Below are 54,716 nucleotides of genomic sequence, written 5' to 3' on the forward strand. Positions count from 1 at the left end.
GTCACCGTGGACGGCGCCGCCCCCTCGGGAAGCAGCCGGGACCACACGATGTCCAGCGGCTCACGCATCTTGGCCAGCGTCAGCACGCCGTCGCGGAAGCGGAAACCGGACGTGGTGTACTCAGCCGACTTCCGCGACTTCTTCTTCGACTTGAAGCGCGGGTACTTGGCCCGCTTGGCGAAGAAGTGGGTGAACGCTGTCTGAAGGTGCCGAAGACACTGCTGGAGCGGCACCGAGGAGACCTCGTTCAGGAACGCCAGTTCCTCGGTCTTCTTCCACGCCGTCAGCATCGCCGACGTTGCGTTGTAGTTGACCCGCTCCTGCCGCACCCACGCCTCAGTACGGGCCGCGAGCGCCATGTTGTAGACCTTGCGAACGCAGCCGAACGTGCGCGACAGCTCTGCTGCCTGCTCGTCCGTGGGATAGAAGCGGTACTTGAACGCCCGCTTCACACGCGTCGCGGTCACGCTCACAAACTAGTGAGGCTACGGGTGAAGACCAAATCCTGCAGGCCAGAGCACGGTCCTTCGCCCTGGCGGCGAAACCCCGCTCGCTGCCCTGCTCCGCAGGAGCTTCATTTCCTCCCCCACCTCCAGGTGGGGGTATCCACGAAGGAGCCCCGATGACAACGCAGCTTCCGGAATCAGCGCGGACCCCGCACGGGCCACCGCACGAGACCCGGCACGGGAACAGGACGCGGAGCGGACCCATCTGCACCTGCCGGCCGGGCGCGACGGTGTGGCTGACCGGCCTGCCGAGCGCCGGGAAGACCACGCTCGCCCGTGCCCTGGCCGAACGGCTGCGGGCCGACGGGCGCCGGGTCGAGGTGCTGGACGGCGACGAACTCCGCTCGTCGCTCTGCGCGGACCTGGGCTTCAGCCGCGCCGACCGCCAGGCCAACGTCCAGCGCCTCGGCTTGGTCGCCGAGGTACTGGCCCGCAACGGGGTCACCGCCCTGGTGCCGGTGATCGCGCCCTACGCGGCCGACCGGGAGGCCGTCCGCAGACGCCACGAGAGCAGCGACACCCCCTACTTGGAGGTGCACGTCGCCACGCCGGTCGAGGTGTGTGCCGAACGCGACGTGAAGGGCCTGTACGCGCGGCAGGCGGCCGGCCGGCTCACCGGGCTGACCGGCGTGGACGACCCGTACGAGCGGCCGGAGTTCCCCGATCTGCGGATCGAGACGCACACCCGGGGCGTGGCCGAGTGCGCGGCGGCCCTGCACGCGCTGCTGACCGAGAGGGGGCTGGCATGACGACGGTCGCCGCACCCGGGACCGCCCCGGAACGCACGGGCTCCCCGCGCACCGGAGCCACCCGGCGCCCGGTCCGCGACGCTCCGCACGCGTTGAGCCACCTCGACGTGCTGGAGTCGGAGGCGGTGCACATCTTCCGCGAGGTGGCGGGTGAGTTCGAGCGGCCGGTGATCCTGTTCTCCGGCGGCAAGGACTCGATCGTCATGCTGCACCTGGCGCTGAAGGCGTTCACCCCGGCCCCGTTGCCCTTCGCCCTGCTGCACGTGGACACGGGACACAACTTCCCCGAGGTGCTTGCCCATCGCGACCGCGTGGTCGCCGAGCACGGTCTGCGGCTGCACGTCGCGTCCGTGCAGGACCACATCGACCGGGGCGTGCTGCGCGAACGCCCGGACGGCACCCGCAATCCGCTGCAGACGGTGCCGTTGACGGAGGCCATCAGGAGCGAGAAGTTCGACGCCGTGTTCGGCGGCGGGCGCCGTGACGAGGAGAAGGCCCGCGCCAAGGAGCGCGTCTTCTCGCTGCGCGACGAGTTCTCGCAGTGGGACCCGCGCCGTCAGCGCCCCGAGTTGTGGCAGCTCTACAACGGCCGCCACGCTCCCGGTGAGCACGTCCGCGTCTTCCCGCTGTCCAACTGGACCGAGCTGGACGTCTGGCAGTACATCGCTCGGGAGACCATCGAGCTGCCCTCGATCTACTACGCGCACGAGCGGCCGGTGTTCGACCGCGACGGCATGTGGCTGACGGCCGGCGGCTGGGGCGGCCCCAAGGAGGACGAGACGGTCGAGACCCGTCTGGTGCGCTACCGCACCGTCGGCGACATGTCCTGCACCGGCGCCGTCGACTCCGACGCCGACACCGTGGAGAAGGTGATCACGGAGATCGCCGCGTCCCGGCTGACCGAGCGGGGCGCCACCCGCGCCGACGACAAGATGTCCGAGGCCGCGATGGAAGACCGCAAGCGCGAAGGGTACTTCTAGCCATGTCTGTTGCCACCGTTGCCGCTGACGCCGCTGACGCCACTGACGCCACTGACGCCACTGACGCCACTGAAGTCGACACACTGCGCTTCGCCACCGCCGGGTCCGTGGACGACGGCAAGTCCACCCTGGTCGGACGGCTGCTGCACGACTCCAAGTCGGTCCTCGCCGACCAGCTGGAGGCCGTCGAGCACGTCTCGCGCGGCCGCGGCCAGGACGCCCCCGACCTCGCGCTGCTCACCGACGGGCTGCGGGCCGAACGCGAGCAGGGCATCACCATCGACGTCGCCTACCGCTACTTCGCCACGCCCCGCCGCCGGTTCGTCCTCGCGGACACCCCCGGCCACGTCCAGTACACCCGCAACATGGTGACGGGCGCCTCCACCGCCGAGCTGACGGTGATCCTGGTCGACGCCCGCCACGGCATCGTGGAACAGACCCGCCGGCACGCCGCGATCGCCGCGCTGCTGCGCGTCCCGCACCTCGTGCTCGCCGTCAACAAGATGGACCTGGTCGACTTCGCGCGGCCCGTCTTCGACGCTCTCGCCGAGGAATTCGCCGCGTACGCACGCGAGTTGGGCCCGGGCGTCGGGGAGATCACCGCCATCCCGGTCTCCGCGCTCGCCGGCGACAACGTGGTGGAGCCCTCCCGGAACATGGACTGGTACGCGGGGCCCACCCTCCTGGAGCACCTGGAGACCGTCTCCGTCGGCGACCGCCCGGACGACGGGCCCGCCCGGATCCCGGTGCAGTACGTCATCCGCCCGCAGATCGCCGAGCACCGTGACTACCGCGGCTACGCCGGGCAGATCACCTCCGGCGTCGTGCGCGTCGGCGACCCGGTGACCGTGCTGCCCACGGGCCGCGCGAGCACCGTCGAGGCGATCGACCTGCTCGGCGAGGCCGTCGGGACCGCCTGGGCGCCGCAGTCGGTGACGGTGCGGCTCCGGGACGACATCGACATCTCGCGCGGTGATCTGATCGCCCCGATCGACGCGGCGCCCACGGTCACCCGGAAGGTGAGCGCCGTGGTCTGCCACGTCGCGGACCGTCCGCTCGCCGTCGGCCAGCGGGTGCTGCTCAAGCACACCACCCGTACGGTCCAGGCGGTCGTCGACGCGATCCCCTCCCGGCTCGACCTCGACGACCTCTCCCCGTGCCCGGACCCCGGGCAGCTGTCGGCGAACGACATCGGCCGGGTCCTGGTCCGCACGGCCGAGCCGCTCGCGCTCGATCTGTACGCGGAGTCCCGCCGTACGGGGTCGTTCCTGCTGATCGACCCCGCCGACGGCACGACGCTCACGGCCTGCATGGCCGACGGCACCGGCTGACCCGGGGGGCCGGCCTCAGTCCGTCCCGGTCGGCACCACGCAGTTGTCCGGCTGCGGCCGGCCCTCCGGCCAGCCGAGCCGTACGAGGTGGGCGGGGAGCTGCGCGTCCGTGGGCGCCGCCCCCCCGTGCGGGGCAGTGGCGACGGCGAGCCGGTCGTGGTGGCCGTGCTCGCGGTCCGCGAGCACGGGTCTGACCAGGGTGCGCCCGAGGACGGAGGCGGCCCGGTCGGGGAGCGGCGCGGGCCGCCCCGCGTGGGCGAGGCCGCCGAATCCGCCGTGCGGCGGGCAGTGCCGCCCTGCTCACCGTCGGGACCGGTGACCAGGCCGTCCTCTTGGAGGAGCTCCTCGCTTCCGAATTCCGCTCAGCGCAGGAGCTGCAGCGGGAACGCCCGGGCCATCGCCGCCATCCCCGCGTCATTGGGGTGCAGACCGTCTCCGCCGTTGTACGCGGGGAGCAGCCGGCCGGGCCGGTCGGGGTCGCGGACGGCGGCGTCGAAGTCGACGACTCCGTCGAACGCGCCGCTCGTGCGGATCCAGTCGTTGACCGCCTGCCGGACCGCCTCCCGCTGCGGGGTGTAGTAGCCGAGGACGTCGCCTTCGAAGGGCAGTATCGTCGCGCCGAGCATCCGCAGGCCGTGCTGGTGGGCCCGCTGGATCAACTGCCGGTATCCCTCGATGACTTCGGCGGCGGTCACCTCCTCGGTCGTGGGGGCGACGAGGCCCGGTGAGCCGAGGTCGTTGACGCCGAGGAGCACGGTGACGCTGCGTGCGCCCGGCTGCTTCAGCACGTCCCGGTCGAACCGCTTGAGCCCGCTCTCGCCGAAGTACGCGGCGAAGGACTCGGCGGGCGTGCCCGGGACCGGGTTCGGGTCGCGCAGCAGCCGGTTGCCGCCGATGCCCGCGTTGACGACGCCGGTGCCCGCCAACTGCCGGTCACCGCGCAGCCGTTCGGCGAGCAGGTCGGGCCAGCGGTGGTTGGCGTCGACCGTGGTGTGCTCGCCGTCGGTGATGGAGTCGCCGAGGGTGACGAGCGCCGCGTCCGCCGTCCCGGCGGCTGTGTCGACCGCGACGCCGGACAGGAAGTGCCAGGACGTGACGGTCGCGGTCGGCGTCAGGTCGGGCTTGCCGGTGACGTCGCCGGCCGCGACGAAGTTGTTCTGGTACGCCGCCGAGTGCACGGTGCCGCCGGGGGTGCGCTCGGGCAGGTAGAGGCTGATGACGAGGTCGCCGCCGGCGGTCGTGGGCAGCGGGACCGGGTCGCTCCAGCGCTGGGTGCCCGGCGCGAGGGTCGTCGACGTGCTGCCGTCGAAGCGCAGTGCGCGGTCGGTGCCGGTGTCGACGGCGGTCGCGGGGCCGCCCGCCGCCGGGAGCGCGGCGTGCGCCTCGCCGATCGTCAGCGGCGTCGTACCGAACTCGTTGGTGAACCGCACCCGGACGCTGTGTCCGGCGACCGACAGGTGGACCTTCTGCCGCAGGGTCTGGTCCTCGTAGACCGTGGTGTCGGTGGCGGGCACGGTGGTGGGCGGGGCCGCCCAGGTGCCGATGAACGTGCCGGTGCCGGTGGCGCCGTGGGCGACGGGCGCCGGGGCGAGGGCCGGGGCGAGCACGGCGAGGGACGCGGTCAGCAGCGCGGATATGCCTCTGCGCATGGGGCGTTCGTACCTTTCCTTGGGGGGTGTGCGGCCGCGGGCGGCCGTGGTGCGGCGGTGTTCAACTGCGCGGCCACGGCAGTTGAACACCGCCGGGCGGGGTCAGCCGGAGTCGCCGACCTCGCGCGCGAACTGCGCCCACATGCCGGCGTACTTCCTCGCCAGGTCGGCCACCAGGTCCGTGCAGTGCGCGGGTACGACCTCGGCCATCAGCAGCAGTTCCCGCGGCTCCAGGGCGTTGCGCTGCAACAGGCGGAGCAGTTGGCGGCCGCTCTCCTTGTGCCGCAGCGACGGGTCGCGCAGGAGCTTGTCCATGGGCGAGACATCGGCCGAACGGACCGGCTGGATCGGGTGGACGGCGGCCGGGACTTCCCGAAGGGCTTCGTGGGCATCGTCGGTGGTGCGCGGTTCCGGTACGGGTGACCGGCCCACGACGAGTCGTTTGCGGACGTCGCTGACCGTCGCCGGTGAGATGCCGGCCTCCCTGGCCACCTCGCGCAGCGAGGCCCGGGGCCGCTCCGCCAGCAGTTCGGCGGCCTTCCAGCGGCCCTCGGCGCCGTCCAGCGGACGGACCCGGCCGTCCCTGCCCCGGCGGGCCCGCGGGTGGGGCGTCGCGCCGTCCGACGCGGATCGCAGCGCGGCCACGGTCTTGGCGCCGATGCCGGCGGTGCGCGCCACGGCCCGGTCCGACAGGTGCGGCCACTGGGCGAGGATGCGCTCCGCCGCGGCTCTGCGGTCCTCCCGGGACAGAGGCAGGCCGTGCGCCGTGTTGGACCGGACGGCGAGCAGGAACGCCTCCTCGGCCGCGCCGTCGAAGAACCGCGCCTCGATGGTCGTACGGCCCTGGACGCAGGCGGCCATGACGCGGTGCATGCCGTCGATCACCCGCAGCGTGGACCGCTCCACGAGGATCGGCGGCAGCGGTTCGTCGAGCTCCGCGAGGCGGGCGACGTGCGCGGCGTCCTCTCCTTGGAGGCGGGGCGAGTAGCCGGGCAGGAGCGACGCGATCGGGACCGATTCGACGTCCTCGCCGAGAGTTCCGGCCATGGCCGCCGCCGCCGTCGTCGTGGCAGGCGCGTCGGAATCCCCGCGCGCCGCGTCGAAAAGAAGTGCATGGGAATCGGGCATGGAACTCACTCATCTCCCCCGCATTTCGGCTCACTGGCCGCCTGGCCGGGTTCTGAACGGTACACAGCTTCGTCCGCCACGGGTAACACGGGCCATCGACATACGAGTCAGAATTACTGGAGGAACACTGAAGGAATGCTTGGGGAACGCTTGAGGAGTACTCGGAGATTCAAGAAGTCCCCAGGCTCAGACAATGAGTTCGGCGCCGTCCGGCAGCACTTCCGCGCCGGCCCCGCGCATCGTTTCCGTGGCGGCGGACCCGGGATCGAGCAGCGGGTTGGTGTTGTTGAGGTGGGTGTAGATCCGGCGCGGTCGGCGATGGCGGGCGAGGCGGGTGAGGCTGCCGCCGGGGCCGTCCACGGGCAGGTGTCCCATCAGCGGCTGGCCGGCGTCTGCGGTGCGCACGGCGCTGCCCAGTTCGTCGGCGCTGAAGAAGGTGCCGTCCAGCAGGGCGCAGGACGCCGAGGCCAGCAGGTCGTCGAAGCCGTCGGGCCAGACGGCCAGGCACGGCGCGTACAGGAGTACGCCGCCGGTCGCCGGGTCCTCGATGCGGTAGGCGACCACCCAGGGGACGCCGGGGTCCGGATCAGCCACGTACTTGGGGGCCTTGGCGCTGACCGGGTGCGCGGTGACGGTGAGTCCGCCGGACAGGGCGAAGCCGCCGGCGACGGTGCTGTCCCGCCACTCCCAGGGCGCGTAGCGGTCCAGCAGACCGCGCAGCGGCAGGCCGGTGGTGAGCGCGTCGCGGACCGGCGGCGCGGCGTGCACCGTGAGGTCCGCGCCGCCGCGCAGCACGGTCAGCCCCAGTGCGTGGTCGACCTCGGCGTCGGTGAGCAGGACGCCGCGCACGGGGGTGTCGCGCGGACCGGGGCCCGGCGTCAGGGCGGGCGCGGCGAGGAGCTGGGTGCGGATGTCGGGCGAGGCGTTGAGCAGCCACCAGTCCCGTCCGTCGCCGCTGACGGCGACGGACTCCTGGGAGCGTGCGGGCAGTTCGCCGCGGTGGGCGCGGACGCACAGCGCGCAGGCGCAGTTCCACTGCGGGAAGCCGCCGCCGGCCGCGGTGCCGAGCAGGATCACCTTCACGGCGCCACCGGTACGCGCGGCACGAACGCCGGTGCGGGCCCGTCGGTGACCTCCGCGAGCGCCGCGTCGACGAGGTTCCGGTGCGGGGACAGACCGCAGGCCGGGTCGGTGGCCGCGGCGTCGCCGGTGAGTTGGAAGGCCTGGCAGCGGCAGCCGCCGTGGTCGGTGTGCCGCTCCGGGCAGCTGCGGCACGGGTCGCGCATCCAGCCGGTGCCGCGGTAGGCGTTGAACGCCCGCGAGGCGTACCAGATCTCCGCGAGCGGGCTGCGCAGCACGTTCTCCGTCGGCAGGGTGGTGATGGCGTACGCGGCGGGGCACGGCAGCACGTCGCCGGTGGGGGTGACGGTGAGCTGGGTGTTGCCCCAGCCGTCCATGCACGGCTTGGGCCGGTCGTCGTAGTAGTCGGCGGCCACGTAGACCAGTTCGGGGCCGCCGGCGTGCCGTTCGCGGGCGCGCCGCACCGCGTCGCGCGCGGTGGCGAGCTGGCCGGCGGTGGGCATCAGAGCTGCGCGGTTGCGCAGCCCCCAGCCGTAGTACTGGGTGTTGGCGAGCTCGATCCGGTCGGCGCCCAGGGAGACGGCGAGGTCCACGATCCGCTCGACCCGGTCGATGTTCCCGCGGTGCAGCACGACGTTGACGGTGAGCGGGAGTCCGGCGGCGGTGACGGCTTCGGCGGCCTTGAGCTTGGCGGCGTGCACCCGGGCCCCGGCGATCCGGTCGCCGGACTCCGGGTCGGCGTCCTGGAGGGAGAGCTGGACGTGGTCGACGCCGCGCTCCGCGAGGTCCCGCGCCCGCTCGGCGGTCAGGCCGACGCCGCTGGTGACCAGGTTGACGTAGGCGCCGAGCTGCCGGGCGTGGCCGACCAGGTCCGGCAGGTCGGGGCGGGCGAGGGGTTCGCCGCCGGAGAAGTGCATCTGCACGACGCCGAGTTCACGGGCCTGGGTGAGGATGTCCAGCCACTGCTCGCGGCTCAGCTCGGCGGAGCGGGCGGCGAGTTCGAGGGGGTTGGAGCAGTATGGGCAGTGCAGGGGGCAGCGGTGGGTCAGCTCGATCAGCATGCCCAGCGGCGCGGCGACGGCCGGCTCAGCCATCCAGGTCCACCACCCTGCGCTCCGCGAGGCGCAGCAGCAGCTCGCAGACGTCCTCGGTGCGCACGCCCTCGTAGTCCTGGCCGAGGCGCTCGACGATGCGGGTGACGGAGGCGGTGCCGTCGCAGTGGGCGAGCACCGCGGCCGCGGTGTCGTTGAGGACCACGACGCGTTCGGGCAGCAGGGCCAGCTCGCCGCGGGCGGGGTCGCTGGTGAGCCGGACTCCGGGCCGCAGGCGCGGCACGGTGGGCTCGGGCAGGCCGGTCATGTCCGCGGTGCTCCGTTTCCGGTGTGGTAGTCGAGCGAGTCCAGGACGGCGGTCAGGACCTGGCACTTGAAGGCCAGGGCCCGGACGCAGGCCTCCTGCTGTGCCCGGGTGACGGCGTGCCGGACGACCAGGTCGAGCAGGGAGCGGCCCTCGGGTCCGACCACCTCGATGCGTGCGGTGAAGTACTCGAAGCCCTCCTCCGCGATCCACGGGTAGTGCTCCCGCAGCCGGCCGAGGCGGTGGGCGAGCAGGCCGGGGGAGAACAGTTCGGTGAGCCCGGACGCGGCGGCCTCCAGCCAGGGGCGGCGGCGCGCGAAGTCCACGTAGGCGTCCACGGCGAAGCGGGTGCCCGGAAGGACGAGGTGCTCGTCGAGCACGTCGTCCTTCCGGAGCCCGACCGCTTCGCCCAGTCGCAGCCACTTCTCCGCGCCGCCCGACGCGGCGTCCGTCCCGTCGTGGTAGACGATCCTGGACAGCCACTGTCGCCGCACCTCGGGCAGCGGGCAGTTGGCCACGATCGCGGCGTCCTTCTGGGGCAGGCAGCGCTGGTAGTACCAGCGGTTGGCCGCCCACAGCCTCAGCTCGTCCTGGCCCAGCAGACCGTCGTGCATCCGACGGTGGAAGGGGTGCCGGTCCCAGTACGAGGACTCCAGCGCCTGCAGCTCCTGCCGGAATTCGGCCTCGCTCCAGGGCGCGTCCACCTCGTGCGTCACGGACATCGCCATGCCTGCGTCCTTTCTGCGGCGGAGGGTCAGTCGCGGCTGAAGTAGGCGGTGACTTCCATGCCGGTGTCGAAGGAAACGAAATCGGGACGGTGCCATGCCGTCTTCTCGGTGCGGAGTTCCTTGTCGGCGATTCGCATGCGACGCTCCTTTTCACAGAACGGTGTTTTTTCGAATGAAGCGAGGGCGACACTAACGATGCACGTGAAGAGTCTGCAATGTTCAGGGCTTGTGTTGCGCTCAAGAATGTGTCTTGCGGCGCACGCGTATGAACATGCTTTCTCTCCAGGGCAGTTGGCCGATGACCCGATTCCACCGGCGGTGCCTTCTCCTTCTGCTACGGTGATCAGCAGATGGTGTGAGAGCGAGGGAGAGGTAGCCGTGGTGATCGCGGGTGACGACGACATCTCCGTGTGAGACCGGGATGTCGCACGTGCTCTGACCACACACCCCATGGGTGCGCTTCGGTGCGCCCGCATCATCTGCGAGGCATGCGTCTATGTCCGATGCCGGAATCGTCTGCTCGAACCTTTCCTTCTCCTGGCCCGACGGCACTCCCGTGTTCCACGACCTGTCCTGGACCGTGGGCGACGGCCACACCGGCCTGGTCGCACCGAACGGTGCGGGCAAGTCCACCCTGCTGCGCCTGATCGCGGGCGAACTGAGCCCGAACCGCGGCTCCGTGACCGTCAAGGGCCTGCTCGGTTACCTCCCCCAGAACCTTCCGCTGACCGGTGACCTGACCGTGGCCGAGGTGCTCGGCATCGCGCCGGTCATCGAGGCCCTGAACGCCATCGAGTCCGGCGACGTGGCCGAGGAACACTTCGCCGTGGTCGGCGACGACTGGGACATCGAGGAGCGCAGCCGGGCCCAGCTCGACCGCCTCGGCCTCGACGGCGTCCCGCTGACCCAGCGGCTGCACGCCCTCAGCGGCGGCCAGGTCGTCTCGCTCGGCCTGGCGAACCAGTTGATCAGACAGCCCGACGTGCTGCTGCTCGACGAACCGACCAACAACCTCGACCTGGACGCCCGCCGCCGGCTCTACCAGGTGCTGGAGAGCTGGACCGGTTGTCTGCTGGTGGTCAGTCACGACCGGGCGCTGCTGGACCGGATGGACGGCATCGCCGAACTCGACGCGGGCGACATGCGGTGGTACGGCGGCAACTACAGCGACTACGAAGAGGCCGTGCGCGGCGAGCAGGAGACCGCCGAGAAGAACATTCGCACCGCCGAGCAGCAGGTCAAGCGGGAGAAGCGGGAGATGCAGCAGGCCCGTGAGCGGGCCGCGCGCCGGGCCGGGGTCGGCGCCCGCGCCGCCGCGAAGGGCAGCATCTCCAAGATGGCCGCCGGTACCCTCAAGCGGCGCGCCCAGGAGTCGGCGGCCAAGTCCAACGACACGCACGGCCAGCGTCTCGCCGACGCCAGGACGCGGCTGGACGAGGCGAGCCGGATGCTGCGGGACGACCGCAGGATCTCGCTGGAGCTGCCCGACACCAACGTCCCGGCGGGCCGGACCGTCTTCCTCGGCGAGGACATCAACGTCCGCTACGGCGAGCGGGACCTGTTCGCGGGCGACGGGGTGGCCCTCACCGTCCGGGGTCCTGAGCGGATCGCGCTGACCGGCCCCAACGGCGCGGGCAAGTCCACGCTGCTGCGGGTGATCAGCGGTGAACTGACGGCGCGCAGCGGCGAGTTCAAGCGGGCGGACGGCCGCATCGCCTATCTGTCCCAGCGTCTCGACACCCTGCCGCTGGACCGCACCGTCGCGCAGTGCATGGCCGACTACGCGCCGCACAAGCCGGAGGCGGAGCGGCTGACCCTGCTGGCCCGCTTCCTCTTCCGCGGGGCCGCCGCGCACCTGCCGGTCGGATCCCTGTCCGGCGGCGAGCGGCTGCGCGCCACCCTGGCCTGCGTCCTGGGCGCCGAGCCCGCGCCGCAACTGCTGCTCCTCGACGAGCCGACCAACAACCTCGACCTGGACAGCGTCGAGCAGTTGGAAGGGGCCCTCAACTCGTACGAGGGCGCGTTCGTCGTGGTCAGTCACGACGAGCGGTTCATCAAGGAGATCGGGGTGAACCGCTGGCTGCGGATGTCCGACGGCCGGCTGCGGGAAACGGGGGCTCCCGACGATGAGTGACGCCTCCTCCGACCTGCCCGGCGGGCAGGACGTCCTGTCCGCCGACCACCGCTCGGCGCATCTGCTCGCCGAGAACCTGCACTGCGTCCTGGGCGACCGCGTGGTGCTGCACGACGTGTCGCTCAAGGTCTCGCACGGCGAGCGGGTGGGCCTCATCGGCGAGAACGGGCGCGGCAAGTCCACCCTGCTGCGCGCCCTCGCCGGTGACCTCGCCCCGCAGCGCGGCGAGGTGGTGCGGGCGGTGACGGGACACGTGGGGTTCCTGCCCCAACAGCCGGACTTCCCGGCCGAGTTCACCATCCATGACGTGCTGGCCCGGGCGACCGCGCAGTTCGCCGAGATGTCCGCGCGGATGCGGGCCGCCGAGGAGCGGATGGCGTCCGACGAGGGCGACCTCGCCGCGGTCCTCGACGAGTACGGGCGGCTCCAGGAGGAGTTCGACCGGCGCGGCGGCTGGGAGCTCGGCGCCCGGATCGGCGAGGTCCTCGACGTGTTCGGGCTCGCCGGGATCGACCGGGGCCGCGGCGTGCGGACCCTGTCGGGCGGCGAACGGTCCCGTCTCGCGCTGGCCGCGCTGGTGCTCGACGAACCGGCCGGGCTGCTGCTCGACGAGCCGACGAACCACCTCGACGACCGGGCGGTGGACTGGCTCGTCCAGTGGCTCACCGCCTATCGGGGCCCGTGTCTGATCGCCTCGCACGACCGGGCGCTGCTGGACACGGCGGTCACCGCCATCGTCGACCTGGACGGCCCCCGCGGCTCCACCGTCCGCTACGGCGGCGGCTACCGCGACTACCTCGCCGAGCGCGCCGCCGCCCGGGAGCGCTGGTGGCAGCGGTACCGCGAGTGGAGCAAGGAGCTGGCCGAGGCGCGGCGGCGGGTGCAGCGGGCCGCCACCAGCGGGCGGGTCTACAGCGGCCGGGCCGACAACGACAAGCTGTCCTACGACGCGGCGGGCAGCGGCGCCGAACGGGCCGTCGCCCGCACGGGGCGCGCCGCCCAGCTGCATCTGCAGCGGCTGCTCGGCGAGGCGGTGCCACGGCCGCCGGAGCCCCTCGACTTCGCTCCCCCGCAGGACGCGGAGGCCGCGGAGGCCGGGAAGGCGGCTGACGGGGTCCCGGAGCCGGCCGACGGCGTGCTGCTGCGGGCCACCGGGGTGAGCGTCGGAGAGGTGCTGCGGGCGGCGGACCTGGAACTGGCCGCGGGCAGCCGGTTCGTGATCAGCGGTCCGAACGGCGCGGGCAAGTCGACGCTGCTCTCGGTCCTGGTGGGCGAGCGGGCACCGGACGCCGGCCAGGTGTGGCGGGCACCGGGGCTGCGTATCGGATACCTGCCGCAGGACAGCGACTTCGGGGCGGAGCGGTGCGGTCTCCTCGACGCGTTCGCCGCGCGCCGCGCGGCCCATGTCGAGGACGCCGCCGCCGAGTTGACCCGGTTCGGACTGTTCGGCGCCGACGACTTCGACACGCCCGCGAACCGGTTGTCCATCGGCCAGTGGCGGCGCCTCGACCTCGCGCTGCTCTTCGCCGCGCGGCCGCACCTGCTGCTGCTCGACGAGCCCACCAACCACCTGAGCCTGGTGCTGGTGGAGCAGTTGCTGGACGCGGTGGACCGCTTCACGGGGCCGGTCGTGACCGTCACCCACGACCGGGCCCTGCGCGAACGCCACCGCGACCGGCTCCTGGAGCTGTCCGACGGGAGACTGACCGGGCCGGGGCCCGGGCGTTCCTAGCGGATGTAGCGGCCGTCCAGGTACTTCTTCGCCAGGTCGAGGTAGCGCGCGTCCTCGGAGTTGCGGATCAGCTCGAAGAAGAACATCTCCCGCGTGATCAGGTGGACCCCGTGCCGGCGCAGCCGGTCGAGGCCCAGCTCGTGGTCCGCCTGGTTGCGGGCGGAGACGGTGTCGGCCAGCACGAACACCGTCTTGCCCTGCTCCAGCAGGCTCAGCGCCGACTGGAGGACGACGACGTGGGTCTCCGCACCGGCCAGCACGTACTGGTCCCGGTCGGAGGCCGCCACGTACTGCGCGATGGGCTCCTCGCGCAGCAGGTCGAAGTGCTCCTTCTCCAGCCGGGTCGCGCCCTCGGCCGCCTCGTGCAGCGACAGGGAGAGCCCGCCCAGCTTCTTGTGCTCGGTGAGCAGCACCGGGAGGTCGAACTCCCGCGCCACCTCCGCCGTCCAGCAGGTGTTGTGCAGCAACTGGGTGCCCTCGATCAGCAGCGGAACGAGCTCCAGCTGCATGTCGAAGAGGACGACCGACGCCTTGTCCGCGTGTACGAGCATGTCCCGCAACCGATCCTTTTCGTAATGGGTGAGAGGGGTGGGAGTGGTGAGAGGGGTGGGTCGAGTGGTGTCGTGCGGCGGCGCGGGTCAGTCCCGCTCCGCCCAGAACTCCGTCAGCGTCCTGTTGAAGTCCCGGGCCGCGGTGAGCGGCACGTAGTGCCCGTGGTCAGCGAACTCGCGCAGCCGCACGCCGGGCACCCGGGCGTACTGGGCGACCGCCGCCTCGTCGAGGACGCAGTCGCCGAGCCCGCGGACCACCAGGCAGTCCGTGCCGAGGCCGGGCAGCCGGTCGACGACGTCGAAGGCGGTCAGGGACGTGTAGTAGGAGCGCAGGATGTCCATGGAGGCGTTCGTGCTGAACTTCTCGGCCAGGTTGTCGCCCGCGCCGAACACCGCCTCCAACAGGCCGCTGTGCAGGCGCAGTTCCTCGCGCAGGTCCAGGGTGCGCTCGAAGGCGTCCTCGCCGTAGCGGGGCGCGCAGCTGACGAGGGTCAGGGAGGCGACCCGCTCCGGGTGGCTCAGGGCGGTCAGCGTGGAGATGCAGCCGCCCAGGGACCAGCCGACCAGGTCGGCCGGGCCGCCGACGGTGTCCAGGAGGAAGTCGGCGACCTCGTCGGCGAGCGCCTCGAAGGAGAAGCGCTCCTCGTCGAAGGACGTGCCCTTGTGTCCCGGGTACTCGGGGACGTAGATCTTGCGTCCCGCGCGCAGCAGCGCCGGGATCTGCTGGGTCCACGCCCGCTCGTCGCAGTTGAGCGGCGGGAGCAGCAGGGTGGGCCGCCCGGTGTCGCCGTACTGGGACCACTGGATCAGCGGCGTCGCCTGCCGGGCCCGGTCGGACGGATGGGCCGGGGTCCGGTCCGGCGTCGGCCCGGCCGCCGGGCGGCCGCCGATGGCGGCGGCGAGGTCGGCCACCGTCTCGTGGCGGAAGAGGTCGTGCGCCTTGATGGCGCTGCCGGCCTTCTGGTACGGGCTCAGGAGCTGGATCGCCGAGAGCGAGTCCAGGCCGAGTGTGACGATCCTGGTGCCGGGCACGACCTCGTCCGACCCGTCCTCGAAGCCCAGCAGGGCCGAGAGCCGGTCGCACAGTTCACGCACGAGCCCGTCGAGTTCGTCGGGTCCGTCGAGTTCGTCGTTCACGGGGTCCGGGCCCCTTTCGGGTGCTGATTCGGGTGCGAGGGGTGCCACGGGTTCTTCCAGGACCCAGTGGCGCTTCTTCTCGAAGGGGTAGGCGGGCAGCGCGAGCGGGGCCAGGTCGGCCGGTGCGTCGAGGCGGCGGCCGAGGGCCCCGGTCGTGTCGTGCGTGCGCCACAGGACGACCAGGTCGCGCAAGGTGTCGTCGAGCCGGTCGATGTCCGCGGACCTGGGGGTCCTGCCGTGCTCCTCCGCGGGCCGCTCCTGCGCGGTCAGTGCGGCGCGCAGTTCGTCGCGGGAACGGGCCACAACCACCAGCTCGTGCGGCAGGCGCGGGCGGCGCAGCAGCAGTTGGGACAGGTCACGGAGCAGGTGCTCGGGCAGCTCGGCGACCAGGTCCGCGGTGGCTGCCGCCAGGGCGGCGAGGCTGTCGCGCGACGCGGCCGACAGGCAGAAGGGCAGCGACCGCCCCTGGCGGCGGTGCACGGCGTCCGCGTCGGCGGGGGCGGCGGGCAGCTTGCGCAGGACCACGTGCCCGTTGGAGCCGGTGAAGCCGAACGCGCTGATGGCGCAGAGCGGTTTGTCCTGCGGCCACGGCAGCGGTTCCCGGTTGATCTGGAACGGCGCGACGTCGAGGTAGGAGACGCTCTCGTCGTCGGCGGCGGCCACCGGCGGGATCGTGTCGTGGTGGAAGGCGAGCAGCGCCTTGATGACACTGGCCAGCCCCGAGGCCACCAGCGTGTGCCCGATGAGCGGCTTCACGGCGCCGAGGTGACAGCCGTCGCCGCCCGCCGCACGGAAGGCGGAGCGCAGGCCCTCCAGCTCGATGGGGTCGCCCAGCGGTGTCCCGGTGCCGTGCGTCTCCAGGTAGGCGATCTGCGACACGTCGATGCCCGCGCGCGCGTAGAGCCCGGAGATGAGCCGGGCCTGCGGCTGCGAACTCGGTGCCATCAGGCCGTTGGTGGTGCCGTTGTGGTTGGTGCCGGTCGCCTGGACCGCGCCGTAGATCCGCAGGCCCCTGGCCCGCGCCTCGTCGTGCCGCATGACCACGAGCGCCGCGGCGCCCTCGGCCGGGACGAAGCCGTCGGCGGCGTCGGTGAAGGGCAGCGACGTGCCCTCGGGCGAGCTCATCCGGGAGCGCTGGGCGAACCGCAGCACCTCCGGGGTGCTGAAGACCGACACGGCGCCGACGACCGCGGCGCGGCACTGCCCGGCCCGGACGTTGAGCACCGCCTCGTGCAGCGCCGCCAGCGACGACGAGCACGCGCTGTCCAGGGTGATCGAGGGGCCGGTGATGTCGTAGAAGTAGGAGATGCGGCCCGACAGCGTCGAGGGCGCGTTGCCCAGGAAGCTGTGGGTGCCGTAGACGACGTCGCTGCGCTGCGCCACCAGTGAGCGGTAGTCGCCGGGCAGTCCGGCGACGAACACGCCGCAGTCCAGGTCGCGCAGGTCCGCGGGCGTCAGATAGCTGTCGTCGACGGCGTGCTGCACCGACTGCAGCAGGATCCGCTGCTGCGGGTCCATGCACTGGGCCTCGTTCGGCGAGACGCGGAAGAACCGCGCGTCGAAGTCCTGGTGCCCGTCGAGGAACCCACCGACGAAGCCCGCGCCGTGGTCGGGTTCCTGCCCCGCCCAGCGCCGGGTGGTGCCCACGGCGCTGCGGCCGTCCCGCAGCCGCTCCCAGTACTCCGTCAGGCCGTCGCTGCCGGCGAACCGGCAGGCCATGCCGACGACGACCGGGGTGTCGTCCTCAAGCAGCTCGTCCATGCCCACTCCCGATTCCGTTGCTGGTGCCGGTCACTCGAACCAGAACCGGTTCTGCTCGAACGCGTAGCCCGGCAGGTGCAGCCGGCCGAACCGGCCGTCGTCGAACATCGATCGCCATGCGAACTCCTCGCCCGCCACGTAGCGGTCCCGCAGGTCCTCCAGTGCCGCGCGGTGACCGGGGTCCGCCGCGTCGGGCAGCGTCACCCGGTGGGTGGTCAGCCGCTGGGGGCGGCACTTGGCCACGTCCTGCGGGCGTGCCTGCGCCAGCCGCTGCCGCAGCTCGGCGGTGTCGGCCACGACCCAGGCCGTCCGGTACTCGAAGTGGTCGCGGCCCGCCGCCAGGGTGTGGGCGATGTCCGCGAGGTCCGCTCCCCTGCCCTCGGGGCCGTCCAGCCACGCCAGCAGGCCGTCCCGCATCCGGGCGAGCGAGGCGGCGGAGCGGGCGCTGAGCGGGACGACCCAGTGCGGCCGGGACACCGTGCGGGCCGGCGGCGCGGCGGGCGCCTCGGAGAGGACCACGTGCGCGTTGGACCCGCCGAACCCGAAGGAGCTGACGCCCGCGACCAGCGGGGTGCCGCGCTCCCACGCCTCGTTCTCCAGCAGCAGCCGGAACGGCGAACCGGCCAGCTCCACCAGCGGGTTGCGCTCCTTGAAGTTGACGTTCGCCGGCAGCCGCCGGTGGCGCAGGCACAGCAGCAGCTTGAGCAGCCCGGCCATGCCGGCGGCGGGCTCCAGGTGGCCCACGTTCGTCTTCACCGCGCCGAGCGTGATGCTGCCCTGCTCGCGGTGCGGCGCCAGCCCCTCGAACGCGGTCCGCAGCGCGCCGATCTCGATCGGGTCGCCGAGGTGGGTGCCGGTGCCGTGCGCCTCGATGTGGGAGACGCGGTCGGCGAGTTCGGGGGTGTAGACCCGCTGGAGGAGGGCGACCTGCGCCTCGGGGTTGGGGGCGGTCAGCGAGTTGGAGCGGCCGTCGTGGTTCTCGGCCGTCGCCTCGACGACCGCGAGCACGGCGTCGCCGTCCCGCCGGGCGTCGTCGAGCCGTTTGACCACCACGCAGCCCACGCCCTCGGCCCGTACGTATCCGTTGGCGTCCTTGTCGAAGGTGGCGCAGCGGAAGTCCGGGGAGAGCACGCCCAGTCGGCTCGCCGCGTCGGTGGCGGCCGGGTCGACGAGCACGCTGACGGCGCCCACCAGGGCCACGTCGCACTCCCCCGCGGCGAGCGAGAGCACACCCCGGTTCAGCGCCACCAGGCCGCTGGAGCAGGCCGTGTCGACGGTCTGGCTGGGGCCGGTGAAGTCGAGCAGGTGGGAGACGCGGTTGGCGAGCATGGCGTGCGCGTTGCCCGTGACCGTGTACGGGTGGGCCCAGTCGTCGCTGTGCTGGAGCGCCGTCTGGTACTCGCTGAACTGCACGCCGGCGAAGACGCCGACGTCGCGCAGGGAGCCCGGTGCGTAGCCGGCGTCGAGCAGCGCGTTGTAGGCGCTCTGCAGGAAGATCCGGTGCTGCGGGTCCATGAGCATCGCCTCGCGGGCGGACACCCCGAAGAAGGAGTGGTCGAAGGCGTCGTAGGCGTCGATGGTGCCCGCGAAGTACGGCTGGTCGCGGTCCTTCCACCGGTCGACCGGGCGGATGGCGCTGCCGTTCTCGACCAGCAGCCGCCAGAAGTCCGCGAGGTCCTCGCCGCCGGGCATGATGCCGCTCATCCCGATCACGGCGTACTTGCCGCGCCCGGTGTCCTGCGGCTCCGGCGACCGCTCCTGGGGCTGGGGTTGGGGCCGTGGCTGGGGCTCGGCCAGTTCCGGGGCCTGTTCCCTGGCCGGGTTCGGGGCCTGCGCCTGGGCCGGTGCGCCCTGGTCCCTCAGGTAGGCGGCCAGCGTGCTGATGGTGCTGTACTTGAAGAGCGCGTTGGGCGGGGTCTCCACGCCGAACTGCGGGCCCAGGTCACGGGCCAGGCTCTGGAGCATCACCGAGTCGTAGCCGAGATCGCCCCAGGTGCGGTCGACCGGGATGTCCTCCGGCCGCAGTCCGGTCCGGGCGCGCACCAGCTCCGTGAGCCGCGCGCCGATGTCCTCCAGCGTCGCGCGGGAACCGTCGGCCGAGGAGCGCGCGACGGCCGGGGCTGCCCGAGTGACCGTCGCGGCCGGCAGCAGCCGCTGCCGCAGCAGCTCCGCGTCGCCGACGCACGGCACGACCTGGTGGCAGTCGTCAGGGACGCCGTCGACCAGGTCCGCGAAGAGCTCGGCGCCGCGCCGCGAGGAGAGCGGCTCCATGCCGAACTGGCCGCGCAGGAACGCGGCGAGCGACTGGTACTGCTCGCGCCGCTCGTCCTCGGCGTCCAGCCACAGCGGCCAGTTGACCGACAGGCTCAGACCGCTGCGCTCGCCGTCGGCCACGCGCCGGGCGCGCTCGGCGGCGAACTCGTCGAGGTAGCGGTTGGCGGCGATGTAGTCGCTCTGCCCGGTGTTCCCCATGACGCTGGAGATCGACGAGAAGACGCAGAAGAAGTCCAGGCGCAGCCCGGCGGTGCACCGGTCCAGGTTCAGCGTGCCCCGCGTCTTCGGGGCGAGCACCGCCTCCGCGTCCTCCACCGACTTGTTCTGTACGAGGGAGTCCCTGACGACGCCCGCGGAGTGGATGACGCCGTGCAGGCCGCCGAAGCGCTCGCGGATCGTCTCGACGAGCTCCCGGGTGCCGGCCATCGAGACGATGTCCGCCTGCTCGTAGTGGAGTCCGGGCCTGGCGGCGATCCACTGCCGCTGCGCGTCGTCGGGCGCGGACCGGCCGACGGCGATGACCGTGGCGTCGTAGCGCTCGGTGAGGAGTTCGGCGACGGCCCGGCCGACCTTGCCCAGGCCGCCGGTCAGCAGGTACGTCCCCCGGGTGCGCAGCCGGGTGCCGGTGGCGCGGCCGAGTTCCGTCAGTTCGCGGGTCTGCCGCGTCCCGCCGTCCCGGCGGACCTCGGTGAGCGGCCGGCGGGCGGCGCGCAGTTCGTCGAGGAGCGGCCGCCAGCCGTCGGCGAGCGCGTCGCCGGGGCCGGTGCGGCGCAGCTGCACGGTACGGACGTGCGGGTTCTCCTCCGCGAGTCCGTGCAGGAACCCGGCCCGCGCCCGCACCTCGGCCGGGTCGTCCTCGTGGGTCACGCCGAGGATCGTCGACGGGGTGCGGCAGCCCTGGAGGGCCTTGGCGAAGGCCAGTTCGGCGGCGACCGTCACCTCGCGCCGCAGGTCAAGCCAGTACAGGTGGTCCTGGTCCGGCTCGCCGGCGAGGTGCCGGAGCTCGTCCCCGGGCGGCACCTGGACCAGCCGGGTGCCCGCGGGCGGGTCGGGCAGCCGGTGCTCGCGGCCGGGGTCGGTGAGGACGAGGACGCACGGCACCGGGGAGTCGGCGGGGCCGTCGGCCGGCTGCGGCCACCACACCGGGGTGAGCAGCAGTTCGCCGGCGTCGGCGGCCGGGGCGCGGGTGACCGGTGGGGCGGTGGCGGCCGGGGCCGTGGTGGCCGAGATGAGGACTGCCGGGGCGGAGGGCGTGGCGCGGGCCGGGCCGGTCGTGTGGTCCAGCGCGTCGGCCACGTACCGCTCGTCGGCGAAGGGGTAGAGCGGGGCGTCCACCAGCATGCGGACGGGGAACAGTGCGGTGAAGTCGGGGGTGTCGCCGTCCAGGTACGCCGCGGCCGCCCCGGTCCAGGCGTCGCCGGCCCCCGCGCCGTCGGCCGGACCCCGGCCGCCGTCGCGCAGCCGGTCGGCCAGCTCCCGGGTGCTCGACGCCCAGTAGCCGCGCCTGACCCGGTGGTGCTGGCGGGCGCAGCACAGGGTGTAGCTCAGCCCGTACAGGTACGACGCGGTGTCGGGGGCGTCGTCGAGCGCCGCGAGGAGGTCGTCGGCACGGCGCCGCACGGCGGCCTCGTCCCGTCCGGAGAGCGGGACGAAGTAGCGCGGGAACGCGGGGGTGTCCGGGCGCGGTGCGACGTACTCCTGGATGATCGCGTGACCGTTGGAGCCGCCGGCGCCGAACGCGCTCAGTCCGGCGAAGCGGGTGGGGGCGCTGCCCCTGGCCCAGGGCAGCGGCTCCTTGACGAGGGCGAAGCGCGAGTCGTCGAGGTGCAGGTCGGGGTTCTCCAGGGCGCAGTGGAGGGTGGGCGCCAGGGTCCGGTGGGCGAGCTGTTTGACGACCTTGACGAGTCCGGCCAGCGCCGCGGCGGACTCCAGGTGGCCGATGTTGCTCTTCGCCGAGCCCAGGTGGGCGCGGCCCTGCTCGGGCCCGCCGTAGGCCTGCCGCAGCGCGCGCACCTCGATCGGGTCGCCGAGCCGGGTGCCCGTGCCGTGCGCCTCGACGTAGGTCACCGCGGACGGTTCGATCTCCGCGCGGGCCAGCGCCGAGGCGATCACGCGGTGCTGGGCGCGTTCGGACGGCACGGTGAAGCCGGCCGTCCTGCCACCGGAGTTCACCGCCGTCGACCGGACGACGGCGTGCACGCGGTCGCCGTCCCGCACGGCGTCGGACAGCCGCTTGAGGACCACGGCGGCGGTGCCCTCGCCGGGGACGTAGCCGTCCGCGTCGACGCCGAAGGCCTGGCAGTGACCGGTGGGGCTGAGGAACTTGCCCTCGGACAGCAGCCGGTACTTGCCCGGGTGCGTCATGAGGTTCACGCCGCCCGCCACGGCCGTCGCGCAGTCCCCGTCGCGGATGCTGCGGACGGCCAGGTGCAGGGCGGTGAGCCCGCCGGAGCACATCGTGTCCAGGGCGATGCTCGGGCCGTGCAGGTCGAAGGCGTACGAGACCCGGTTGGCCAGGGCGGCGAAGGAGCTGCCGATGACCCGGTCGGGGGCGGTGAGGTCCTGGTAGTGGCCGAACATCGCGGCGACGAAGACGCCCACGTCGCCGGTCGGCCGGGCGAAGTGCCCCGAGTCCTCCAGGGCGTGGTAGACGGACTGCAGGAAGCGGCGCTCCTGCGGGTCCATGTACCGCGCCTCCAGGGGCGCGATGTTGAAGAAGACGGGGTCGAAGTCCAGGGCGTGGTCGAGGAATCCGCCGTGCCGGCCGTACGAGGTGCCCGGCTCGTCCGGTGCGAAGGAGTGGGCGTCACGCCAGTCCCAGCGGTCGCCGGGGATCACCCGGACCGAGTCGTCGCCCCGCAGCAGCGCCTGCCAGTACGCCTCGGTGTCGGCGCCGCCGGGGAACTCGCCGGCCATGCCGATGATGGCGATGTCGTCGGGGCGGTAGGCGTCGGGCTCGGGAGTGTCGGGCTCGGGAGTGTCGGGTTCGGGGGTGGCGGTCTCGGGGGTGGCGGTCTCGGGGATGACAGGGGCGGCGGGCGCGGCGGGCGGCGTGAACACCGGGGCCGGGGTCGGACTTGGGGCAGGTGTCGCGGCGGACCGCACGGCCCGATGGTGCTCCGGACGGACCGGCTGCACCGACTCCGCGGACCGCTCCCCCGACTGCTCGCCCGGCTGCTCCCCCGCGACCGAAGTCTCCAGCTCCGCACGGAAGTTCTCGGTGAGGTACGCGCCGAGCTCGGCGACCGTCGGGTACTCGAAGAGGACCGCCCGGCTCAGCCGGGACGACCCGGTGATGCCCAGGCGGGTCTCGATGTCCCGGCTGATGCGGATGCTGCCGACGCTGTCCAGGCCCCGGTCCAGCAGGTTGTCGTCGTCGCGCAGGTGCCGCAGGCCGCTGTGCCGGACGACGAGGTCGCGCAGCCACCGGGTGGTCAGGGCGAGCAGGTCGGGGACGGCGGTGCCCGGCACGGCGGCAGCGGGCGCGGCGGCCCGCGGCTCGGCCGCCGGTCCGGCCTCCGCACCCGCGTCGCCGTCGATATTCAACTCACCCTCAAAAACGGCCAGTTGACGCACGCCGCAGGCGATGGCCGACATCAGCACGTCGCAGGCCCGCTCGGGGGACATCGCCCGCAGCCCGGAGTCGTCGTCGGGCATCTGCATGCCGTCGGTGTCCCACAGGCCCCAGTTGACGCTGTGCCAGTCGGGCCGCAGCGCGGTGAGCCGGTCCAGGAACGCGTTGGCCGCTCCGTAAGCCGCCTGGCCGACGTTCCCGGTGACGCCGGTCAGCGAGCTGAAGTGCACCACCGTGGCGGGCCGGTGCGGTCCGGTCACGGCCGCCAGGTTGAGGGCCGTGGCCACCTTCGGCCGCAGCACGTTCTCCAGCCGGTCGGGCGTCAGGTTGTACAGCAGGCAGTCGTCCAGCACACCGGCGAGGTTGAACACCGCCTTGACCGGACCGAACTCGTCGTGGACGTAGCGCAGCGCACCGTCGAGCGCCGCGAACTCGTCGGCGGGCGCGCCGAGATGGCTGCGCACCCCGGCTTCCCGCAGCGCCTCCCGCGCCCGCGGGTCGGGGGTGCCGCGGCCCACGACGAACACGTCGGCGCCGCAGGTCCCGCTCAGGTACCGGCACAGCCGGCGTCCGACGCCCCCGGTGCCGCCGATGACGACGACGCGGTCGCCCGCGCCGAACACGTCGGTGGGCCGCACGGTGTCCAGCGCCGCCGGTGCGTGGCCGAGGCGGCTGATCCGGTCGCCGTCGGCCCGCAGCCGCGCCCCCGGGTGGCGGGCGCCTGCCGCGGTCCACGCGCGCAGGCGTTCCGGGGTGACGGTGCCGTCGTGGACGACCTCCGTGTGCACGAGCGGGCATTCGAGCGCGGCGGTGCGGGCCATGCCGTCGAGCAGTGCGGGCAGCGCGTCACCGGCACGGGAGAGCGTGACGAGGTGGACGCGGCGGCCCGATGCCCGTACGGCCTGGAGCAGCGCGAGCCCGGCGCGGGCGAACCGCACCGCCGTGCCGTACTCGGCCTGCCCGCCGGACGGCGCGCCGCCCCAGGCCACCACCAGGGTGGTGGCGCGGGCGGTGTGCCGTCGCACCTCCTGCGCGAGCCGGTCCTCACCCAGGGTGGCGGGATCGGTGTAGCAGCACTCGGCGCCGAGGGAGCGGGCCGCCGCCGCGATGTCCTCCCGGTCGGTGACCACGACGGTGGTACCGGCCGGCTCGCCGGGTCCGTCCGGGGCGGCGAGGTCGGTGTACCGAGGGGCTAGCGATTCCATGGGTCATCCCCGAGAGAGAAAGTGAGGTCGCGACGGGCCGGCGGGTGGGGGCTCATACGCCCATGAACTCCTTGATCCCCCGGAACTGGCCGAGGGCCGGCGCGTCGTCGGGGAACGGGTACGCGACGCCCAGCCGGTCGGCGATGACCATGCCGGAGACGATCGCGCCCTCGTGTCCGGTGACGCTGGTGTCGGTGCCGCAGAACCAGAGGTTGTCGCGGCCCTGGATGCGGCTGAGCCGCTTCTTGCGGCCGACGTCCACCGGGCGGAGCTGGGGCAGCTTCCACTTGCGCCGGACGATGACCTGCGCGGGGTCGACCTCCTCCTGCGGGTCGAACGTGATGAGGATGGGCTGCTCGACGTCCCGGTAGGGGTGCAGCACGTTGCAGTTGCGGGTGAGGCTGCCCATCTGCTCCTCGGCGCGGGCGAGTTCGAAGTCGTCCGGCATCCGGAACTGGCAGTAGGCGTTGCGGCCGACCGTGCTGAGCCAGCTCTCGTCCTGGTGCAGCACGCTCTCCACCGGCACGTACGCGAAGTCGCCGAGCAGCTCCGCGTACTCCGGGTCCGGGGTGCGCAGCAGGGACAGCGTGATGTCCGCGTGCGTGGCGAACACGACCTGGTCGAACTCGTGCGCCTGCCCGCCGGCCACCACGGTCACGCCCGCGTCCGTCGGGGTGACGGACTCGACGGGCGTGTTCAGCCGGATCCGCTCGCCGAGCTCGGCCTCGATCAGGCCGAGGTAGGCGTGGATGCCGCCGTGCGCCTTGCGCCAGTAGCCGGGGGCGAAGAAGGAGAGCAGGTTCATGCTGAAGGACAGCGCGACGTACATGAGGTTGTAGTCGAGCGACGGCGCGTGGCAGCCCGAGTAGATGCTCAGGATCGGGTTCATCGCCTGGTACTTGAACGCCTTGGAGTACCCGTTCTTGTCCAGGTACTCGCCGATGCTCATGGTCTTGTACGAGTCGTCGCCCGAGCTCGGCAGTTGGTTCATCTCCTGGTGGAACCGGTCGAACTCGTCGTGCAGCTCCTCGCGCAGCGCGCCGAGGAAGTCGAGGTTGTTCCACGTCTGCCCCTCGCCGGGGAAGTCGACGTGCACGGAGGACGGCGCGACGTAGGTGCCGATGCCGAAGTCGGTCAGGACGCGGAACAGGTTGGGCGAGAGCTTCTCGTTGAAGTGCTCCACGCCCATGTCGACGTGGAGGGTGCCCTGGTCGGTCTCGACCGGGTGGCTGTAGGCGTGCCCGCCCAGGTACTCGCCCGCCTCGAAGAGCGTGACGTCGTACTTCCGGGACAACTGCCAGGCCGCGACGGCGCCGGAGCCGCCGCCACCGATCACGGCGATCCTGCTGTTTGCTGATTCCACGGTCATCACTTCCTGGGCTCGGCCTGCGGCGCGGGTTCGTCGCCGAGGATCTGTGCGCTCAATTTGGTCAGGACCGTGCCGGGACCGATCTCCTCGAAGGTCTTGTGTCCCGTACGGGCCAGATGGGTCGTGGTCTGCCACCACCGCACCGGCTTCACCAGCTGGAAGACCATCTCCTCCAGCAGGTGGGCGGCGCCCAGCGTCCGGCCGCTCGTCGTGGAGACGACGGCCTTGGCGGGCGGCGCGAACTCCCGGTCCCGCAGGAACCGGGCGAAGTCGCGCCTGGCCTGCTCCATGTGCCGGGAGTGGAAGGCCCCGCTGACCGGCAGCCACACGCAGCGCAGGCCGGTCTCCTCCAGGCGCGGCGCGAGTTCGTCCAGGCGCGGTTTCGCCGCGCTGAGGACGACCTGTTCGCGGCTGTTGTAGTTGGCGACGTCCACGTCGAAGAACTCCAGCCGGGCGAGGTGTTCGTCGATGGCGTGCGCCTGCGGGCCGAGGACGGCGATCATCGCCCCGCCGCGCGCCTCCTGCATGAGAGCGCCGCGCTTGGAGACGATCTCCAGTCCTTCGAAGAGGTCGAAGACACCGGCCGCGAACAGCGCCGGGTACAGGCCGAGGCTGTGGCCCGTCACGCAGCGCACCGGTTGGTCCCCGTGCCGCTCGACGTGCGCCAGGTACATCAGGCAGCTGACGAAGTAGACCGCCTGCTGGGTGTACGAGGTCTCGTTGAGCAGGGCGTGCGGGTCCTCCAGGCACAGTTCGCGCAGGGAGTGCCCGACGACGTCGTCGGCCCTGGCGCACAGGTCCGGGTAGGCGTCGAAGACTTCCCTGCCCATGCCCAGGCGCTGGGAGCCCTGCCCGGGGAACATCAGGACGTCGATGGCCATCGCCGCCCCCGTCAGTTCAGCTCGGTGACGGTGAACGGCGCGGCGGCCGGCGCCGGGGAGGGGCCCGGGGCGGCGGCGCCGCTGCCGCCACCGACGGCGACCGACACGACTTCCTCCAGGGCCACCAGGACATCGCCGTGCTCGTCGGTGAAGAAGAAGTCGTACGTACGGGTCCGCTGCGAGCCGCCGGGCCGGGCCACGCAGTGGCAGTACACGGCCTCGTCGCGCGGGGCCCTGACCACGGTGAGGCGGCCCAGGACGTAGGGGACGAACACGGGGCCGCCGGTGCCCTCCTCGGCCGCCAGCAGGATGGACAGCTGCATCCCGCAGTCGAGCAGTGCGGGCGACAGGCCGTACCCCCAGTCGCGGTCGACGTGCAGGAAGGCCCGTACCGCGCCGGGTCCGACCTCGGCCCAGCGCACGCCGCGCAGCGGTTCGCCGTAGTCGTAGCCGAGGCGCCGGAAGGTGTCGTAGATCTCCCGCCGGTGCTGCTTGCGGGCGCCCGCGGGCGGGGCGGGCGGGGTGCCGACGGCGGCCGGTGCCGTCACCTCGGCGGTGCAGTGCGCTTCGCCGGTGGCGCGGTCGACGATCGACAGTTCGGTGCCGCGCTCGCGGACCTCGACGGCCGCGGGGTCGGTGATCGGCTTCTGCCAGAGCACGTTGCCGAGGGCGCGGCCCTCGGCGCGCCCGGCGAGGACGGCGAGCGTCCAGGCGGCGGGCGCCATGGGCACGCCGTCGATGCGGTGGGCGGACACCAGCGAGTCCAGCGAGTGGAAACCGGACTCCTCGGACCTGATCCAGTGGCGGTGACGCAGCAACGGGTAGGCGGGCAGGTCGGCGGGGGCGGTCCTCGGGTAGTAGGCCGCCCAGTCCGGGGAGCCGCCCGACTCGTACAGGGCGGCGATGTCGTGGGCGGTGCGGGCGGAGAGTTCCTCGACCGCGGCCGGTGCCGGGGCGGCCCGGGGCGCGGGGCGGCGGCTCAGGTCCTGCTCCAGGCCGCGGACGAGTTCGTCCTGGTCGCGGCAGACGATCGCGACGCGGTGCGCGAGGCCGTCGCGGCGGCAGGCCAGCGTGTGGGCGAGGGCGTCCATGTCGACGCGGCGCCCGCGCAGCCACTGCGCCAGCTCGTCCATGGCCAGTTGCAGTCCGGCGCCGGTGTGGTGGGAGAGCGGGATGACGTAGGTGTCGCGGCGCGGGCGGCCGGCGGTCGCGGTCCGCTCGGGGACGCCGCGCAGGACGACGTGGGCGTTGGCGCCGCCCGCGCCGAAGGAGCTGACGGCGGACACCAGGGGCAGGTCGGCGGGCCACCGCTCGCGCTGCGTGCTGAGCTTGAAGGGGGTGTCATCGAAGTCCAGGTGCGGGTTGGTGCGTTCGGCGTGCAGCGAGGGCACCAGGGAGCCGTGGCGCATCTGGAGGACCGCCTTGAGCACACCGCTGAGGCCGGCCGCGGACTCCAGGTGGCCGATGTTCGACTTCACCGAGCCGAGCCGGATCCGCTGGGTGCCGGCCGCGGCGTAGGCCTTGGTGAGGGCCCGCAGTTCGATGGGGTCGCCCAGGGCGGTGCCGGTGCCGTGGGCCTCGACGTAGCCCACCTCCTCGGGGGCCGTGCCGGCCGCCGCGAGGGCCTTGGTGACGAGGGAGTACTGGGCCTCGGGGTTGGGTGCGGTGTAGCCGTTGGCCCGGCCGCCCGCGTTGACCGCGGAGCCGCTGATGAGGGCGTATACGCGGTCGCCGTCGCGCAGGGCGTCCTCGGCGGGCCTGAGCACCAGGCTGATGACGCCCTCGCCGTCGACGAAGCCGTCGGCGCCCGCGCCGAACGGCCGGCACTCGCCGGTGCGGGACAGCATCTCCAGGCCGCACAGGAGCTGGTACTGCCGGGGGTGCGTGATGAGGTTGACGCCGTTGACGACGGCGCGGTCGCACTCCCCCGTGCGCAGGGACTGGCAGGCGAGGTGCAGCGCGGTCAGGGACGCCGAGCAGGCGGTGTCGACGGCCATGCTGGGGCCGTGCCAGTCGAAGTGGTACGAGGCGCGGTTGGCCATCGACCAGAACGTGGAGGTGGGCGGCTCGGCCCCGGGTTCGGTGGTGGTGTGCCAGGCGTAGCCGCCGTTCATGACGCCGACGAAGACGCCGGTGTCGCTGCCGGCGAGCTGGGCGCGGCTGTGCCCGGAGTCCAGGATCGCCAGGTAGGTCTGCTCCAGGACGAGGCGTTCCTGGGGGTCCATGCGCGCCGCTTCGCGGGGCGTGATGCTGAAGAAGGTGTGGTCGAACGCGTCGATGTCGTCGATGAACGCGCCGCGTTCGGTGTACGCGACGGCGTCGGGGCCGTCCGCGACGCGGGTCCTGAACCGCTCGGGGGGCACGGTGGACGTGCAGTCCAGGCCCTCGAAGAGGTTGTCCCAGAACTCCGCGGCGTTCGCCGCCCCGGGCAGCCGCGCGGAGACGCCGACGACGGCTATGTCACCGGGGCGTGGCATCAACTCGGCTTCGGGGCGATGGACTTGCTCGGGCTGGGCGGACACGACGGGCACGGTGTGCTCGGTACGGTCCGGCTGCGCCTGCGGCTCGACGGCCGGTTCGGCGGCGGCCGGGGCGGGGGCGACAGGAGCGGGGAACGCCTCCGCCACCGTGTCCGCGTGCTCGGTGACCAGGAACTCCACCAACCGCGCCACCGTCGGATACTCGAACCACACCGTCGCGGGCACATACCCCACCCGCTCACGCAACGGCTTCAACAACTCCATCGAGATCAACGAATCGATCCCCATGTCCCGGAACGGACGATCCAGCTCCACCTCCGACACATCGAGCCGCATCGTCCCCGCGATCACCTCACGGACGAACTCCTCCACCCGCCCGCGCACATCACCCGTCGCCGCGACGGCAGCCGGGGCGGCAGTGGCCGTGCCGGGCGGCTCGTCCGCCGGGCCGGCCAGCGCGACGAGGACCTGCTGCCCCTCGCCGCCGTGGGTCCGCACGGCGCCGAACCCGGCCTCGTGCATGAGCAGTTGCCACTGGTCGCTGCCGAGCAGGGGGCTGTGCTCGATGCGGTACGGGTCGTTGCTGAGCCACCAGCCGTCGGTGAGGCCGAAGGTGAGCGTGGCGTAGTCCTGCCGGGTGGTGATCTCGTTGAGGACGAGGATGCCGCCCTCGCGCAGCACCTTGCGCACGTTGCGCAGCGTGCCGGGGACGTTCGCCGTGGCGTGCAGCACGTTGGTGGCCACGACGACGTCGAAGGACCCGGTGTACTCCTCGGGCGGGTTGTCGATGTTGCAGATCTCGTAGGAGACGTACGGGTAGTCGTCGCCGAAGGCGTCGCGGGCCTTGTGCAGGAACGCGTACGACAGGTCGGTGAAGTGGTAGCTCACGTCGCGCGGGTCGAGCCGCGGCAGGACGAACTTGGTGGTGCTGCCGGTGCCGGCGCCGATCTCCAGGACGCGCAGCGGGCGGCCCGCCGTGCGGCGCTGGTAGTTGGTCACCACCTCGGCGCAGATCCGGTTGAAGTAGTCGGCGATGGGGTTGCTCTGGTAGACGGGCGCGACCAGGTCGAAGGAGCCGTCGGGGAACAGCACCTCGACCGCGTCGATCGCACCGCTCAGGACGTCGGGCAGATGGTCAAGGCACCGGTCGAGCAGAGTGATGTGGCCGGTCAACTCCGGGTAGTCGCGCAGGAGTTCGGCGCGGGGCAGGGAGTGGGCCGCGGGCATGGCGGCGATGGCGTCCGTCAGCAGCGCGTACTTGCCGATCGCGCCGGCCGGCAGCGGCACCTGGCGCAGCCGCCACCGGGTGTACGCCTCCAGGCGCTCGGAGAGGTCCCGGTTGCGGGCGACGTCGGAGTCGTCGTCCCGCAGGACCGGCACCACGTCGGTGAGGACTCCCGGGGAGCCGGTGGTCGGTGCCGCGGCGGCGGCGGGCTTGTGCGGCGTGATTCCCATGCGCTCCAGCGCCTCTTCCGTTCCCTTGACACACGTGATCCGTCGGTCGTCGCCCGCGAGGAACCGCTCGATGACCGCCAGCCCTTCGGCCGGTTCGATCGAGCCGATCCCGAGGCCCTGCATCCGCTCCCGGTACTCCGGCTTCGCCACGACCCCGATCTCGCCCCAGTAGCCCCAGTTGACGACCTTGGCGTCGATCAGCAGGGCCTGGTGGAGGAGGTCCGCGTAGGCGTCCTTGGCCACGCAGGCGGCGGCGTAGTTGCCCTGTCCCGCGCTGGCGATGTGGGCCTGGACGGAGGAGAAGAAGAGGCAGAAGTCGAGTTGTCGGCCGCGCAGCGCGTCCACCAGGTGGTGGGTGCCGTGCAGCTTCGGGCGCAGTACGTCGCCGAGGACGCTCCCGCTCATGGTGGCGAGGGTGGCGTCCTGGAGGACGAGGGCGGAGTGGACGACGCCGTGGATGACCTCGTGGCCGTCCAGCGCCCGCTTGAGGGCCGCCGCGTCGGCCAGGTCGACCTGGTGGTAGTGCACCGCGCGGGCGCCCGACTCCCGTATCCGGTCGGCCTGTTCGGCGAAGTCCGCGGGGGCGCGGCGGCCGATGACGACCACCTCGGCCCGGTACTCGGCGGCCAGGTACTCGGCGAGCAGGCCGCCGAGTCCGCCGGTGCCGCCGAGGACGACGTAGGTGCCGCCGGTCCGGAACGCCGAGTGTTCGGGCCAGCCGGGGAGGACCGCAGGCTCCATCGACGCGACGGCGTACGCGTCGTCCCGGACGCAGACGGGTGCGCCCGCGACGGTCGGCAGCGGCCGGTCGAGGGCGGCGGCCAGCGTCGCGGCGGTGAGGTCGGCGAGACAGAAGCAGCGCACGGACCAGTCGGGCCGCTCCTTGGCGAGGGCCTGGGCCAGGCCGACGTACACGCCGTCCGCGGGGTGGGTGGCGGCGGTGAACAGCGGGCTGTGCACGGCCTTGTCGGTGAACACGTCGAGGCGGACCCGCGGCCAGCGGTCGAGGGCGTGGACGAGGTCGAGGAAGGCGGTGTGGTCCGCGTCGCTGATGCCGTCGGCCCAGGAGGTGCGGCTGACGAACACCAGGTGCTCGTCGGCGGCCGGGGCGGCGGCGAGCGCGGCCACCGCGGGGGCGTCGAGGCGCAGCACCCGGTGGCCGGGGAACCGCTCCGTCAGTTCCTGGTGGAGTCGGGTCTGGGACGGCGGCACCAGGAAAGTGCGCGGGCCGCCGTCCGCGGCGCCCGGCGGGTCGAGCCTGCCGTGCGTCCACTGCGGCGCGAACACCATCGAGTCCACGGCGGCACGGCGGACCAGCGAGACGTCGGGGCGCGCCGTACCGGACGCGGAGTTTCCGCTTCGCCATTCGTTGCGACTCAACAAAATCCCCTATGTCTAGGACGCCGATTCGGGAAAGGAATCAAAGGGCGGAATCAGAGGGCGGGTTCACAGGGCGGGTTTGACGCCGAGGTCGACGACCGAGAGAAGCGGTCCGTAATCCTCGTCGTACACCGTGAAGTGGGTCCGGAAGGGAGAGAGTTTCTCCGTCAGGACGAATGCGGAGTCGGCGGGAAACCGCGCCGGAGCGTGAAAGATCATATGTCCCATGGAGAAGGGCATCAAGCTGTCCCGGTGTTCCCCGACGGAGATCGCCAGGCCCGACTGGAAGGCGCAGTCGAGGAGGTTGACCAGGCCCATCGGTGTTCCGTCGTTGTGCGAGAGCCACGCCAGGGACCGTTGTCCGTACCGCTGGACATAGGTGTTGCGGCGGAAGTAGGGGCCGTAGTCGATGCCCATGTCCGAGAACGCTCCGTAGAGTTCGCTCCGGGTGAGATGGGACGTGGTGTGCGCGCAGATCTCGTCGCGCACGTCCAATCCGATCACGGGTTCCCGGTCCAGTTTCTCGACCGTTCCCGTCTTCTCGAAAAGAAGTGTGCCCATCGCGCAGAGGGCACCGCGATTGGTCACCGTGTAGTCCAGCGCGGTCGCGTCGCCCGGCGGGGCTCGGAAGGCCACGACGAGGTCGTCCAGCGGCTCCTCGCCGGACACGGGCCGCAGCCAGGCGGCGTCCCGGACGGCGAACACGGTGGCGCCGGGGCGGAGTTGACCGGCTCCGCGCAGCGCCATCTCCAGACAGGCGACGCCCGGCAGCACGCGGCGCCCGCCCACCAGGTGCTCTCTCAGATAGGTGTGGTCGCGGTCGATGTGCGCCCGGAAGGTGCCCGGCTCGTCGGCCGCGAGGAGCCGGATCGGCTGCACCGCGGCGGGTCGGGCCGCCGTGCCGGCCTGCGTCTGGGGCGTCATGCGGTCCGTCCCTCGTCGGTGAACCAGAGATCCGTGTCGTCGAACGGGTAGCCGGGCAGCCGCAGCCGCTGCGGGGTGTGCGGCGCGAACAGCGCCTGCCAGTCGACCGGCCGGCCGGACAGGAAGGCGTCGCGGGCCGACTCGGGGGTCGGCTGTCCCACGTCCCGCCCCCACTCGGGCGTCCCTGCCTGCGCCGGTGTCTGCGGGTGGACGGGTTCGCCCGCCGTGCGCAGCGCGTGCAGCAGTTCGGCGCCGGACGACGGGCACCACGCGAGGCGGTACGCCATCGGCTCGCGCCGGCACAGGGTGTACGAGAGGTCCCGCAGGTCCTCGTCCGACAGCGGCCCGCCGCGCTCGACGTGGTCGAGCAGCGCGGCCGTCACCCGGCGCAGCGCCTGCGGGGTGCGCGCCGACAGCGGGACGAGGCGGGTGCGCGCGGGGGTGGCGCGCCGGGCGGCGGGGGCGGGCGGCGCGGAGAGCACCACGTGCGCGTTGGTGCCGCCGAAGCCGAACGAGCTGATCCCGGCGACGAGTTCGCCGTCGTCCCAGGGCACCGTCTCGCCCAGCACCTCGAAGGGGGTGCCGTCGAGGGTGATGCCGGGGTTGAGTTCCTGGAAGTGCAGGTTGCCCGGCAGGGTCCGGTGCTCGAACGCCTTGATCACCTTGGTCAGGGAGGCGACGCCCGCGGCGGGCTCCAGATGCCCGATCTGGGACTTGACCGCGCCGAGCCGCACCCGGCGCCCGTCGGGGCCCGCGGGCCCCGGCACCAGCTGCTCCCAGGCCCGCTTCAGCGCGTCGATCTCGATCGCGTCGCCGAGCACGGTGCCGGTCCCGTGGGTCTCTATGTAGCCGGTGCGGGCGGCGAGTTCGGGGGTGTAGGCGTCCAGGAGGAGGCTGTACTGGGCGTTGGGGTTGGGGGCGGTGAGCGAGTTGGCGCGGCCGCCGTGGTTCTCGACCGCGCTCTCGACGACGGCGCGGATGTCGTCGCCGTCGGCGACGGCGTCCGCCAGCCGCTTGACCAGGAAGCTGCCGTAGCCCTCGCCGCGGACGTAGCCGTCGGCGGCGGCGTCGAAGGTCGCGCACCGGTGCTCGGGAGAGAGGAACCGGGCCGCGTGCAGCCCCTCGTTGATCTGGGAGTCGAGGATGAGGTTGACGCCGCCGACGACCGCCGCGTCGCAGACGCCCGCCCGCAGGTCGCGGCAGGCCTTGACCAGCGCGACCAGCGATCCCGAGCAGGCCGTGTCGAGGACCGTGGAGGGGCCGTGCCAGTCGAACCAGGAGGAGATCCGGTTCGCGACGAGGCTCATGGAGTGCCCGACCAGCGAGTACGGGATCTGCCGTGCGTCGGCCCTGGCCTGGAGCAGCGCGTAGTCGCTGCCGGTGGCGGCCATGTAGCAGCCGGTCCGGGAGCCGCTCAGCTCCGACGGCGCGTATCCGGCGTCCTCCAGGGTGTGCCACACGGACTGCAGCAGCAGCCGCTGGCGCGGGTCCATCCAGCTGGCCTCGCGGGGCGAGATGGAGAAGAACCGGGCGTCGAAGCCCTTGATCCCCGGCAGGAACCCGGCGAACTCACCGGGCAGTTGACGCTCCGTGCCGGCCGGGCCGACGCAGTTCTTGCCGTCGAGCAGGGTCTGCCAGAACGTCTCGGGGTCCGGTCCGCCGGGCAGCACGGCGGCGAGCCCGACGATGGCCAGCCGGTCGTCGCCGCCGGAGCGCCGGGGAGCGGTCGCGGGCGCCGCGGCCGCGGGCCGGGCGGTCCGCTGCGGTGCGGCCGGCCCGTCGGCGCGGCCCTCGGTCAGCCGTGCGACGGTCTCGGCGACGGCCCGCAGCGTGTTCATCCGGTAGAAGTCGTGGGCGTGGACGACGATCCCGTACCGGTCGCTGATCCGGGCCGCGAGGACGTTGTAGCCGAGCGAGGTGACGCCCTGGTAGCCGAGCGGCCGGTCGGCGTCCGGTTCCGGCAGGCCCAGTTCGGCGGCGACGAGCCGGCGCAGCTCGGTGAGCAGATCGGTCCCGGGCGCCTCGGCGGTGTCCGTGGCGGCCGGCCGGGCGGCGGTGCCCTGCGCGGGCCGCTCGTCCTCGGGGAACAGGCCGAGCTCGGACAGCGGCGCCTCGCCGAGCCTCTTGACGTCGGTCTTGCCGTTGGCGGTGAGCGGGATCTCGGCCAGCCGGTGCACGGCCTGCGGAACCATGTAGTACGGCAGGGTGTCCCGGCACCGTTCGAGCACCGCGGCGGCGTCGAAGGGCTCGTCGGCGGGCAGCCGCACGAAGCAGCGCAGGTGCGGCTCGGGCTCGGACCGCACGACGGCGACCACGGTCGCGGACGGCACCTGGGCGGTGACCGCGGCGGTCACCTCGCCGAGTTCGATCCGGTGTCCGTTGACCTTGCGCTGGCCGTCCTTGCGGGAGACGTACGTGAGGTGTGGTCCGTCGTGGCGGACCAGGTCGCCGGTGCGGTAGGAGGGCGTGCCGTCGGGCAGCGTGCCGAACGCCGTCGCCGGGGCGTTCAGATAGCCGAGCGCGACGCAGTCCCCGGCGATCATCAACTCGCCGCACATGCCCGGGGCGACGGACCGGCCGTCGGCGTCCACCACGTAGTAGCGGGTGCCCTGCGCGGGCTCGCCCAGGTGGATGCGCCCGGCATCGGTGACGCGCTGCCAGCTGGCCCAGATGGTCGCCTCGGTCGGGCCGTACATGTTGTAGACGGCGGCGCTCTGGCTCAGCAGGTACTGCGCGAGGTCGCGGTCCAGGGCCTCCCCGCCGCACAGCAGCGTCATGGGCCGCCGGGCCCGCCAGCCCGCGGACCTGAGGATCCGCCAGGTGGACGGCGTGGCCTGGACGACGCTCGCCCCGCTGGCGTCGATGCGCTCGGCGAGCAGGGTCGCGCTGGTCCTGGCCTCCTCGGACAGGACGTGGACGGTGGCGCCGCACAGCAGCGGCAGCAGGATCTCCATGAGCGAGATGTCGAAGCCGATCGGGGTCAGGGCCACGATGCGGTCGTCCGGACCCATCCCCGGGTCCTGGCGCACCGCGTCGAGGAAGTTGGCGAGGTTGCCCTCGCTCACCGCGACGCCCTTGGGGGTGCCGGTCGATCCCGAGGTGAACAGCACGTACGCGGTGCGGTCCGCGTCGGCCGGGGCCACCGGCACGGGCTGCGGCGGCCCGGGCGCCGGGGACGGCGCGGCGTCCACCTCCAGGGCCGGTGTGCCGGGGAACAGGCGGGCCGCGCGGTCCCGGGTCGCCGGGTCCACCAGGACGACGCCGAGTCCGGCGGTCTCGGCCATGTACGCGAGGCGGCCGTCCGGCAGGTGCGGGTCGAGCGGGACGAAGGTCCGGCGCAGGGCCAGTGCGGTCAGGTACGCGACGGGGATCGCGGCGGACCGCTCCAGGAGGACGCCGACCGGCCGGGTGTCGTCGGCGGGCAGGGCGTCGCCGAGCCGGTGGGCGGCGGCCAGCAGTTCGCCGTAGCTGAGCGAGCGGTGGTCGTCGACGACGGCCACCCGGTCCGGGTCCGCGGCGGCGGCCTCGACGAGCGCCGCGCCGAGGCCCCGGCCGGTCCGCGCGGTCCCGGCGGCGCCCTCGGCGACCGGTTCCAGCGGGCGCGACAGGTCGCAGTGCGCGGGCGGGCGGTGCGGTTCGGCCGTCATGAACCGGGCCAGCCGCAGGAAGTTGGTGGCCAGCGCCGACAGGGCCTCGGGCGACAGCACGCGCGTGGAGGAGTCGAAGGAGAGGTGGATGCCCTGGGCGTCGGCGCTGAAGTTGACGCTCAGTTCGCTCGCGCTGCCGGTGTCGGGCTTGCGCACCCAGGAGGCGGTCACGCCCGCCAGCTCCGGCAGCGCGGTCGGCAGCATCGCCGACGAGGAGTTGACCACGAGGTTGAGGACGCTGCCGCCCTGGTCGGCGGTGGGGCCGGGCCCGGCGGCGGCGAGGGCGAGCAGGTCGGCGGTCGGGAAGCCCTGGTGGTCGCGGAGTTCCTCGCGCTGGGTGCGTATCTGCTCGAACAGCGCCAGCGCGGACGGCCCGCCCGCGACGTCCAGCCACAGCGGCAGCAGATTGGTGTGGCAGCCGTACGGGGAGCCGTACGTCCGGGTGTCCACGGTGTGCGCGACGACGACGTCGCGGTCGTCGTCGCCGTAGGCGTGCACGAGGGCGCCGGTGACGCCCACCACGAACTGGAGCGGGCTCAGCTCGTGTTGGCGCAGGAACCGCTGGACGTCCTCGGCCCGTTCGCCGCTGATCGTCTCCTTGACCGAGATCCGGCGGCCGTCCCCGTGGGGCGCGGCGCCGCCGAAGGGCAGCGGCTGGTGCAGCGGGCGGCCCGCGAGCGCCGCGCGCCAGTGGGCGGCGTCGCGGTCGGCGTCGGACCGGGTCCTGGCGGCGAACTGCCGCTCCAGGACCGGGGTCTCGCCCCGCCAGCAGGCGGCGAGGGCGGCGAGGAAGGGGGCGTAGCAGCCGCCGTCGAACACCACGTGGCTGAAGTCCAGGCGCAGCAGCAGCTTTTCGGCGGATTCCCGCCACCAGCGAAAGCGGAAGAGTTCCTGGCCGGTGGGATCGATACCGCCGGCGTCGAGCAGGTCGTCCTTCCGCTCGCATTTCCGCAGGACGCGGCGGGGCACCGGGCGGCTTTTCGCCACCAGTTCTCCGCCGACTTCCGTGAAGTAGTCGAGAAGGCGCGGGAACGCGGTGGCGACCACGTCCCGCAATGCGGCGTCGAGACGGTCGGCGTCCACGTCCCCGGTCAGCGCGAACACATAACCGACGGTGAGTCCCGGGTCGTCGGGATTCCGCTGGTACCGATTCCACTGAAAACGCTCGTAGGCGCTTGCCTGACGCTCCGTCATGCACACACACCTTTCAACCGCCCGGGACACCCGAACAATTGGTACACGGCACCGGTCCACCTGCACTCGAATCACGGTCGACCCCGCAGGACAGCGCGCACCGCCGGGTGTTCAACTGCTTCCGGACCGCAATTGGACATCGCCGCCCCTCGGTGCGGCGGAGCGCCCATCGGAGGTACTCAGGTGCTGCTCTCGGAAGACGACGTGGCGCTGTTCGCGCGGGTCAGCGGGGACCGGAACGCGCTGCACTGCTCGCCCGGCCACGCCCGCCGCACGCCCTTCGGCCGGACCGTCGCGCACGGCGTCCTCGCGGTCCTGGGGACGCTCGACGAAAGGGCGACGCCCGGCGAAGGCGCGGCGCCCGACGCAAGGGCGGACGGCGGGGCGGGGGTCTCGGCGGTGGAGGCCGACTTCGGCAATCCGGTGTTCCCCGGGGTGCGTTACCGCACCGATGCGCTGGGTGTCACCGGCACGGGGCACCGGCTGCTCGACGGGGACCGGACCTGTCTGACCGTACGGGTCCGTCCCGGCAGCCCGCCGGACCTTGATCCGCTGCCCGTGCCGCCGGCCCGGACGGCACCCCGGCACACCGTCGCCGACCTGCCGCCGGGCACCGCGGTGTCCGGTGCGTACGGCCCGGACGGGCTCGACGCGCTGGCCGGGCGGTTCCCGGCCGCCGCCCGGCTGCTCGGACGGACGCCGCTGGCCTGCCTGTTGTGGTCGAGCTACGTGGCCGGGATGTCCCTGCCCGGCGAGAACTGCCTGTTGGGGCGGGTGGCGCTGCGCTTCCTCCCGGTCGCCGCGAGCGGGCCCGTCCGGCTGGCGTACGCGGCCCGCGTGGTGCACACCGATCCGCGCTTCGGGCTGGTGTCGCTCGTCGGGGAGGTCACGGCGGACGGCGCGGTCGTCGCCGAGGCGGAGATCGAGGCGATGGTCCGCACGCCCGCGCCGGCGGTGACCTCGGCCGCCCTTGGCGAGCACCTGGGCCCGTCCACCCGGCTGCACGGCGCGTCGGCCGTCGTCGTCGGCGGCAGCCGGGGGCTCGGTGCGGCCCTGTCGCTGGGGCTGGCCTCTCAGGGCTGCGAGGTCTTCGTCGGGCACCGCGGCGACACCCTGCCGACGGCGCTGCGGGCCGAGGCCGAAGGGCTGCCGGGGCGGCTGCACTCCGCGCCCGGCGATGCCGCGGATCCGGACTGGAGCGCCGCGTTGGCGTCCCGCGTCGGCCGGCTCGACCTGCTGGTGTGCAGCGCGGCCCCGCCGCTGCGCACGCTGGGGGTGGCCGCCACGGACCTGGAGCGGATGGACGCGTTCCTGACCGGTGCGGTGCGGCTGGTCAGCGCGCCGCTGAGCGGGCTGCTGCCGCTCCTGGAGCCGGGGCGTGGCCAGTGTCTGGTGATCTCGTCGGCCGCCCTGCGCGAACCGCCGCGCGACTGGCCGCACTACGTCGCGGCGAAGTCCGCGGTGGAGGGCCTGGTCCAGTGGGCGGCCCGGCACCACCCGGGCGTCACGTTCCATCTCGCGCGCCCGGGGATGCTCCGGACCGAGCAGACGAACTCCCCCGGCGCCCGGGAGACCGCGGGCCCCGTGGAGCCGGTGGCGGCGGGCCTGGTCCACCACGTGCTGAACCCGCCTCCCGCCGACGGGGTCCCCCACGTGATCGACGAGGCCGCCCTGACCCCGGCCACGGCCGCCGTGCGGGGGTGAGGGCGGCCGGGGATCAGGCCGCTGACGTGCGGTCCGCGGTCTCCCGGGGTTCCTCGGCCGGGGCGGCTCCCGGGCGCACCGCGGCGAACAGGAGGAAGCCGAGGAGGACGAAGACGGCGGCCGAGAAGACGGGGACCGCGCTGGAGCCGTCGATGATGCCGAAGACGACGCCGGACAGACCCGCGGAGAGCGCGGCCACGGCGCCGGCCGTGCCCATCACGGAGCCCTGGTGGCTGTCGTCCACGGCGGCCGACATCAGGCCGACCAGGCCGCTGTACGAGATGCCGTAGGTGGCCGCGCCGACCAGGCACAGGGCGTAGAGCGCGATCCGCGAACCGGTCAGCGCGGTGCCGGCGATGCACACGGTCATCACCGCGAGCGCCCCGGTCACGGCGATCTGCGGCTTGAGGTACTTCATCGACAGCGGCACCAGCGACAGGAACGAGGCGGCGAGGCCGACGCCGACCACCGAGATGAGGTTGGTGACCCCGCGCTGGTCGAAGCCCTCGTTCGCCGTCAGGTACAGGCCGATGAACTGGAAGAACGCGGTCCAGCCCAGGGACATGAGGAGCAGCGCCGTGGCGAGCACCCGGACGCCCGGGAAGGTGAAGGACTCCAAGAGGTGCTTGACCGGGTTCGGGAAGCGCAGGCGTCCGGTCGGCGCGGGCGCCGGGGCCTCGCGGAAGGAGACCAGCAGGACCAGCAGGTTCAGCAGCGTGATGACGGCCACGAAGACGAACGGGGTCTCCAGGCTGAACCAGGAGACCAGGGTGGAGTCGCTGAGGTAGCCGCCGATGAGCGGGCCCACCACGTAGCCGGTCGAGACGCAGAACATGATCAGGCCGATGGAGTTCACCCGGCGTTCCTTCGGCGTGACGTCCAGGATCGCCGCCTGGGCGACGGGCAGGCTGCCGGAGAACAGACCGCCGACCACCCGGGCGGCGACGAACAGGACGACGTCCTGGCGGGCCAGGCCCCAGATGGTCAGCCCGTAGCTGAGGGCGAGCCCCAGCAGACACAGCATCAGCGTCTTCTTGCGGCGGAAGTGGTCGGACAGCGAGCCGAGCAGCGGGGCGCCGAAGAACATCGCCAGCGAATAGCTGCCGATGGCGATTCCGTAGAACAGGTCGCGGGTGCTCGTGCTGCCGCTGCCCATGATGCCGATATCGGCGTCATAGGCGATGGGAATCAGTACCGGAATGATGAGGCTGACGCTCAGGTTGTCGATCAGGATAATGAAATAGAGGGGGATCAGACTGGCCAACCCGCTTTTGCGCATGGGTGTTTCTCCCGGTAGATCGGTGGGGGGTGCAACGACCGCGGGCGGTATCGTAACGCACCAACTTCCCTGCCAGCACTTGGACTTGAGTGCCGCTTGAGTGCGCCCTGACCGGTCACGGGCACGCTGACGGGTAGCACCTCAACAAGTGCCGATTCACCTTTTCCGCCATATGCGTTGGCCGATCACGGCCGAAACGAGGGTGTTCTCCAGATGGAAGCGAATGAACTGAAGTCCCGGTCCGTGGAAAACACGGTGCTCGATGTGTTCGGCACCATCCTGGGCCTGGACGAGGTCGACCCTGACATCCCCTTCGCCGCCCTCGGCGGGGACTCGATGCGGGCGGTGCGCGTGCTGTCGCGGCTCTGGCGCGACCTGGACGTGGAGCTGCCCGTGCACGCGCTCGGCAACGACACGACCGCCGCCGAACTCGCCGCGGCCGTCCGCGCGCACCTGGACGGCAGGGCCGCATGAGCGACGCGACGAAGCCGGGCATCGCCCTCGCCGCGACGTTCACCGCGGACGGCCTCAGGGACGCGATGGCGCGGCGGCTGCGGGAGAGCGGGCGCGAGGTACTGGCGGCGCCGTACGGGCAGTTGGTGGAGCCGATGCTGGATCCCGGCAGCGTGCTCCTCGCCCACGCCGGGGTGAACGTCGTGCTGCTGCGCGCCGAGGACCTGTTCCGCGGCGCCGCGGACCCGTCGGCCGGTGACCGGCTGCTCGACGAGCTGCTCACGGTGCTGTCCGCCGTGCCGGGGCGGTCGGCCGCCACCTGGCTGGTGGCCCTGACCCCGCCGTCGCCCGCCGCCCTCGCCGACCCGGCCCGGGTGCGCTGGACGGAGGCCGCCGCCCGGCGGATCACCGAGACCGTCGCCCCGCTGCCCGGCGTGCACCTGGTGGCGCTCGACGGCCTCGCGGACCGCTACGAGGTGCCGGAGACGCACGACGAGTACGCCGACCGGATCGCCCATCTCCCGTACACCGACGCCTACTTCGACGCGCTGGCCGACCGGCTCGTGCGGCTGGCCCGCACCACCTGGACCAAGCCCCGCAAGGTCGTGGTCCTCGACTGCGACAACACCCTGTGGGCCGGGGTGTGCGGCGAGGACGGGCCGCTCGGGGTGGAGGTCGGGGCGGGCCGCAGGGCCGTCCAGGAGTTCATGCTCGACCAGCGCGCCCAGGGCAAGCTGCTGTGCCTGTGCAGCCGTAACGAAGAGGCGGACGTCCGGGCCGTGTTCGACGAGAACCCCGGCATGGTTCTCACGCTGAAGGACGTCACCGCGCACCGGATCGGCTGGCAGCCCAAGGCCCGGTACCTGTACGAGCTCTCGCAGGAACTGGGGCTCGCGCTCGACTCGTTCGTGTTCGTCGACGACGACGCCGTGGAATGCGCGTCGGTGCGCGCGGCGCTGCCCGAGGTCGCCGTGGTGGAGCTGACCCGGGACGCGGGCGCCGCGCCCCGCCAGCTGGCCCACGAGAGCGCCTTCGACCAGCTCACGGTGACCGACGAGGACCGGCTGCGGGCCGACTGGTACGGGGCCGAGCCGGAGCGCCGGGCCCTGGAGCAGTCGCTCACGGACTACGAGGAGTTCCTCGCCCGCTGCGCCATCGACGTCACGATGACCCCGCTGACCGACTCCGCCCTCGACCGGGCGGCCCAACTGACCACCCGCACCACCCAGTTCACCCTGGCGGGCACCGCGTTCACGGTGCCGGAGCTGCGCGGGCTGCTCGACGCGGGCGGCCGGGGCTGGACGGTGCGGGTCAGCGACGTCTTCGGCGACTACGGCACCGTCGGGCTGATCCTCGCCCGGCCCGACGGCGACGTGCTGGACGTGCCGGTCTTCCTGCTCAGCTGCCGGGTCCTCAACCGCCGGGTGGAGACCCGGATGCTGCGGATGCTCGCCGACCGGGCGGCGGCGGCAGGCTGCCGCACGCTGCGGCTGCCGTACCGGCCCACCGCGCGCAACGCGCCCGCGCGCCGGTTCCTCCAGGAGGTCTCCGGCCACGCCGTCGGCGCCGAGGACGCCGCCGGTGTCCTCGCCGTCGAGGTCGCCGACTGGACCGAGGCGCCCGCGGTGGCCGCGCCGTAGCCGCGCGCCCCGCCCGTACCCCCATCACGTGGCCGGCGATCGGGCCGGCCCCCACACAGGAACGAGGGAACACCTCCATGAACCCCAGTACGGGACGACGGTCCCCCCGCGGCCGCAGGCTGTGGGCGAGACTGTCCGTCGCCGCGACCGGCTGCGCCGCCCTCCTGCTGGCCACCGTCGCCTCCGCCGAGACCGGTGCCCCCGCCGCGAGCCTCACCGCGCAGGCCGGGGCGGAGCACCGGAGCGTGCCGGTGAAGTCCGAGTGGGTCAGCGCGGGCCAGAACAACCACAACACCCGCCACGCCGCCACCGAACGCACCATCGGCCCGCGGAACGTGGGCCGGCTCGCACCGAAGTGGACCTTCACCACCGAGGGCGACGTCTCCGCGACGCCCACCGTCGTGGGCGGCACGGTGTACGTGCCCGACTGGGGCGGCAAGCTGTGGGCCATCGACGCCGACAGCGGCAAGGAGGTCTGGTCGCACAGCATCGCCGAGTACGACGGCGTCGAGGGGCACATGTCCCGGACCAGCCCCGCGTACTGGAAGGGCGATCTGTTCCTCGGCACCGGCACGCTGACGACGACCGCGCTGAAGAGCGCGTACCTGATCTCCGTCGACGCCCGCACCGGCGAGAAGAACTGGATGACCAAGGTCGACGAGGACCCGACGACGGTCATCACCTCCTCCCCCACCGTGGACGACGGCGTCATCTACGTGGGGACGTCCTCCAAGGCGTCGACCCTGCACGACGAGCCGACCTTCCGCGGCTCGCTCATGGCGCTCGACGCCCGCAGCGGCAAGATCCTGTGGAAGACGTACACGATCCCCAAGGGCTACACCGGCGCCTCCGTGTGGGGCAGCCAGCCCGTGGTCGACCACAAGACCGGTCTGGTGTTCGTGGGCACGGGCAACAACTACACGTCGCCGCCCGGCGTCTGCCTCAACCCGAAGCAGACCGACTGCACCCCGCCGGCCGACGACGACCACTTCGACAGCGTCCTCGCCTTCGACCTGAAGACCGGCAGGATCAAGTGGGCGCACCACACGCTGACGGCCGACACCTGGATGATGTACATGCAGAACCAGGCGCCCGACTTCGACTTCGGTTCCGCGCCCAACCTGTACACCACCGAGATCGACGGCAAGCCGAAGCGGCTGCTCGGCATAGGTCAGAAGAGCGGCGTCTACTACGCCCTCGAACCGGCCACCGGCAAGGTCGTGTGGGAGACGCAGGTCGGTCCCGGCGGTCCGCTGGGCGGCATCCAGTGGGGCAGCGCCACCGACGGCAAGCGCATCTACGTCGGCATCGGCAACGGCGCCCACCTGCCCTGGACCATCAAGGCCGCCGACGGCACGAAGTCCACGGTCAACAGCGGGTTCTTCGCCGCGGTGAACGCGGCCACCGGCGAGATCGAGTGGCAGACCGCCGACCCGCAGGGCAAGGAAGGACAGTGGCTCGACGACTCCTTCATCACCCACGCCAACGGCGTGATGTACGCGGGCTCGTCGGCGCCCAGCGGCACCAACATGTACGCGCTGGACGAGAAGACCGGCAAGATCCTCTGGGACTTCGCCAGCGGCGGCTCGGTCTTCGGCGGCGCGGCCGTGGTCGACGGCAGCGTGTACTGGGGCTCCGGCTACTACATCTCGAACGTGGGCGAGGGCCTGAGCGGCCACAACAACAAGCTCTACCGCTTCACCCTCGACGGCCGCTGACCCACCGTCAGGCGCACACGGAGACGGCCCGGGCATCCTGCCCGGGCCGTTTCGTGGTGCAGCGCGTGCGGTCAGGCCGCCGTCGGCTCGTGGCGCAGCGGCTTCCACCACTGCGGGTTGTCCCGGTACCAGTCGACCGTGCGGGCCAGGCCCTCGGCGAAGGGGACGCGCGGCGCGTACCCGAGCTCACGGATCCGGCTGTCGTCGACGGAGTAGCGGCGGTCGTGGCCGAGCCGGTCGGGCACGTGGGCGATCCGCTCAGGTCCCGCGCCGCACTCCCGCAGCAGCCGGTGGGTGAGGTCGAGGTTGGTCAGCTCCTCGCCGCCGCCGATGTTGTAGGCCTCGCCGGGCCTGCCCTTCTCCAGGACCAGCTGGATGCCGCGGCAGTGGTCGTCGACGTGCAGCCAGTCGCGCACGCACAGGCCGTCGCCGTACAGCGGCACCTGGCCGCCCTCCATCAGATTGGTCACGAAGAGCGGGATGAGCTTCTCGGGGTACTGGTGGGGGCCGTAGTTGTTGCTGCAGCGGGTGACGCTCACGTCCATGCCGTACGTACGGGCGTAGGAGCGCGCCAGGATGTCGGCGCCGGCCTTCGACGCGGCGTAGGGCGAGTTCGCCAGCAGCGCGCAGTCCTCGGTCCAGGAGCCCGTCTCGATCGACCCGTACACCTCGTCCGTGGAGATGTGCACGAACCGGGGGACGCGGGCGGCGCGTGCCGCCGACAGCAGGGCCTGCGTGCCCAGGACGTTGGTGCGCACGAAGTCGTCCGCGCCGGCGATGGACCGGTCCACGTGGCTCTCCGCGGCGAAGTTCACCACCGCGTCGTGGCCGGGCAAAAGGTCGGCGAGGAGCGCCGAGTCGCAGATGTCGCCCTGGACGAAGGTGAGTCCCGGGTGGTCGTGGACGTCGGCGAGGTTGGCGGGGTTGCCCGCGTAGGTGAGTTTGTCCAGGGCCGTGATCCGCACGTCCCCTGGGTCGCCGTACGCCCCGCCGAGCAGCCGGCGCACATAGGTGGACCCGATGAATCCGGCGGCGCCGGTGACGAGCAGTCGCACGGGGATTCCCCTTCTGACGTGGTTCTCACATGGTGCTCATGCGGCGGTCGCGCGGGCCGGGACGACGCTCGGGGTACCGGGTGCGAGGTCCGCCAGGACGGCCCGGGCCACCTCGGTGACCCGGTCCTGGAGGTAGAAGTGGCCGCCCGGGAAGACCCGGGTGCGGCCGGGGACCACCGAGAGGCGCAGCCAGTCGGCCAGGTGGCCGGGCCCGCACAGCGGGTCGTCGGTGCCGGTCAGCGCCGTGACCGGGCAGCGCAGGGCCGGTCCGGCCGTCCAGGTGTAGGAGCGCAGGGCCTGGTAGTCGGCCCGCAGCGCGGGCAGGGCCAGGGCCGCGACCTCGGGGTCGTCGAGCGCGTCGCCGCCGCCGAGCCTGCGGACCTCGGCCAGCAGCGCGTCGTCGCCGGCGAGCCGGTCGGTCGGCCCCGCGCCGGTGGTGGGCGCCACGCGGGCGGACACGAACAGCCGGTGCGGGGTGGCGCCGGCCCGGTCCAGGCGGCGGGCCGTCTCGTAGCCGACGAGCGCGCCGAGGCTGTGGCCGAACAGGGCGTACGGCGCGGCGCCCGGCGTGGCGAGCAGCGCCTCCGCGGTCCGGTCGGCCAGTTCGGTCAGCCGTGACAGCGGCGGTTCGTGCCGCCGGTCCTGCCGTCCCGGGTACTGCACCGCCAGCACCTCCACCCGCGGGCCGAGGGCCTGGGCGAGCGAGTGGAAGCTGCTCGCGCCACCCCCGGCGTGCGGGAGGCAGACGAGCCGCAGCGCGGCGTCGGACGGCGGTCCGAACCGCCGCAGCCAGGTCTCCGCCAGGGGGGCACGCGAGGTCACCGGCCCAGCCTCACCGGGAGGCTGTCGATGCCCCGCAGGAACGACCGGCGCCAGCTGACCTGCTCGGGCTCGATGGCCAGGGAGAGGTCGGGGAAGCGGCGCAGCAGGGCGCGCAGTGCGATCTCGCCCTCCATGCGGGCCAGCGGGCCGCCCACGCAGAAGTGGATGCCGTGCCCGAAGGAGAGGTGCCCGGTGGTGTCGCGGGTGACGTCGAAGCGCTCCGGGTCGGGGAACTTGCGGGGGTCGCGGTTGGCGGCGGCGCCCGCGATGAGCACGGTGCTGTGCGCCGGGATGTGCACCCCGCCGATCTCGACGTCCTCCAGCGAGCCGCGGGTGGTGATCTCGGCGGGGCCGAGGAAGCGCAGGGCCTCGTCCACGGCGTTGGGCAGCACCGCCGGGTCGCGGCGCACCTTGGCGAGTTCCTCGGGGTGGGTGAGGAGCAGGTAGGTGGCCATGGCGATGAGGCTGACCGAGGTCTCGAAGCCCGCGATGAGCAGGATCAGGACCACGGAGGCGAGTTCGTCGTTGCTGAGCCGGTCCTGGTCCTCCTCGTGGACGGTGATCAGCGCCGACAGGAGGTCGGACCCGGGGTCGGCGCGGCGGCGGTCGATCAGGTCGAGGATGAAGCCGACCAGGGCGCGGGCCGCCTGCTCGCGCTGCTCGACGCGGTCGGCCTCGATGACCAGGAACTCGTTGCTCCAGCGGCCGAAGTCGCCCTGGTAGCGCTCCTCGACGCCGAGCAGCTCGCTGATCACGGTGATCGGCAGCGGGTAGGCGAACCGCTCGACGAGGTCGGTCGTGTCCTGCCCGTCGAAGCCGTCGAGCAGCCGCTCGGCGAGCTCCTCGATCCGGGCGCGCATCGACTCCACGCGGCGCGCGGTGAACTCCCGGGAGACCAGCTTGCGCAGGCGGGTGTGGACCGGCGGGTCGTTGCTGCCCATGTTGTTGGCGAAGTAGGGCCGGACGTCCTCGGGGATGCCGTGGTAGGTCGGCAGCTCCACCTCCGGCGGCTGCTTCTTCTGGTCGTTGCTCAGCCGCAGGTCGCCGAGGGCGGCCTTGGCCTCGGCGTGCCGGGTGATCAGGAACGCCTCCCGGCCGATGAAGCTGACCTTGCTCACCGGACCCTGCTCGCGCAGCGCGGCGTAGGTGTCGTACTGGTCGATGTGGAAGAGGTCGCTGTCCAGGCTGGGGACGGCGGCCGTGGTGTCGATCGACACGGGGGTCTCTTTCCCTCGGTTGCGGGTGCGGTGTCCGGTGCCGGTCAGGCAGTCAGGCGGTCACGGTGCTGAGCGTCGGCATGGGGAAGACCAGCCTGCCGCCGCTCCGCAGGTACTCCTGCTCGCGCTCGACGAAGCCGGCGCGGTGGATCCAGGGCAGGACGAGGAGCTGGTCGGGCTTGCGGGACTTCGCCTCCTCCTCGGAGACGATCGGGATGCCGCTGCCGGGGGTGAAGCGTCCGGCCTTCTCCTCGCTGACCTCGCCGATGCAGGGCAGGTCGTCGGGGCCGATGCCGCAGTACTGGAGGGTCACGTTGCCCTTGGTCGACGCGCCGTACCCGAAGGTCACGAGGCCGGCCGCGCGGGACTCGTCGAGGAACCCCCGCAGGTCGGCGCGCTGTTGGCGCACCCGGCGGGCGAACGCCTCGTAGGGGGCCATGGTGTCCAGGCCCGCGGCGGCCTCCTTCTCGCGCAGCGCGACCAGGGAGCCCTCGTCGCGCGGGTGGCGGCCGGGGTTCTTGGCGAGGGTGACGTAGAGGCTGCCGCCGTAGACGTCGGTGACCTCGGCCTTCAGGACGGTGAAGCCGACCTGCTCGGCCATCCACTCGATCTGTTGGAACCCGTAGTACTCCAGGTGCTCGTGGCACACCACGTCGTACGCGTTGGCGTCGAGCATCGACGGCATGTAGCTCTGCTCGGTCGCCCAGACGCCGTCGTCGTCGAGGATCGCGTGGATGTCCCGCATGAACTGCAGCGGGTCCGGGATGTCGTAGAACATGCCGGTCGTCGTGACGACCTTGGCGCGCTGCTTGCCGTAGCGCTCGGTGAAGGCGTCGGCGGTGAAGAACTCGGGGATCAGTTCGGCGGGCGGGTAGAACTCGCGGAACTTCTCGCCGGAGGGGTCGATGCCGACCAGGCGCAGTTCCTCGACGGGGTACTGGTGCAGCAGCGTGCCGTCGTTGCTGCCGATGTCGACGACGATGTCGCCCGCCTGGAGGCCGACCAGTTCGGCGGCGGCGACGGCCTTGCCGCGCAGGTGCTCGACCATGAAGGGCCGGATGCCCGGGCGGTAGCCGTAGCCCTCGCCGTACATCAGGCCGAGGTCCGGGGTGTGGCGCAGTTGCAGCAGTCCGCAGCCGGCGGGCGAGCACTTCACCAGCTCCAGCGGGACCGAGGGCACCGGCTCGTCGAGGCTCTTGGGGAAGACGCAGGTCAGCGCCTGGTCGCCCAGGTCGAGCACGGGGAGCAGTTCGCGATTGCCGCAGACACGGCACTGAGTGATGATCATCGTCTGCTCGTTTCAGTCCGTGGTGACCGTGGCGAGGAGGTAGCCGTAGGACTTGGGGACGCGGACGCCGTCCACCATGCGCTCGAACTCCTCGGGGCCGGTCATCTGGATGACGTCGTCCTTGCGGGCCAGCAGGGCGGCGGCGATGCTCTCCCGGACCGCCTGCGGGGCCAGGGTGTTGGCGGTGACGTCGGTGAACTCCTTGATGACGAGGCCCGCCTGCTCGATGACGGCCCGGTAGTCGGCCATCTCGGGGCTGGTGATGATCTCCTGGAACGTCAGCTCGGTGTCGGGCTGGCTGAACATGTCGGCGAGGACGAGCGTCGAGCCGGGGCGCAGCACGCGCTTGATCTCGCGCAGGACCTTCTCCTTGTCCGGCATGTGGATCAGCGACTCGAAGGCCCAGGCGCCGTCGAACGACGCGTCGGGGAAGGGGAGTTCGGCCGCGTCGGCGTGCCGGAAGCTCACCCGGTCGGCGAGGCCCCGCTCGGCCGCCCGCTCACCCGCGCGGCCGACCTGGTACGAGCTGATGGAGATGCCGACGACCTCGACGTCGGCCGCCCCGGCGAGCCGGAAGGCCGGCTCGCCGACGCCGCAGCCCACATCCAGGATGCGCTGTCCCGGGCGCGGGGCGAGGCGGGTGATCAGCTGGTCGGTGAGCTGGTCGGTGGCCTTCTCGATGGGGGCGTCGTCGGCGTCGTCGAGCCAGTAGCCGACGTGCAGGTTGTCGCCCCAGATGTCCCTGAACGTCTCGGTGAAGTTGTCGTAGAAGTCGACGACCTTCTCCTCGACGGTCTCCTCGTTCGCCTGCGCTCCGGAAGTCATTCGATCCGTCCTTCGTTTCGTGGTCGCGGTGGTTCTCACCGGGTGGTGGTCGTCAGTCGGCCCAGGCCTCGGGCCCCGGGCCGCCCCGGCCGACCGGCGGGAAGATCCGGTCGAGCTCGGCGAGTTGGTCGTCGTCGAGGCGCAGCTCCGTGGCGCGCAGCGCCGAGTCGAGGTGCTCGACGGTGCGCGGTCCGATGACGGCGCCGGTGATGCCCGGCCGGGACAGCACCCAGGACAGGCCGACCTCCGCGGGCGGCCGGCCGATGCGGTCGCAGAACGCCTCGTACGCCTCGATGGCGGGCCGCAGCGCGGGCAGCAGCACCTGCGCCCGGCCCTGGGCGGACTTCACCGCGGTGCCCGCCGCCAGTTTGCCGAGGACGCCGCTGAGGAGGCCGCCGTGCAGCGGTGACCAGGCGAGGGTCGCCAGGCCGTGGTGGCGGGCGGCCGGCAGGACCTCCAGTTCGGCGTGCCGGACCGCCAGGTTGTAGAGGCACTGTTCGGAGGCGAGGCCCAGCGTGTTGCGGCGGTGGGCGCTCGCCTGCGCCTCGGAGATGTGCCAGCCGGCGAAGTTGGAGGAGCCGACGTAGCAGACCTTGCCGCTCGCCACGAGGTTCTCCATGGCCTGCCAGACCTCGTCCCACGGTGCGGCGCGGTCGATGCGGTGCATCTGGTAGAGGTCGATGCAGTCCACGCCGAGCCGGCGCAGGGACTGTTCGCAGGCGGTGACGATGTGGCGGGCGGACAGGCCGCCGTCGTTGATCCGTTCGCTCATCTCGCCGCCGACCTTGGTGGCGAGCACGACGTCGTCCCGGCGGCCGCTCTTGGCGAGCCAGTGCCCGACGAGTTCCTCGGTGTGACCCTTGTGCACGCGCCAGCCGTAGATGTCGGCGGTGTCCACGCAGTTGATGCCGCGGTCGAGGGCCTCGTCCATCAGCCGCAGGGCGTCGTCGTCCTCGACCCGGCCGCTGAAGTTGACGGTGCCGAGCCAGAGCCGGCTCACCCGGGTGGCGAGGCGGCCGAGGCGTACGTACGCGCCGGTCGTCACGGGCGCTTCTTCTTGGCAGGGCGGTCGGCCGCGACGGTGGCGGTGAGCCGGATGTCGTCGGACGAGGACCCGATCAGGACGCGCCGCTCGCCACCGGCGAGCTTCCAGCCGTCGGCCGACGTGTCCCAGTACTGCAGGGCGCGTTCGGCGACGTGGATGCGGACGCGGCGGGACTCGCCGGCCTTCAGCGCGACCTTCTCGTAGCCGGCCAGTGCCTTGTCCGCCTGGTCGAGCCGGAGTTTCGGGCTGGGGCCGAGGTAGACCTGCACCACGTCGCTGCCCGCCCGCTTGCCCGTGTTGCGCACGGTCACGTCGACGTCGAGGCCGTCAGGGGTGCGGGTCACGGTCTGCTTCTCGTACGCGAAGGACGTGTACGACAGGCCGTGGCCGAACGGGAAGAGCGGCTCGACGCCCTGGTGGTCGTACCAGCGGTAGCCGGTGTAGATGCCTTCGGTCTGCCGGACGACGTTGTCGACGCCGGGGTAGCGCTCGGGGTCGCCGGCGACGGGCGTCTGCTGCTCGGAGGCGGGGAAGGTCTGGCTGAGCCGGCCGCCGGGTTCGGCGTCGCCGAACAGCAGGTCGGCGGTGGCCTCCGCACCGGCCTGGCCGGGGTACCACATGTCGAGGACGGCCTTCGTTCTGTCGAGCCAGGGCATGGTGATGGACGATCCGGTGTTCAGCACGACGATCGTGCGGGGGTTGACGGCCGTGACGGCCTTGATCAGTTCGTCCTGGCGGCCGGGCAGGGACAGGGAGGTGCGGTCGCTGCCCTCGGCGCCGTCGTCGTAGGCGAAGACCACCGCGGTGGACGCCTCGCGGGCGACGGCGACGGCCCGGTCGATGGCTTCCTGGGCCTTGGCCGGGGTCACCCAGCGCAGGTCGAGCGTCATCGGCTTGCCGACCACCGCGCCGCCGCTGATCTTGACGGTGTGGGTGCCGGCGGTCAGCCGCAGCGGGACGCTGGTGAGCTTGCCGAACACCTCGCCGATGCTGATGGGCGTGTGGTCGTCGATCTGGATGGCGCCGTTGCCGCCGGTGACGCGGGCCGCGATGCGGTAGAGCCCGTCCTCCGGCACGGTCAGCTTGCCGTCGTAGATGACGCCCGCCTGCGCGGGGTCGAGGACCGTGCCCGAGGTGAAGTCGGGCTCCAGGGCGGACGCCGGGATCGGCTCGCCCTCCAGCGTCTCGCCCTCGGCGTAGGAGACGTGCGCGTCGGCGCCGAGCTTCTTCTTGATGGTGTCCAGCGGCGGAGTGGCCACGTCGGGGACGATGTAGGAGCTGCCGAGCCCCGTCACCTTGGGGTCCTTGGCCGACGGGCCGATCACCGCGAGGTCGTCCGTCGTCGCCGCGTCGAGCGGCAGCGTGCGGTCCTGGTTGCGCAGCAGGACGGCGCCGGCCTCGGCGACCTTCTCCGCCACCGCGGTGCCGCCGGCGACGTCGCGCTCGGGCCGCGGCGCCGGGTTCTCGTCGAGGAGGCCGAAGCGCTCCATCTGGCCGACGATCCGGGTCACCGCGCGGTCGAGGACCGCCATGGGGACGGTGCCGTCGGTGACGGCCTTCTTCAGCGTGTCACCGAAGTACTTGCCGCCGGGGACCTCGCCGCCGGGCGGGATGGCGACGGTCGAGTCGATGCCGAGTTCCTGGTCGAGGCCCTGGGTGATGGCGTCCGTGCTCTGGGTGGCCAGCCAGTCGGAGGTGACCCAGCCCTGGAAGTCCAGCTGCTCGCGGAGGATGCCGTTCAGCAAGTGCCCGTTGCCGCAGGCGGGTTCGCCGTTCACCTTGTTGTAGGCGCACATCACGGAGGCGGCGCCGGCCTTGACGGCGGCCTCGAAGCCGGGGATCTCGGTCTCCTGGAGGGTGCGTTCGTCGACCTTGACGTCGACGCCCATGCGGTTGTCCTCCTGGGTGTTGGCGGCGTAGTGCTTGACCGTCGCCATCAGGCCCTGGCTCTGGATGCCCTTGACCTCGGCGGCCGCGGTGCGCCCGGTGAGGAGCGGGTCCTCGCTGAACGTCTCGAAGTTCCGGCCGGCCTGCGGCACCCGGATGCTGTTCACCATCGGCGCGTAGATCACGTCCACGCCGAACGCCCGGCCCTCCCGGCCGAGGACCTGTCCGTACTGCCGGGCGAGCCCCTCGTCGAAGGAGGAGGCGAGGCTGACGGGGGCGGGCATCGCGATCGACGGACGGTGGATCGTCGCGCCCGCGGGCCCGTCGGTGGCGCGCACCTCGGGAATGCCGAGGCGCGGCACGCCCGGCAGATAGACCAGGGCCGTCGGGTCAGTGGTGGAGTAGTCCCAGTGCACGAACGAGAGCTTCTCGTCGAGCGTCATCCGGCCGACGAGTTCGTCGGCGTGGCCGTCCGCGGTACGTCCGGGGGATGCCGGGGCGGCCCCCAGATTCAGCAGTGCGAGAACCGTCAGGAATACGGAGGGCACCCATATTCGTCGTTTCATTTCCCTCTCCCCGGCATATGGCGTCGCCGCGTCCAAGAAATAGCGACGGCGGCGACGCTAGCGAGATCGTTGTGCGCACCACAAGGCGCCTCGTCCCCAACTCAAGCTGGGCACGAGCGAGTTACTAAGGTGTATTTCAGCGAGCCCGGTGCTGCGCGGTCAGCCGTTCCAGGACCGGCACGACTTCGGTGGGCGCGGGCTCGGAAAGAATCTCGTCGCGCACTTTCGCGGCACCCTCACGAAATGCGGGATCGTCCAGGACGCGGACGACGCTTTCCCGGAATCGGTCGACCGTGAGTTCCCCGACCGGAAGGGACACGGCCATGCCCGCTTCCGCGGCGAGCCGGCCCCGTTCGTCGGTGTCCCAGCCGTGCGGCAGCAGCACCTGCGGCACGCCGTGCACCGCCGCGGTGTGCCAGGTGCCGGGGCCGCCGTGGTGGGCGATCGCGTCGCAGGTGGGCAGCAGGGCGTGCATGGGCACGAAGTCGACGGTGCGGACGTTGTCGGGGACGCGGGCGACCGATTCCAGCTGGTGGGCGTCGAGTGTGGCGACGAACTCGGCGTCGATGTCGGCGACGGCCTCCAGGAGTTCCCCGGTCGCGATGGCCTCGACGCCGCTGTCGCGGCCGCCGACGCCGAGCGTGAGGCACACCCGGCGCCGGGCCGGTGGCTTCTGCAGCCAGTCCGGTACGACGGCCGGGCCGTTGTAGTCGACGTAGCGCATGCCCACGGTCGGCAGGCCCAGGTCGAGGCGCATGCTGGCCGGGACGGGGTCGATGGTCCACTGGCCGACGGCCATCTCCTCGTCGAACTCCGGGCCCGGCCGCACCCCGTGGCGCTCCAGGGTCCAGTCGATCCACTCCGCGAAGGGGTCCTCGCGGTGCTCGGGCTCCTGGCGGCCGAGCAGGGCCTGGAAGGCCCTGCGGGACTTCGTGGTGATGTCCGGGCCCCACAGCAGCCGGGCGTGGGCCGCTCCGGTGACCTTGGCCGCGATCGGGGCGGCGAAGGTCAGCGGTTCCCAGACCAGCAGGTCGGGCTGCCAGGTGCGGCAGAAGTCGACCATGCCGTCGATCAGCGAGTCGGGGGTCATCAGCGCGAAGAGGTTGGGGGTCAGGGCGGTCTGCATGCCCAGCAGGTGGTCCCAGCCCGCGTTCGCCAGCGTGTCGTCGGCGAAGTCCAGGGACCGCACGTACTTGATCATGTCTTCGCCGACCGCGGTCATGTGCCCGACCAGGTCGACGTCCTGGCCGACGGGCACCGCCGTCAGACCGGCGGCGGTGGTGATCTCGGTCAGCCCGGGCGAGCCGACGACGCGGACCTCGTGGCCGGCGGCCCGGCAGGCCCAGGCGAGCGGTACGAGCGGGTAGAAGTGGGTCTTGCTCGTCATGGCGGAGAACACGATGCGCATCGGAAGTCCTTAGATCTCGACCGGGCACCGGCTGATGCCCCGCAGTACGGGCGAACGGCGGCGGTGCACCACGGGGCCGGTGAGCGTGGTGCCGGGCAGCTTCCCGGCGAGGACGCGCAGGGCCGCGGCGGCGTGCCGGGCGGCGAACTCGTCGAGTCCGTCGGGGTGGTTGAGGCCCGAGACGAGGGCGGGGCGCGGGTCCGCGCGGTCCACGTCGAACCGGTCGGGCGCGGTGAACACGTCCGGGTCGCGGTTGGCCGCCGCGACGGCGACCACCACCTCGTCCCCGGCCACGACGTCGGTCCCGCCGACCGTCTGCCCGACGGTGGCGTGCCGGACTTCGAGGTGGGCGGGGGGTGCGGTGCGCAGCGTCTCGGCGACGATGCGGTCCGCCAGTTCGGGGTCGGCGGCGAGGCGGTCGGCGAGGCCGGGGGTGCGCAGGGTGGCGAGCACGGCGTTGACCACGGTGTTGGCCGCCATCTCGCAGCCGGCCGCCGCCAGGACGCCGTCGGCGCCCGCCAGTCGGCGCAACGAGTCGAGGGCGGCCACCGTGCGCTCGGTCCCGGCCAGTGTCTGCGGGGTCAGCCGGGCGTCGGGGGCCGTG

36 protein-coding genes are annotated in these 54,716 nt (G+C 72.6%); 9 read left to right on the forward strand and 27 right to left on the reverse strand.

Annotation, left to right across the window (positions count from 1 at the left end):
* The coding region (locus tag RBJ77_RS38985) for an RNA-guided endonuclease InsQ/TnpB family protein (protein WP_372349305.1) at positions 1 to 467 on the reverse strand (467 nt) is incomplete at its 3' end.
* Positions 468 to 622: 155 nt separating this feature from the next.
* On the opposite strand from RBJ77_RS38985, the gene cysC reads away from it, so the two are divergent.
* Genes cysC through RBJ77_RS39000 form a run of 3 tightly spaced genes read left to right on the forward strand, consistent with a single transcriptional unit; the run spans position 623 to position 3,566 of the window.
* The gene (gene cysC, locus RBJ77_RS38990) at positions 623 to 1,255 is read left to right on the forward strand and encodes an adenylyl-sulfate kinase (RefSeq protein WP_372349306.1); all 633 of its coding nucleotides are present in this window, start codon (positions 623 to 625) and stop codon (positions 1,253 to 1,255) included.
* A complete protein-coding gene (cysD, locus tag RBJ77_RS38995) occupies positions 1,252 to 2,235 on the forward strand; it encodes a sulfate adenylyltransferase subunit CysD (RefSeq protein WP_372349307.1) in 984 nt (327 codons plus the stop codon). Before cysC ends, cysD begins: the two co-directional genes overlap by 4 nt.
* 2 nt (positions 2,236 to 2,237) lie before the next feature.
* The gene (locus tag RBJ77_RS39000) at positions 2,238 to 3,566 is read left to right on the forward strand and encodes a sulfate adenylyltransferase subunit 1 (RefSeq protein WP_372349308.1); all 1,329 of its coding nucleotides are present in this window, start codon (positions 2,238 to 2,240) and stop codon (positions 3,564 to 3,566) included.
* Between the two features lie 15 nt (positions 3,567 to 3,581).
* On the opposite strand, the gene RBJ77_RS39005 is transcribed toward RBJ77_RS39000, so the two are convergent.
* The 8 genes from RBJ77_RS39005 to pqqA form a co-directional block, all read right to left on the reverse strand.
* Positions 3,582 to 3,752: a hypothetical protein gene (locus tag RBJ77_RS39005; RefSeq protein ID WP_372349309.1), complete on the reverse strand. Its 171-nt coding sequence runs from the start codon at positions 3,750 to 3,752 to the stop codon at positions 3,582 to 3,584.
* Positions 3,753 to 3,928: 176 nt separating this feature from the next.
* On the reverse strand, positions 3,929 to 5,215 hold the full coding sequence (locus RBJ77_RS39010) for an SGNH/GDSL hydrolase family protein (RefSeq protein WP_372349310.1): 1,287 nt from the start codon (positions 5,213 to 5,215) through the stop codon (positions 3,929 to 3,931).
* A gap of 102 nt (positions 5,216 to 5,317) precedes the next feature.
* Positions 5,318 to 6,262 carry a transcriptional regulator gene (locus tag RBJ77_RS39015; RefSeq protein ID WP_372349311.1) on the reverse strand — a complete coding sequence of 315 codons (945 nt, stop codon included), beginning with the start codon at positions 6,260 to 6,262 and terminating at the stop codon, positions 5,318 to 5,320.
* Between the two features lie 267 nt (positions 6,263 to 6,529).
* Positions 6,530 to 7,426 carry a pyrroloquinoline quinone biosynthesis protein PqqB gene (gene pqqB, locus RBJ77_RS39020; RefSeq protein WP_372349312.1) on the reverse strand — a complete coding sequence of 299 codons (897 nt, stop codon included), beginning with the start codon at positions 7,424 to 7,426 and terminating at the stop codon, positions 6,530 to 6,532.
* The gene (gene pqqE / locus RBJ77_RS39025; RefSeq protein WP_372349313.1) at positions 7,423 to 8,517 is read right to left on the reverse strand and encodes a pyrroloquinoline quinone biosynthesis protein PqqE; all 1,095 of its coding nucleotides are present in this window, start codon (positions 8,515 to 8,517) and stop codon (positions 7,423 to 7,425) included. The genes pqqB and pqqE overlap by 4 nt, the downstream gene beginning before the upstream one ends.
* Positions 8,510 to 8,782, reverse strand: a complete 273-nt coding sequence (gene pqqD, locus RBJ77_RS39030; RefSeq protein ID WP_372349314.1) for a pyrroloquinoline quinone biosynthesis peptide chaperone PqqD — start codon at positions 8,780 to 8,782, stop codon at positions 8,510 to 8,512. The genes pqqE and pqqD overlap by 8 nt, the downstream gene beginning before the upstream one ends.
* Positions 8,779 to 9,507 (reverse strand): pyrroloquinoline-quinone synthase PqqC, encoded by a 729-nt coding sequence (gene pqqC / locus RBJ77_RS39035; RefSeq protein ID WP_255967948.1) that lies wholly within the window; start codon positions 9,505 to 9,507, stop codon positions 8,779 to 8,781. Before pqqC ends, pqqD begins: the two co-directional genes overlap by 4 nt.
* A gap of 26 nt (positions 9,508 to 9,533) precedes the next feature.
* Entirely contained in the window at positions 9,534 to 9,644 is a 111-nt protein-coding gene (gene pqqA / locus RBJ77_RS39040; RefSeq protein ID WP_255967946.1) for a pyrroloquinoline quinone precursor peptide PqqA, read from the reverse strand.
* Positions 9,645 to 10,003: 359 nt separating this feature from the next.
* On the opposite strand from pqqA, the gene abc-f reads away from it, so the two are divergent.
* Both abc-f and RBJ77_RS39050 read left to right on the forward strand, forming a co-directional pair.
* Positions 10,004 to 11,641 carry a ribosomal protection-like ABC-F family protein gene (gene abc-f, locus RBJ77_RS39045; RefSeq protein ID WP_372349315.1) on the forward strand — a complete coding sequence of 546 codons (1,638 nt, stop codon included), beginning with the start codon at positions 10,004 to 10,006 and terminating at the stop codon, positions 11,639 to 11,641.
* Positions 11,634 to 13,373, forward strand: coding sequence for an ABC-F family ATP-binding cassette domain-containing protein (locus RBJ77_RS39050; protein WP_372349316.1), 1,740 nt, complete (start codon positions 11,634 to 11,636; stop codon positions 13,371 to 13,373). The genes abc-f and RBJ77_RS39050 overlap by 8 nt, the downstream gene beginning before the upstream one ends.
* On the opposite strand, the gene RBJ77_RS39055 is transcribed toward RBJ77_RS39050, so the two are convergent.
* The 8 genes from RBJ77_RS39055 to RBJ77_RS39090 all read right to left on the reverse strand — a co-directional run bounded on the left by RBJ77_RS39055 (position 13,370) and on the right by RBJ77_RS39090 (position 37,205).
* Complete coding sequence (locus RBJ77_RS39055) at positions 13,370 to 13,924, reverse strand: hydrolase (RefSeq protein ID WP_372349317.1); 555 nt, start codon at positions 13,922 to 13,924, stop codon at positions 13,370 to 13,372. The two genes, RBJ77_RS39050 and RBJ77_RS39055, sit on opposite strands and share 4 nt — an antisense overlap.
* Positions 13,925 to 14,011: 87 nt before the next feature.
* Entirely contained in the window at positions 14,012 to 16,822 is a 2,811-nt protein-coding gene (locus RBJ77_RS39060) for an alpha/beta fold hydrolase (protein ID WP_372349318.1), read from the reverse strand.
* Between the two features lie 30 nt (positions 16,823 to 16,852).
* On the reverse strand, positions 16,853 to 23,875 hold the full coding sequence (locus RBJ77_RS39065) for an SDR family NAD(P)-dependent oxidoreductase (protein WP_372349319.1): 7,023 nt from the start codon (positions 23,873 to 23,875) through the stop codon (positions 16,853 to 16,855).
* Positions 23,876 to 23,927: 52 nt separating this feature from the next.
* Positions 23,928 to 25,238 carry an FAD-dependent oxidoreductase gene (locus tag RBJ77_RS39070; RefSeq protein WP_372349320.1) on the reverse strand — a complete coding sequence of 437 codons (1,311 nt, stop codon included), beginning with the start codon at positions 25,236 to 25,238 and terminating at the stop codon, positions 23,928 to 23,930.
* Positions 25,239 to 25,243: 5 nt separating this feature from the next.
* Positions 25,244 to 26,125, reverse strand: a complete 882-nt coding sequence (locus tag RBJ77_RS39075; protein ID WP_372349321.1) for an ACP S-malonyltransferase — start codon at positions 26,123 to 26,125, stop codon at positions 25,244 to 25,246.
* An 11-nt stretch (positions 26,126 to 26,136) separates the two neighbouring features.
* The gene (locus RBJ77_RS39080) at positions 26,137 to 31,440 is read right to left on the reverse strand and encodes a beta-ketoacyl synthase N-terminal-like domain-containing protein (protein WP_372349322.1); all 5,304 of its coding nucleotides are present in this window, start codon (positions 31,438 to 31,440) and stop codon (positions 26,137 to 26,139) included.
* Positions 31,441 to 31,506: 66 nt separating this feature from the next.
* Entirely contained in the window at positions 31,507 to 32,364 is an 858-nt protein-coding gene (locus RBJ77_RS39085; protein ID WP_372349323.1) for a polyketide synthase dehydratase domain-containing protein, read from the reverse strand.
* On the reverse strand, positions 32,361 to 37,205 hold the full coding sequence (locus RBJ77_RS39090) for a beta-ketoacyl synthase N-terminal-like domain-containing protein (protein ID WP_372349324.1): 4,845 nt from the start codon (positions 37,203 to 37,205) through the stop codon (positions 32,361 to 32,363). The genes RBJ77_RS39085 and RBJ77_RS39090 overlap by 4 nt, the downstream gene beginning before the upstream one ends.
* Before the next feature lie 183 nt (positions 37,206 to 37,388).
* Between RBJ77_RS39090 and RBJ77_RS39095 the strand changes: the two genes are divergently transcribed.
* Positions 37,389 to 38,909: an SDR family NAD(P)-dependent oxidoreductase gene (locus tag RBJ77_RS39095; RefSeq protein WP_372349325.1), complete on the forward strand. Its 1,521-nt coding sequence runs from the start codon at positions 37,389 to 37,391 to the stop codon at positions 38,907 to 38,909.
* A 13-nt stretch (positions 38,910 to 38,922) separates the two neighbouring features.
* Here the strand turns inward: RBJ77_RS39095 and RBJ77_RS39100 are convergent, their stop codons facing one another.
* On the reverse strand, positions 38,923 to 40,188 hold the full coding sequence (locus RBJ77_RS39100) for an MFS transporter (protein ID WP_372349326.1): 1,266 nt from the start codon (positions 40,186 to 40,188) through the stop codon (positions 38,923 to 38,925).
* Positions 40,189 to 40,401: 213 nt separating this feature from the next.
* Between RBJ77_RS39100 and RBJ77_RS39105 the strand changes: the two genes are divergently transcribed.
* From RBJ77_RS39105 to RBJ77_RS39115, 3 genes are all read left to right on the forward strand, one after another.
* Positions 40,402 to 40,662, forward strand: coding sequence for an acyl carrier protein (locus RBJ77_RS39105; RefSeq protein WP_372349327.1), 261 nt, complete (start codon positions 40,402 to 40,404; stop codon positions 40,660 to 40,662).
* Positions 40,659 to 42,281 (forward strand): HAD-IIIC family phosphatase, encoded by a 1,623-nt coding sequence (locus RBJ77_RS39110; protein WP_372349328.1) that lies wholly within the window; start codon positions 40,659 to 40,661, stop codon positions 42,279 to 42,281. The genes RBJ77_RS39105 and RBJ77_RS39110 overlap by 4 nt, the downstream gene beginning before the upstream one ends.
* Before the next feature lie 77 nt (positions 42,282 to 42,358).
* The gene (locus tag RBJ77_RS39115) at positions 42,359 to 43,999 is read left to right on the forward strand and encodes a PQQ-binding-like beta-propeller repeat protein (RefSeq protein WP_372349329.1); all 1,641 of its coding nucleotides are present in this window, start codon (positions 42,359 to 42,361) and stop codon (positions 43,997 to 43,999) included.
* A 71-nt stretch (positions 44,000 to 44,070) separates the two neighbouring features.
* Here RBJ77_RS39115 and rfbB read toward each other — a convergent pair whose 3' ends face one another.
* From rfbB to RBJ77_RS39160, 9 genes are all read right to left on the reverse strand, one after another.
* Complete coding sequence (gene rfbB, locus RBJ77_RS39120) at positions 44,071 to 45,054, reverse strand: dTDP-glucose 4,6-dehydratase (RefSeq protein ID WP_372349330.1); 984 nt, start codon at positions 45,052 to 45,054, stop codon at positions 44,071 to 44,073.
* Between the two features lie 36 nt (positions 45,055 to 45,090).
* Positions 45,091 to 45,876, reverse strand: a complete 786-nt coding sequence (locus tag RBJ77_RS39125) for a thioesterase II family protein (protein WP_372349331.1) — start codon at positions 45,874 to 45,876, stop codon at positions 45,091 to 45,093.
* Entirely contained in the window at positions 45,873 to 47,093 is a 1,221-nt protein-coding gene (locus tag RBJ77_RS39130) for a cytochrome P450 (RefSeq protein WP_372349332.1), read from the reverse strand. Before RBJ77_RS39130 ends, RBJ77_RS39125 begins: the two co-directional genes overlap by 4 nt.
* 52 nt (positions 47,094 to 47,145) lie before the next feature.
* Positions 47,146 to 48,381 (reverse strand): class I SAM-dependent methyltransferase, encoded by a 1,236-nt coding sequence (locus RBJ77_RS39135; RefSeq protein WP_372349333.1) that lies wholly within the window; start codon positions 48,379 to 48,381, stop codon positions 47,146 to 47,148.
* A gap of 12 nt (positions 48,382 to 48,393) precedes the next feature.
* Positions 48,394 to 49,206 (reverse strand): cyclopropane-fatty-acyl-phospholipid synthase family protein, encoded by an 813-nt coding sequence (locus tag RBJ77_RS39140; protein ID WP_255977759.1) that lies wholly within the window; start codon positions 49,204 to 49,206, stop codon positions 48,394 to 48,396.
* 52 nt (positions 49,207 to 49,258) lie between these two features.
* Complete coding sequence (locus RBJ77_RS39145) at positions 49,259 to 50,251, reverse strand: aldo/keto reductase (RefSeq protein ID WP_372349334.1); 993 nt, start codon at positions 50,249 to 50,251, stop codon at positions 49,259 to 49,261.
* On the reverse strand, positions 50,248 to 52,704 hold the full coding sequence (locus RBJ77_RS39150) for a glycoside hydrolase family 3 C-terminal domain-containing protein (RefSeq protein ID WP_372349335.1): 2,457 nt from the start codon (positions 52,702 to 52,704) through the stop codon (positions 50,248 to 50,250). The genes RBJ77_RS39145 and RBJ77_RS39150 overlap by 4 nt, the downstream gene beginning before the upstream one ends.
* A gap of 136 nt (positions 52,705 to 52,840) precedes the next feature.
* On the reverse strand, positions 52,841 to 54,112 hold the full coding sequence (locus tag RBJ77_RS39155; protein WP_372349336.1) for an activator-dependent family glycosyltransferase: 1,272 nt from the start codon (positions 54,110 to 54,112) through the stop codon (positions 52,841 to 52,843).
* 9 nt (positions 54,113 to 54,121) lie between these two features.
* A partial coding sequence (locus RBJ77_RS39160) for a cytochrome P450 (protein ID WP_372349337.1) occupies positions 54,122 to 54,716 on the reverse strand: 595 nt, incomplete at its 5' end.

Source organism: Streptomyces sp. KL116D (assembly GCF_030766975.1).
GTDB lineage: Bacteria > Actinomycetota > Actinomycetes > Streptomycetales > Streptomycetaceae > Streptomyces > Streptomyces longispororuber_A.

Coding starts and splice junctions, on each gene's coding strand:
- cysD (WP_372349307.1), top strand. CDS start 1,252: ATGACGACGGTCGCCGCACCCGGGACCGCCCCGGAACGCACGGGCTCC.
- RBJ77_RS39100 (WP_372349326.1), bottom strand. CDS start 40,188: ATGCGCAAAAGCGGGTTGGCCAGTCTGATCCCCCTCTATTTCATTATC.
- abc-f (WP_372349315.1), top strand. CDS start 10,004: ATGTCCGATGCCGGAATCGTCTGCTCGAACCTTTCCTTCTCCTGGCCC.
- RBJ77_RS39010 (WP_372349310.1), bottom strand. CDS start 5,215: ATGCGCAGAGGCATATCCGCGCTGCTGACCGCGTCCCTCGCCGTGCTC.
- RBJ77_RS39110 (WP_372349328.1), top strand. CDS start 40,659: ATGAGCGACGCGACGAAGCCGGGCATCGCCCTCGCCGCGACGTTCACC.
- RBJ77_RS39055 (WP_372349317.1), bottom strand. CDS start 13,924: ATGCTCGTACACGCGGACAAGGCGTCGGTCGTCCTCTTCGACATGCAG.
- RBJ77_RS39075 (WP_372349321.1), bottom strand. CDS start 26,125: ATGGCCATCGACGTCCTGATGTTCCCCGGGCAGGGCTCCCAGCGCCTG.
- RBJ77_RS39105 (WP_372349327.1), top strand. CDS start 40,402: ATGGAAGCGAATGAACTGAAGTCCCGGTCCGTGGAAAACACGGTGCTC.
- RBJ77_RS39065 (WP_372349319.1), bottom strand. CDS start 23,875: ATGGAATCGCTAGCCCCTCGGTACACCGACCTCGCCGCCCCGGACGGA.
- RBJ77_RS39115 (WP_372349329.1), top strand. CDS start 42,359: ATGAACCCCAGTACGGGACGACGGTCCCCCCGCGGCCGCAGGCTGTGG.
- RBJ77_RS39060 (WP_372349318.1), bottom strand. CDS start 16,822: ATGGACGAGCTGCTTGAGGACGACACCCCGGTCGTCGTCGGCATGGCC.
- RBJ77_RS39155 (WP_372349336.1), bottom strand. CDS start 54,112: ATGCGCATCGTGTTCTCCGCCATGACGAGCAAGACCCACTTCTACCCG.
- RBJ77_RS39135 (WP_372349333.1), bottom strand. CDS start 48,381: ATGATCATCACTCAGTGCCGTGTCTGCGGCAATCGCGAACTGCTCCCC.
- RBJ77_RS39015 (WP_372349311.1), bottom strand. CDS start 6,262: ATGGCCGGAACTCTCGGCGAGGACGTCGAATCGGTCCCGATCGCGTCG.
- RBJ77_RS39140 (WP_255977759.1), bottom strand. CDS start 49,206: ATGACTTCCGGAGCGCAGGCGAACGAGGAGACCGTCGAGGAGAAGGTC.
- pqqD (WP_372349314.1), bottom strand. CDS start 8,782: ATGACCGGCCTGCCCGAGCCCACCGTGCCGCGCCTGCGGCCCGGAGTC.
- RBJ77_RS39050 (WP_372349316.1), top strand. CDS start 11,634: ATGAGTGACGCCTCCTCCGACCTGCCCGGCGGGCAGGACGTCCTGTCC.
- RBJ77_RS39000 (WP_372349308.1), top strand. CDS start 2,238: ATGTCTGTTGCCACCGTTGCCGCTGACGCCGCTGACGCCACTGACGCC.
- pqqE (WP_372349313.1), bottom strand. CDS start 8,517: ATGGCTGAGCCGGCCGTCGCCGCGCCGCTGGGCATGCTGATCGAGCTG.
- pqqA (WP_255967946.1), bottom strand. CDS start 9,644: ATGCGAATCGCCGACAAGGAACTCCGCACCGAGAAGACGGCATGGCAC.
- RBJ77_RS39150 (WP_372349335.1), bottom strand. CDS start 52,704: ATGAAACGACGAATATGGGTGCCCTCCGTATTCCTGACGGTTCTCGCA.
- cysC (WP_372349306.1), top strand. CDS start 623: ATGACAACGCAGCTTCCGGAATCAGCGCGGACCCCGCACGGGCCACCG.
- RBJ77_RS39085 (WP_372349323.1), bottom strand. CDS start 32,364: ATGACGCCCCAGACGCAGGCCGGCACGGCGGCCCGACCCGCCGCGGTG.
- pqqC (WP_255967948.1), bottom strand. CDS start 9,507: ATGGCGATGTCCGTGACGCACGAGGTGGACGCGCCCTGGAGCGAGGCC.
- RBJ77_RS39090 (WP_372349324.1), bottom strand. CDS start 37,205: ATGACGGAGCGTCAGGCAAGCGCCTACGAGCGTTTTCAGTGGAATCGG.